Consider the following 56,670-nt stretch of genomic DNA (forward strand, 5'->3'; position numbering starts at 1 on the left):
CGGCGGTATTGGTTGGCAGGCCTATTGACCGCTGGATTCCTCATCGACGTTGAAGAGGTGGGGTGGGAGAGTTCTAATCGAGTCTGTCAGTGAAAACTGCAGATGCGCAGCGTTGTCCCTCCACCCCGACGCTTTCTAGTTTCCCAGAAATCGTCACTTATAACCATACAAGCGCAGCGTAATCGTACGCATGATGTGTCTGACAATAGTCAGTGACGCATGAAATTGCCGTACCTTGAACAACTGAAAGAATCTGATTTTTATGATGAATTTTCTTGAACAAGTCAGAGCTTGAAAATAGCAAACAGTAATTGGCATGCGACACCATTTTTATCTTCATTGAAGCTGCGATGATTTTAAATCACAATAGATTTTACGGCTGACATGCGTACGATTACGCTGCGCTAATCTTACCTACGCCCTCAGCCCTTAGCATTGCCTCACGTTAAAACCAAGCTTACCTACATACTGAAAACACCTGCAGAATATGTCACCCAATTTTGACAAGGATGCCGCACTTGAATTGCAGCAACTGGATCTTATCCATCACAATGAGGATGCGTATAAAAAATTCAAACCATTCTATCTAGGATTACTATTTCTTTTTTTGAGCCTGGCCGTGGGCGCTTCTTTTCATTTCATGTCACTGCGGATATCTGTTCATCAGCTCATCATCAGCATAGTGGCCGCCTTGGTGATACTGCTTATCTTCATCAGCATGTATGCAAAGACCTTATGGCGTATCAGACGCAAGACTATGCGAAGAGAGGATTTCCTCCACCTTAGAAAATGGAACGCATACGAAGCTGAACATCAGGACAAAATTACTCACATTACCATCGCAATATTGGCAGTGCTTTGCCTATTTTTTAGCGTCGGATTCCTTTTGGTTTTGGTGGCGCAGGTATTACTGCTGCTGGGATTATTCTTTGTTCTTTTTGCAGTTGTCACCAAATTTTTAAATTGAGCTGATTATTTCTGTTTGGTGCATTTGCTTGTCACGAGCCCAAATAGCTACTCGTTCAATCAATGAACCATTGGCTTTGAAGCAGCTTGAGATAGAATGATAGCGCTTGCCAATCAATTAAATTACCCTGCCCTGCGAAACTGATGAAATCCAAGCTTGCACACCTTATCAAGAACATGATGGAACTTCCATTCGTGATACGCGTTTTTTGTAATGGAGGGATGGTGGTGTGTCCGCTGATGCTACTGTTAGTGCTACTGCCCGTGTTTAACTGTGAGGTGAATGGCCAGGAAATGACTTACCGTGAGCTTTGGACTAGCGGCACAGGTGTAGTGATTGCATTTTTTTTAGCGATGGGGGCGGCGGGTTCATGGGGTTTGGCTGCACGCAAACCCTGGGCACGCTGGGTTTTGGTATTCTTGGAGCCTGCATTATTGTTGACGTTGGCCTTAAATCCATCGACTTGGATGGAGCAAGAAGGCCTGAACGTTGGGGAGCAGGCTGTACAAACCTTGCTCACTTCGCTCTGCATCTATGCCTGCCTGTTTCATCTGCCTGGCATGCGTCGCTATTACGAGGCGGCTAATCCTGCAGCTTAGGTAGCAGGCGCTCGTAGATACGATTAGCGCCACGCTAAACTTACCTACGCTCCAAGGCATCAATACAGTGAACCTGGAAGTGGATCGACTATGTCCATAGAGAAGAAAGGATATGCTACCTTAAGCAGGTTTTCCAGTTCTTGCTGATTAGTTCTTTGGGGGGAAATTCTAAAATCTCCTCTATAGGCAGAACGCCAGCCGGAGGCGGAAAATTTACCCAAGTAAGTCATCCTCCCCTTGGTTACCACGAATTCACGATTCTGGTTGTCGGCTGGCAGGTCTTTTCTGGCGGTTTGTTTCTTTGTCCCGGGGCCATATGCCAACCAGCTGGTCAGGCGATATTTGCCCGCAGGAAGATGAATCATGGTGACCTGTTCCGGCACTTCTCTACCTGTTTTTTTATCTATTTGGGTAACGGCTGGATTAGCAAACGGAAAAATGAGCTCTTCACCGCCGTTGACGTTAGTGATACCAAAAGCGAAATCGTCCTTACCCTGGATTTGAAAGATACCGGCAAGATATCCAGTATCCGGGTTTGGCCTTTCACCACGAGGGAGTACTGGACGCAAAGTCACGCAGGCGGACAAGATAAGTGCTATCGCTACTGCCAGCATGTATCTGCTTGCAGCGATGATAGAGAAGGAGGAAGTTGTATTGTGCATGATGCTGTTAGCCCTGTGCCAGCCAAGGAAAAAAAGGCGCAATTATAGCAAATTTGATTTCACCTGAAATGAACACCCAAGTCCTGCCACGTGAACATTCATTACATGTGGGCCTTCAAGAATCAAGAATGGCCGGTGCACCTGGTATACCGATGCCTGTATTGCAAGCATACAAGTTTGCATTTGGTTTGACGGGAATAACAGTACCAATTGCCCTTAAAGCAGGAACGAGAAATCTTTCCAGACCAATCGTTGAGACTCCATTTTAAATTTCCATCCAGAGCCAGCGGGCGTAGTCATAAGCGAAAATTTGCCGAAATGTATCACCCGCCCCGAGGTCACTACAAATTCAAGACCACGTCCATTCACCGGCGAAAGTCTTCTGGTAATTTATTCTCTATTTAATGTGCGCTTCCGTACAAATAATTACGGCATTTTGGTCTATCGTCAACGTAGCAAAGATCAAGCATCTATCTGAATAATACTTGAATAATGCTTGATTTTCATGACGTCAAAATCGATCTTAAGTAGAGTGCCTATCATGCCTAAAACCAATACAAGCAAAGCCAAAGCCGACCTCAAAGAAACAAAAAATCTGACCACAACTTCCGTAGGAAACGGCGGTGAGTTGCATCAGATTGCCGGAAAAAATCATCCGGAACTGACCACGAACCAGGGCGTCGTCATTGCAGATGATCAAAATTCCCTGAAGACAAGCGTCAAGGGACCAACTCTGCTGGAAGACTTCATCTTAAGAGAGAAAATTACCCATTTCGATCATGAACGCATACCTGAGCGTATCGTGCATGCGCGTGGGACTGGTGCGCATGGGTATTTTGAACTGACCCATTCGCTGGAGAAATATACCACCGCGAAAGTCCTGACTGAAGTGGGTCAGAAAACACCGCTATTTACCCGTATTTCCACAGTAGCCGGTGGTTCTGGCTCTGTCGATACACCGCGCGATGTGCGTGGCTTTGCCGTCAAATTATATACGTCTGAAGGTAACTGGGATCTGGTTGGCAATAACATTCCGGTTTTCTTTATCCAGGATGCGATTAAATTTCCTGATCTTGTACATGCCGTCAAAATGGAGCCTGATCGTGGCTTCCCGCAAGCGGCAACTGCACATGATACTTTCTGGGATTTTATTTCATTGACGCCAGAAGCAATGAATATGGTGATGTGGATCATGTCAGACCGCACGCTGCCAAGATCATTGCGCATGATAGAAGGCTTTGGCGTGCATACTTTCCGCCTGATCAATAAGAAAGGTGAAGCCACCTTTGTGAAATTCCACTGGCGTCCAAAAGCAGGTTTGCAATCGACCATTTGGGATGAGACAGTAAAAATTGCCGGTGCCGACCCGGACTTCCACAGGCGTGATTTTTTTGAAGCCATTACTGCAGGCGACTTCCCGGAATGGGAGCTGGCGGTGCAGTTGTTTACGCAGGAAGAAGCAGATCAATTCCCGTTTGATCATCTGGATGCCACCAAGCTCATCCCCGAAGAGCTGGTGCCACTGACTGTCATAGGGCGCATGGTGCTGGACAGGTGGCCAGATAACTTCTTTGCCGAGACTGAGCAAGTGGCGTTTTGCCCATCGCATCTCGTTCCCGGTATTGATTTCTCGAATGATCCTTTGTTGCAGGGGCGTTTATTTTCTTATCTGGATACGCAGTTATCGAGGCTGGGTTCACCTAATTTTCATCAACTTCCTGTCAATGCACCAAAGTGCCCGTTTGCCAATCACCAGCGTGATGGCCACATGCAAATGGCGCGCCCTACCGGCAGGGTTGCGTATGAGCCAAATACCCTGGCAAAGGATGCGCCGCGCGAGCAGCCTGCAACAGGTTTTCACAGCATGGCAGAGCCTGTAGCTGGTGACAAAGGCAGGATACGTCCTGAAAGTTTTGCCGATCATTACAGCCAGGCACGCCAATTTTTTGCCAGTCAGAACGAAACCGAGCAAGCGCATATAGTCGCGGCACTGGTCTTTGAACTGTCAAAAGTCGAGCATCCGCATATACGTTTGGCGATGGTCGGTCATATGCGGCATATCGACGAAAAGCTGGCGCAACGCCTGGCCCATGGCCTGGGCATCAAGGAGTTACCCGCGGCACCTGCCACCATGGTAACAGTGCAGGATTTGCCTGTATCACCAGCCTTGCGCTTGATCGATAAAATGAAGGACACCCTGGCAGGCCGTGTGGTCGGTGTACTCATTGCCGAAGGCTCAGATGCCAAGACACTGGAAAAAGTAAAAGCTGCCGTGGCCAGCGCCGGTGCCAAGTGCAAGATCATTGCACCGCGTATCAATGGCATACATTTGTCCGATGGCACAGAAGCCAAGGTCGATGGTCAACTGGCAGGAAGCCCGTCGGTGATATTTGATGCCATCGTTCTTGTTCTCACTGACGAATCGGCAAAAAAACTGGAAGGTGACATGGCAGCCTGCGACTTTGTCAGGGATGCATTTAGTCACCTGAAAGCGATTGCTTATGATGCGGGCGGCGAAGTACTGTTGAATGCTGCGGGCATTAATAAAGATGATGCGGTCATCTCCACTGGTAAGTTGAAAGACTTTGTAGCGGCAGCAAAAACACGCCTGTGGACTCGTGAAAAATTTGTGCGTCCACCGCTTTAAAGGGGTAGATACTATGTAGTGGATTAGGCCTTATGCAACTCACCGTGCATAAGGCTTTTTCTTATCCCCTCTGGTCTCATCGAGTAAGGGACTTTGCTCATGCTGATAATTTTATCAGCCAGGCCTGGTGTTGCTCACTTGCGAGAGGAAGAAGCGCAACATTTCGCGGCTGGCATCTGGCCCTGATGCATCGGTGTAACTGCCCTGGCTATTTCCACCAGACCATGCGTGACCAGCGCCGTGTATAAGCCATTGTTCTGCACGGGCTGACTGGGATGTTGCATGTTCAGCAAAGCGCGTGCGGGTGTAGCGGCGGCCAAGTTTTCCGCTGCCGCTTTCTTTTTCCGCCTTCAATGTTTTTGACTGGCTATGGTCTAGATAACGCGTCATGATGCGGTCGCCATTCTTGCTATTGACTGTGTGATCCTGATCGCCATGGAAGACGATGATGGGTATCGCAGCACCTGCACCTGTAGCGGGCGTGTTAATCTGGCTTGACGCTCCACGCATGGCCGCCAGTGCCGAAGGTAAATCGTTCGCTGCACCAAATGGCAAACCTGAATGAATGCCAACTGCGGCATACAGCTCAGGATAGACATCTGCCATGATGGCCGCCATTGCACCACCAGCAGACATGCCAGCGATAAACACACGGCTATCGTCGATATGGTAACTAGCCATGATCTCACGGGTGATGCCAGCAATCAGCGAAGGTTCGCCCTGGTCGCGTTTTTGATCCATAGCCTTGAACCAGTTCCAGCATTTCGACGTGTTTGCACCCTGCTCCTGAGCGGGATAGACGACGATGCATTGCTGTTGCTCTGCGATCAGGTTCATACCTGTGCCGGTGGCAAAATCATCTGGCCCTTGGGTACAGCCATGCAGCATGACGATCAGCGGCAAAGCCTGCCCGGCTATGCCAGTATCACCAGCATAGCTGGAGGGAATATACAGTTTATAGCCACGCTTGCCATGTGCATTGGCATAGCTGCCGCTAATGAAGCGGCCAGCATTGCTTTTATCCGCTTTGCTGGGTTCTGGAGTTTCTGCAACGGTTTCGGTCGCAGTTTCAACCGCAGTTTCAGCATCAATGACATCTGCCTGATGCAGAACCTGGCCCCGTGCCTGCTCATCACGTTTCTTGTCAGGTGGCGGGTTGATGTCATGCAGAGCCTGTTCCCGACTCGCATCGCCTGGTCTTGCGTGACCAGCGTCTGCATGGGTAGCTGTTTTTGCCATCCCCGGTAAATGATCGTTCAGGGTACGTTGTATCAGTTCTGTGACCGCTGTCAATTTCTGCAAATGATCTGGATTAATACTGCCAGTCACTGGCACGGCAAACGCCTGGGCATCGCGCCAGGATTGCCCTGCAATACGCATGCGGGCCAGCCAGTCTTGATTAAAATTCATGTTGTACTTTCATTGTTGGTGCGCTTGAAACTGAATTTGAGAGCGCATTTGAGACTGAATATGCTTCAAAGAATTCGTTCAGCCAGCGCAGTTTTTACCGCGCTACTGGCCTGGAATGCACCCAGGACAGAAATAGATTCGATACTGGCAAGCGCTAGCTCAGGGCTGACATCAGCCGCTATGCTGGCCATACCCAGGACCTGTATCTGCAAACGCTGCCCTGCATCCCGCACGGCTTCAAGATCAGCCCGCGTGTAATGCTGCAGACCCAGCACCAGGCTCTTGCGTATCACGGTCTGGCGTATGACTTCAGCATGCGTCAGCAACTGGTTACGTATCGCTGTGCGTATCAGGTCGGTACGGTTTGAGTAGAAACCTTCCTGCACCAGCAAGTCAACCTGACCAAGATCGACAAGGCCAAGATTGATGGTGATTTTTTCTGTATCGCTAGCCTTGGCCCGTATGTCAGTGACATTCATATCATGCCTTTATTTTAACATTACCATCCATATGGATGGCAAATGGATGTTATTTGGATGTTTTATGGAGTATATCAACAGATTGATCAAAGTAAAGCATTAATTGCCGTTGCAAGGCTTTTGCAAGAATTTCTGCTTTTTCTCCTACATGGCATCAGCGCACAGGCTTACCCGTATTTGCAGAGGCAGGTTTTATGATGAACTTACTGCTCGCCTGAGTTTGCAGCGTATGTTTTAGAACAAGGCAAGGCTGCCCGCTGGATGTTATTTCCAGGCTGCGATGGCGATAGGCAGGTACTTATTGAAGCTTCTCTCATCAATGACATAAAGGACTCATCATGCGCACTGCAACCCCTGCGGCAAAAACCAAACCTGCAAACATCCCTGCCGTTGCTCTCCCTAAAAAAACCAAAGGTGCTAAAACGCCAGATGCGATCAGCCTGCTCAAGCAAGACCATAAAAATGTAAAAGCATTATTTGCTAAATTTGAGAGCCTGGGCGATACCGCTTTAGTCAGCAAGAAAAAAATCGCCCACCAGATCTGCCTGGAACTGACCAAGCACACCATAGCCGAAGAAGAGATTCTCTATACCGCCATGCGCGAAGCTGGTGAGGATGTCAAGGACTTGATGGACGAAGCCACTGTCGAACATGCCGCAGCCAAAGAACTGATTGCGCAAATTTTGGCAATGGAACCAGAAGATGATCTCTATGATGCCAAGGTCAAAGTCTTGTCCGAACAAATTGAGCACCATGTACGGGAAGAAGAAGGAGAGATGTTTCCCAAGGCAAAAAAAGCGAAACTTGATCTGGTGTCGCTGGGAGAGGCGATACAGGAGCGCAAAGACGAAATTAGTCTGCCGTCCCTGCAGTAAATGATGTAATCGGGTACCTTGGGTCGGGAAAAATTTTCTGGCCCAGTGTCCTTACGTTTTTATAGTCCCGTAGGTGCGATTGGCGCAGCGTAATCGTACATATGCCTTGGCCAGAAAAAAACAGAAACACATGAAATTACCTTGTCTTTGCCCACTAAAAGAAGGATGCTTTTACCATCAAATTTTGGGTAAGCTTGCTTTAAAAAGTAATAACCGGTAATTGACATGCGTACGATTACGCTACGCTAATCGTACCTACCGACTGATCGTATCTACCGACTACCCATTCACTACTGAGATGATAATGGACATCGGCTCTCCCTGCTCATCAACCGGCAAGGCAATACTGCATGCAGCCGGACGATGTAGAATAAGATGTATTTCCTTCCAGGGTGGCATTTTCTGTTTCTGGCATGGGTGTCGCGCCCGTGCAGGCGGGCAATATCGATGGCACGGGTCATCACCATATCCTGATTGACCTGGACCTGCCGCAAGACATCAAGAAGCCTATTCCCTTTGATAGTGCAGAAGAATTCCAGCATCAGCATTACAAGCATTTTGGCAAAGGCGAAACCGAGACCGTGCTCAACCTGCCGCCCGGCAAACACAAACTGCGCCTGATGTTCGCCAACCACCAGCATGTGCCTTACTACATTGCCAGCAAAGAGGTCGTTATTGAGGTGCTGCCAAGTAAGGGATAAATCAACAACTGGATGGCATGTGTGCCTGACTGGCGCGTGCGCTATCCCTGGGCAATACTTTGCTGAGACCCTGTCTGCAATGATGACCAGGTAATTCCGGCAAAGCGGATCGCCTCACACCCGTCATTCCTGCGCAGGCACACTGCTGTCCGGAATAATGTCCCGGACAAACAATAACGAGTAAATTCCCTCCCTTTCAAGGGGAGGGTTAGGGTGGGGATGGGTTTCGGTTGATTAACGATAAATGTAATTACGTCGGAAACCCATCCCCATCCCAACCTTCCCCTTGAAGGGGAAGGAGCTTCAAGCATGATCGCTGGCAAAATTATTCAATTGCAGAATTAAGTCTTCGACGTAGAAAATCGCCTGGACGCTTTTCGAACTTGATGCTCCGAACTAGTCAAGATAATTATTCCGGACAGCAGTGTGCGCAGGCAGGAATCCATCTGATTACGGAGGGCAATCACTGGAATAGACCGTGCAAGCACGCTATTTTCAGTCTAAAAAACCCAAAAAAATCGACGTGCGATCCAGATGGAAGGCACGTCGATCTCTTCAGTTGCATCCCAAGTGGCTGTTACAGCCAACCCGGGTGCAGGCTTAGCGGCTTACTTCGATGCTGCTGGGGCTGAGGCTGGTGCTGCCGCCTTGGCATCGTCCGCTTTCTTGTCCTTCTTGGCATGTTTCACATGCTTGACTTTTTTCTCTGTCGCTGGCTTGGCCTCAGCTTTTACTTCTGGTACCGGTGCTGGAGTGCTGGTAACTGCAGAGGCTGATGCAGATGCTACGGCCACTGGAGCAGAAGCAGATGCAGCTTTTGCCGGTGCAGTAGGCGTGGTTGCAAATGCGCTACCCATCAAGACTGTGGAAGCGATCAGGGCGGTAATGAGCTTGTTCATGGTGATATTCCTTAAATGATGTGAGCGATGTGCTTGTTCGTTTTTTTACTGGCAGCGCATGCTGCCAGTATGGATAGGTGACGCAAATTCTTGATGCTGCTTGATGCTACTTAATGCTGCTTGATACTGATAACTGAAACTTATTTCGATGCTGCGCTGGCAGCAGCGGAAGCAGATGCTGGTTTCAATTCCATTTTTTTCGCATCTTTGCTGGCGTGCTTGTCATGTTTTTCATGCTTGGCCGCTTTATCTGCTGCTGGCGCTGGTGCTGCAGCTACCGGAGCTGGAGTAGATGCAGGAGTTGAGGCAGCAGCAGAGGCAGAAGCTGCAACATGCTTGGTTGCCGGTGCAGATTTGGCGACGCTGGCTGCTGCTGCGGCTGTTGCAGGCTTGGCTGCTGTGCTGGCAGAAGCAGATGCGCTTGCTGGTGTCTGTGCAAATGCGCTACCCATAACAACTGTAGAAGCGATGATGGCGGTGATCAGTTTGTTCATGATATTTCCCTCTTTATGTTTGGGTTGCTTGCTTGGTTTCGCATTTCGTTTTGCGCTTCGTTTTACATTCAGTAGTCACGCTACGTAAGCCAAAAACGCCGCTCGGATACATTGCGTTGACGCAAAAAACCACAGAACAGGGGACTTAGTGTTGTTGTTCTAAACGGGGCTTAGCTTGTCAACCGGATGCCAGTCCAGTGCGTTACGCGCGTAGGAACATAAAAAAACGACGCCTGCAGTGGGCTGTAACAGTGAAAAGCGTAAGTGAAGGACATGTGCCCGGCGAGACAGGGCAAGGCGCAAAACACAGCGATAGCGAGGCTATCGCGAGTATTTGCAACGCAGCCATGGCCGCCGCGCACATGGCAAGCACTTCGCTTTTCACTGTTACAGCCCACTAACTGCATGGCGTCGTTTTGTTTTTAGAGAAGACACCTCTTCCAATCACAGCAAACAGTACTCATTGAACGTAGCCGTGACGTAGGGCGCAATATATTGCGCCGCATGTCAACGTCGTGTACGGCAAAAATATTTGACCTAGGAATGCGGTGATCACATACGGCACAATGCAATGCGTCTCACGTTACGGCGATGATTTGCCAGTATTTGTTGGCCTGTAGGGTGCGCCGTGCGCACCGGTTTTTCCGATATGAGCGTCTGAAATATATTGGCGAAAAATGGTGCGCACGCCGCACTCTACTAGCTATCAATATCTGAAATATTCAATTTTCATGGTCGGATTGAAAGCGCCTGTGCGTTCATTTTTTTGATAGTCCGGTGAGTTTGACGGCAAAGTCTACAAGCCAGAAAATAAGCACGATCAAGCCGAGGGCCAGCAATATGATTTCCTTGAGCCACAACAGTATAAAGGCAGTTAAACGAAAAGGCCGGTCACTTGAGGGTGAAAACTCAAAGGAATAATACAAGGACCACCCCAGGCAAACTATCGAAATCACGAGCAATACGAACTGGACAGGTGATTTTTTCGAAGAGCTGTTGTCACTGTTCAGTACATCCATGGCAAGTGCCTTTTATTCCAGGTTAAGGATTGGGTGAGTCAAGAGCAACCGTAGATGGATATATGCTCGATACAACAATTAAGCAGCATCAGGAAGCATTTGCTTTTCTCAGAACAGCATGTTCATGCATGCCATACCGTGACAGATCCTGTGCGTTTTCAAATTTGATGTCGTATTCAAGCTGGCTACCATTGAATGAAAAAACCTTTTTGACTGGGTAGTTCATCTCTGGCCACTGTGCAATCCAGTACCCTTTATTACCACTGACCTTGATTTCTTTGATGAGCGCATCCGATGCAATGATTCTTCCATCGATCATGAACATCTTCATTGAGATGGTCGAATCTTTCTTCACTTCTATGGTTATGCTCTTTGCACCGATATCACTCATGGACAAAGTCTTGCCGTTGGCCATAGTGAGCCGGTATTGCTCATAATTATATTTACCTGTGATTTTTTCCAGGTCACCAGCGCAAGCAAAGCCCGAAGCCATGAACAAAATCAGTGTGTATAAGAATTTCAATTTATTAGCTTTCAAAACAGAGTTGGTGGGAACACTACCAGGCAGCTTACTGAGGTTTTTTCATTTTTAAAAACCCGCACTGTATCAGGCTGCCATTGAGAGTATCGGTGTCCGGCGATAATCCAGAGTTGATGTATGCGCTGTAGTCAACGGGGGTGAACTTAAAGAATTTGTCAAATGTGGGCGGGGTCAATTTATTAAAACGGTCTTGCATGCAGCTACAGACTTCGGGCATTTTTTTTTCATCCCATGCACCTGGTGGGCTGATCGATATGACGTCACTCATGAGGGCAGCACAAAAGCCGGATGTCTGTGACTGCATTTTTGCCAGCACACACTCCTGTCCCGCAAGTCTGCCCATAGCCCTGCCATCTTCTTGAGATATATTTTTTAGCATATCCGGGGTCAGTTTGGTGCTGACGCGATCAACAACACAAGTGCAATATTCAGATGGATCGATCATACCGGAAGTCCATTTCAATAATTGCGCCATCTGGGGCGGAAATTTGTCAGGCGCAAACAAGGTTTTTTCCAATGCCTGTATCTCACGCTGACAAGTGGTGATGAGTTCGCTATTGGGGCCAAACAACGCTTCTTTTTCTTTTTTGCTAAACTCTGCTGACCATGCTGGGCCGCTGGCGAAAATGATCAATGAGATGAGTATACTGGTGATATTGATGAGGCGCATAATGAGTACTTGAGTGGTTTTTTCAACATTATAGCTGAGCACCAAGCGTGGAAGACAGGCGGCTTATAAGAGACGTGGATAATGCGTCTCTTTTTTCCAAGGATGCGATGATCACAGGCGGCGCACCGGCGCTGCATCAAACTACGCCCTCGTCCTCATGTCCAGGCCACATCTGGTTTGCCGCCACATCAGCAAGGCAAGCTGGGTATAATAAAGCAGCCAACACACACTCAGGGACGACTTCAATGAGCGCACATCTCGATGCACAACAGCAGCGCAATCAGTATGCAAATTATCCAGAAGATGAGCATGCAGTTTTGCTGCAGGCAGACCCTGATTTGGTAGGGCGCTGGCTCAAGGGCTGGGCGCTGGCACGAGACACCGCCCAGCCTGTCGCTGCGCATGGTGGCTGGCGTGTAGATGTAGGCTGGCCTGAGCAAAAGGCGCGTCATGTCTTCCCTGGCTTGTTGCCAGACATCGCAGAGCTGGCCCACACCATCAGCGAACCCTGGATTTTCTTGAAAATCTGCGCGTCCGCTGCGGCACTACAGGCCATACTGCCTGCCCACTGGATCATACAGCGCCCCGGTTATATGATGACGCTGGCGGCCAGCATGCCAGAAGCGCCGGATTTGCCAGCGGAATATCAACTCGATATCACACTGGCGCAGTCCATATCAATGGTGCGGGTGCTGACGACAGATGGTGAAGTGGCCGCCTCCGGGCGCATCGTATTCGTCGATGGGCTCGCCATCTATGACAGCATAGAAACGCAAGCGCCACACCAGCGACGCGGCCTGGGACGTGTGCTCATGAAACAACTGGAAGCCATCGCCACAGAACGCGGCATCAAGGACGGTGCACTAGTGGCGACACCCCAGGGCCGGGCACTGTATGCCAGCCTGGGTTGGGAATTGCATTCACTGTACAGCACCGCCGTCATCCAGGCACCTGTCTGAAACTATTACAGGTGCTGGGGAAAGGCGGCACCTCCAGACCCAAGAGTGCGCCGTTCGCACCGGTTTTTTGCGATCTTTAGTGGAAGCATCATTGCAAAAATGGTGTGCTAAATGGAGTGCTATAGCCGCACCTTGCTATCCGCTTAACAGGTCCAGTAAATCCTTTTACGCAAATCAACAACATCGGGGCCATCGCTACAGCCACCAACATCCCTGGCATAGCGGTCGGCCTTGCTGGTGCCTATGATCCATTGTTTCGATGCTGCATGCCACATCAGCGTGCCCTCGGCAATGACCCCTTTGGGAAAAACTTCCGATGCGCGCCGGTTGATCAAGACAATATGATGGCCGCGAATTTTGGCAGTCAGCACCAGGCTGGGCATGTTGGGTTGTTCTGCAAATCTGTGCTTGAACGTATATTGTCCAGACTGGAGCGGCAACGGCGGCGCGGCTGCAGCTGTGTTTGTACAGATGGCCAATGCGAACATCGCGATCAGGGGTTTTATTCCTTGGACAGTCATGTGCTTCTTTTTTGATGGCATCAATTTCCCGTTCGAGAGCTGCTCACAGGATAGGGTTCGCGGGTGTGGATAGTATATGAGGACTTACGCAAAACCGCGCCAGCTGCGTTGCAGCTCCTCTCCTGGGAGCCGTTACAAAAGTACTGAATTGTATCTACGCAGGCTACTCTCAATTCCTGCTCCCTTGAACCAAATCCGGTATAACGCCAATCTCTTTTGCTTATACGTCCCACGCGGCTTCTTTAACTTTGAAATCGGGAAAGATTTCAAATGTAGGGGACCAGTCATCTTCAGGATAGGCATTAAGACAGACATAAAAGCTGCCATCTTCGTACAAATACAAAACAGAAATTCGTGCGTTGACTAGCCGATAATCAGGGTGCTTTATCATCCATTCATTGGTTGGTGCCTCAGGCAAGTTGGAAGAAGCAATGATGTCAGGGAGGTGCGCAAGCAATTTGATCATGCTGTCGATTTGCACAGCTGTCGGCGCTTTACCAGGGGCGCCTATATCAATCGGATAGTTGTGATTGCCAACAGGCGTCTGGGCAAACCAAGAATTGGATTTGATATTTTGTACGTATTGACCAACAAGCGGGTGATCTATCAAGCCTGCTCTAGTGTCTTGTGATTCTGAATTATCTTTGTTCATTTATTTCTCCTTGTCAGTGAAATGTGGGGCTTACTGCACTGCCATTGCCCAGCTTTTTGAATTGGCTGTCTATATTGTATAAGTTTTTCCGGACGTCGGAATGCTTGCATATCGACATCCGAAATAGATGAGCACCAAAAGCAATCATGGCGAACAGAAAATTTTATTGCCCTTGACGGAAATTTCTCCAGTTACTGGTCTCTGTCAGTTGTACCGGAGTTCCCGTCAGACGATCCACAATTGGGGCACACGTTTCTGATCAGCCTCAATGGATCCTGAGATTTTCTTGGGGGAACTACTCCCAATTCCCCGTCCCTGTAACCTACCCCGAAATATCTGTTGAGTGAGCCGCAATTTGGGCAAGCAGCTCTGATGCGACCTAATGGATCGTGGATTTGTGCGGCCCCCATGTAACCTCCAGGCTGTACACCATTATTCAAGAGATTTGCATAGATCTTTGGTTCTGCACACCTCCCACCAAATCCCCTGGTCTCGGGATTTGCATTGTTTTGTTCGATGAGATAACGCACGTATGGATTTTCTTCAGGCGGCAAATTTAATTTTTTATGTGGCTTTTTGCTATAATTTATGGTTACTTTGCCCTCATTATCAATGTTGACTCCGGCCATTCCTTCTGTGGCTTTATATTTAGGTTCTTTTGCTGCATATTTCGCTGCGCTATCCGCCATACTTTCTGCATTCTCTTGATTAGGCAATACGCGAATTTCATCTAACCTGTTCACCCAGTCATGCGGCAATTTTTCAGTGGTAGTGAAATATTTTTCACCTGCCGTCCTTGGACCTCTCATTGTATAAGATCCGGTTCTAGGCAGTGAACTGAATGCAGCACCTAATACGCCGTCAGTTGCAAGCTGGGCGCCCCCGGTAAAGAGAAAACGCAAAGTGCGGTAATCGACACCTGCCAGATAATCTTTTGTTCCCGGATCATCCTGTATCAATGGGCTACTCCATGGGCTGATTGCAGCGGGTGAAATGTAAGCGACTCCTGCACCGGTAACTCCATCTCTGTATTGCCGAAATCCATCCAGGACAGGATAGCCGCTGGAACCATAACTTGATCCCTGGTGAGTATCTGGATCGAATACACTGGGTACAACACTCTTTGGTGGGCGTGCTAAATAGGTCGCCCTGGATTCTGTCAAATCTGCTGCGCGCGTAGCGATCGTTGCCATGCGCAAATACTCGTCCGCCGCTGCTTTTTGATCGCTGTCCTTGAGGGCCGAATATCCACTGTTATAGGTGTCTGCATGTGTGCGAAGCTGGTCGCTGAAACGCTTGCATTCGTCAATGGTCGAACAGCCTGCTGCGCGCCCGTACGTTTGTGCGGCATAATCAGCCAGCCTGGCACTGCTGGTTTGCGGGGCGGCCCAGCCAGATCCGGATGAATCTGATGGCGCGGAACGAGTGCTTCGCTTGGTTTTCTCTGCCTCAGTAATCGCATTTCCATAGGCATCCGGAGCAGAAGTATAGTAAGCGTCGTTTTCAAAGCGACGGGCCAGTGGAGTGACAGATATTTCACCTCCGTCTTCATCATTACCAGGCATGACGCGCGACAGCAAACCTCGTACCGGTGTGCTTGTTTGAAGATTTTCAGGTGCGTAACCACTGGTGTCAGCCATTGCTGCAGAAAAATTGCCATTTTCTGCAGCATATCTGAAGTCCATCCCTGCTGGTATGAAACGTGTGCTCATGCCGCCCATGACATCGGATACTTGCGGCCTGTCGCTGTCTGTATCGAAGTTGCCTCTGCTCCTGGCAGTGTCGGATTGCAAGAGGCGGATATTGGGGTCGAAGTCGGACAATTGCAGTTCGTCTGCCAGGTCTTTACCGTAAGCCGGCGGATTGAAATTATCGTAGCCGTCAAGCTCGTCAAGATCGGGGACGCGGTAGTACAGGCCGTCGCGGCCGCGTATGCTGCTTCTGTTTGGCATGTTTACTCCTTATGTGTTTTTTGAATGGGGGTGAAGGCTTGTTGCCTTGTGCCTTAGTTGTTGCTTAGTTGTTGCTTAGTTGTTGCTTAGTTGTTGCTGCAGCACAGGTAAAACGCCATGTTGCTCATGGCAATGCACTTTGCGCTATGGCAATTGCTTCCTGTAGGGGCGGCTTTAGCCGCGAAGCTTGCGGCCCTTACAAGCATTCGCGGCTAAAGCCGCCCCTACAGAAATTCCTCTTCTGCATCACGAGCTTGATACGGCAATGTTTGTTGACTTGTAAGGTGCGCCGTGTACGGCGATGTTTGTTAACCTGTAGGGTGCGCCGTGCGCACCGGGTTTTGATGTGGGAAATTGCAAAATAATGCGTGAAAAACGATGCGCATGGCGCACCCTGCACAGTACGGCCATGTGTAGGGCGCGTGGTTTATTGTGCCGGGCTTACAAGACCAGCTTGCGTTCTTCCACCAGGTATTGCAGTTCATCGAGCGCGTTGAGGAAGGCTTCTTGCGGGTCTAGCTTGGGATACTTCCAGAAATTCATCAGCCCCAGGTGTTTGCAGATGGCCCAGTAGGTCCAGGGTTGTTCGAGGCGCAGGTCGTTGATGAGGCAGTCTATCTCTTTGACTTTTTTCTCTCTTTCCATATCCCAGACGGCGTGGCAATCGTCGGCAGCAACGCAATAATTGCTGAGGGCGTTCTTGCCGATGATGCCGCCACCGATGCCGGTGTCGCGGGCGATTTCTGCGTGGTTGTTGTTCATCCACATGGCCCATTGGTCCAGCCAATAGGTCAGCAGGTCTTTTTGTTCCTTTTGTGGGTCATTGTTTTTTGTGACTGTGTGTGCAAAATTCTGACGTGCGTTCATGCTTGCTCCTTGTTGTGCATGGGCTGTAGAGGTGTTGCTTGCGTATTTTTAAAACTTTAAAACCTCTCAACACAGAGACACAGAGGGGTCACAGAGGGGCACAGAGAAAGGCCTAAACCGTATTCTGCTGGGACGCGTAGGTTGGGCCGGGCCCGTACCCAACACTCGGCTTAAAAACAACGCAATCGTTTATTAAAGGCCGAGTGTTGGGCTGGTGAGACGTAGCCTAGCGAGGCCCGGCCCAACCTACGCATCTACCAACGCTTCACTTTCTCAACCTCTTTGCTTTTCTCTGTGAACCCTCTATGCCTCTGTGCCTCTGTGTTGAGAGGTTTTGTTCAATAACTAAACCACCCGCCGGTACGATTCCCAATCAAACACCACGGCCTTGCCGCCGCCTTCGCGTAGCCTGTCCATGGCGCGAGTGCCGATGTAGTGTTCAAGTTCTGCCAGACCCAGGTTGCTGATGAGGATGCTGGGTTTCATGACTTCGTAGCGGCCGTTGATGATGTCGAACAACAGCATTTTTTCTGTCTCGCTGCCAAACTGGACACCGACTTCGTCGAGTATCAGCAAATCTGGCTGGACAAATTCCTGTATCAGTTCCGCCTCGGTGTGAGGGCTGTCGCGGCGGTAGCTTTCTTTGATGCGGCGTACTGCTTTTAAAACGGAACTCATCACAGCCTGTTTGCCTGCATCCATGATGTGCCTGGCAATGCCCACGGCGAGATGAGTTTTGCCTGTGCCTACGCTACCGCAAAAAATCAGGCTGCGACCTGTCTTCAAGACCGCATCAAACTCTTGTGCATAGCTTTGGCAAGTGCGCAATGCCTGCTCTGCGGCAGCACAGGTCGGGCGATAATTTTGCAGGCTGCGTTCTGCAAAGCGTGCCGGTATGGCGGCACGGCCCAGGCGTTTTTGCCACAGTGCGGCTTGTTGCGCTTGCCGCTGTTGCCGGATGCTGGCCTGGCGTTGCTGTGCGTCGCTGGCTTGCTGGCATTGCTCGCAGGCAGACCAGATGCCGGGCTTGTGCGAGTAGGCGGTGTAGCCACCGTGCTGCGCGCAGTGTTGCTGCTGGCTGCTAAGCTGCATGCCGCCGACGCGGACAAAACTGCTGGTTTCAGAATGAACCATCCTGGGCTATCCCTTGTGCGTAGTTGGTGTTGGCAAACCCCGTGTTCTTGCTGCTGGCAGGTGGCGCGTGATCGGCAGGCATGCTCCAGTCGGCCTTGTAGTGCTCGTAGGGGCCAAAGAAGGTGGCGGCGTGCTTGACGAATTTGGGTGCCTGCCCGCTGGCGATGATGTAGGCGGCATAGCGCTTGACACCATCGACCATGAGGGCTGCATCGACACCATCACGCCGTCGTGCCAGCCAGGCTTGCCAGGCTTCTTTTTTGCTGGCACCGGGTCGACGTGGGTAGGCTTGCCAGGCGGTTTCGAATTCTTCTTTTTTCTCGTCTGCGCTGCTTAATTTTTTTGATTTGCTGGCCGTGGTTTTCTTCAAATCGCTATCACTGCAAGGCGCAGCTTTTGCAGGGGATATAGTATTTAAGGAATCAGGAATCAGGTTATAGGAATCAGCAGGAGTAGTATCAGAGCACTCTGGTGCGACTCTGGTGCTGAGGTTTTTTTTACTTTTACGACGTGGAGGTGGCGCCGGAAGTTCGCTGTCGCCTTCATTCATATGTGGATTCTGGTGCTCATTAAATTTGCAGATCTGGATATACTTGACGCGATCGACGGTGTACAACTGGATAAAGCCCCGCTTATGCAGTGCGGCCAGCAAGCTGACGACATCACACTCTTCATAAGTGAAGAGATCGCCCTTGATTCTTTTAGGACGATTTTCAAGACGCCCTGAACGATCTGCGATTGTCCACAGACCAATGAATAGCAGGCGACCAAGTGGCGGTATCTCGCTCAATTCATCATTCTTGAAAAAATCGGGTTTGATATTTCTTGCGCGGGGCATTTAGAAATTCCTTTTTAGTACTTATTAGATTTGGCAATACGGAGGTACAGTGATATGCAAAGAGAGTTCATTAGTAAGAAAATTTTTTAATCTCTTTATCTCTCTATCGATTCTCTCTGTGACTCTGTGTCTCTGTGGTGAGAGGTCTTTTTTACTACCCACCACGACATAATTTGCAATACGTATACACAGGCTGATTCTGCGCATTGCAAAACTGCCGTATCGACCGCATTTGTCCACGCCCGTGACGGCAGCGCGGGCCTTTGCATAAACGACGGGGCGTGATGGTGTGGGTGGGGGAAATCACCCGGTTGTCCAGATGCTGCCAGTCGGTTGTTGCGGGTGACTGACTCAGCATGGGCAAGCCCTTGTTTGTGTTAATACGTGTATTGATACTTGATCTGTTCCGCAGGCTTGCTCCATAGGGCGTGCGCAAGCGGACACCTGACGCAGGATGTCTTTTTGTATTGTCATGTTGTCGTAGTGTGGCTGCCTGGGCAGCGTTATTAATGGTGCGGTTGTATAAAACCGGAAGACCTCTCAACACAGAGAAAGGAAGCAGCTCTTGCAAGAGCTGCTCGTTTCACAGGCGCGCGGCATGCCGCCCTACGCGGGCCGCACGAAACCCCTGCTACACCACAGAGACGCAGAGGGGCACAGAGAAAAGCCGAGAGGGCAGATTCTGTAGGTTGGGCCGGGCTTCGCTAGGCTACGCTTTACCAGCCCAACACTCGGCTTTGAAATAACGTACTCGTTTAACAAAGGTCGAGTGTTGGGCTGATACCCCGTAGCCCAACCTACGCACTTGCCAACACTCTCGTTTTTCCAACACTTCGCTTTTCTCCGTGTCTCTCTGTTTCTTAGTGCCTCTGCGCTGAGAGGTCTTCATCGTCAAATTTATGCCCCATGCATGCGGGGCTTCGGTCGCTAAAAGCGCGACAAAATAATCAGCCGGATCGCCAGAACAAAAGGCGGCTGATGGCAGCCGGGGAATCCCGGCGGGTAAGTAGATGGTTAAACAGCATTCGCGCGGTAATAGATCAAGGCAGGCGAACGGCTAGTATGTTTAAGGTTGTAGGATATGTGGGTAGAAGGCCTCTTTTCATTACCAGATGAATACCTGATTAAAGTAAACGAGCTCATCCCCACAAACTCAATTATATACACTTTCGTATTGCCATCCAAGTTTTTTTCGTATTGTTCTTGGCATTTTTTATGCGATAACGCATAATGCGGTCATGGACGCGAAAACTAATATCAAATACCTCATGGATAAGTCGGGCATGAACCCGACTTCGTTGGCAACTGCCCTGGAAAAAATGTTCCCTGATGAAGTCAGGGTGCCGCAGGCGACGATCTTTCGTATCGTCGAGGGCATCACCAAGGACCCGCGCACATCGTCGCTGGCGCCGATTGCCAAGTTCTTTAATGTCAGCCTGTCAGACTTGCGCAGCAAGGATTTGCGCGGCTATGAAACCAGCCAGCCCGCCGCTGCCAATGATGAGCATATTGGCATTGCTGCTATTAATTACTATGCGGCCAAAGGTTCATGCGGCGGCGGCGCGCATAATGAAGATGCCGAACCCAAGGGCCAGCTGATTAAAGAAGTCGGCTTCTTCAAGAAATATGGCGTCAAGGCAGAAAACCTGGCCGCGATCTATGCAGACGGCAGCTCCATGGCAGACTTTATCGTCGATGGCGACATGGTCATCATCGACCAGACCAAGACTGAACCGCAAAGCGGCAAGATCTTTGCCATCCAGCATCCAGACGGGCTGCGCATCAAGCAACTGCGCCGCGAAATCGACGGCACCTGGGTGCTGGAAAGCCGTAACCCCGACAAGCGCACTTATCCTGATGAACGCATCACGCCTGAGAATGTGGGCTTGCTGAAGATCATTGGGCGCTTTGTTTACAGGCAAGGTGGTTAATAGATGACGTTGAAAGCACGGTATATATATAGGATTTCTGTTGAAAATTAGCATTGACAATAGGATGCTCAATAGGCAATTTTCGTAAATTGTTTTGACTTAATTGCTCCTCAATTGATGTTGATTTACCTAGAGCTCATTTCATAAATAGGGTGAGATGAGGCGGGCAATGGATGCCAATGCTGGCTGTGTCAAGGGGCTGGATGGCAAGTGCAGTTGCCGTGGCCAAGCCAGCCAAGGCGGTGCAGCAGATCGCGTGATTGTACCCAGGCCCAGCGCGCTGACACTTGTGTGCGTGGCCCATGGAATCCGCCAAACAGGATGCTGGGAGTCAGGTTCAGCACCTCATGCCACCAGCCTGCTGGCACATGCAAGACATCGCCTGGCTCCAGATCGACGACAAAGAAATCGCCCTCCGCCTCCGCGTTTGCGTTGGCATTTGCAGCAAGCTCTTGCGCGGTGCAGGAGGCCAATCTGGCCCAGGAATCGTATTTGCTGGCCACTGCATGCATACGCTCTACGGTACCCGCACGTACCAGGTAAAAGCGTTTTCTGCCGACGATTTGCACTGCCAGGTTGTCGAGATAATCGTAGTGTAAGCCGGTACGTGCATGGGCCGGGCCTATCCAGCTTTGCAATGAAAATGTGCTGCCCGGCACAAAGAGATCGGCGTGTCGCAGGTCTTGCCGCAATGCAGGAATGGTGTCAAGCAGGTCAAATTCTTTCAGGTAGAGGGCTTGATCCGCTTGATTCCCCTGTTCATGGCCTTCTTCCAGCAATGCAAGATAAGAGCCTAAGGTGGACTCGATGAAACAGGTGTGGCCCCGCTCGCGGTTGCCTGCCACCAGCTTTATTTGCATATCGGGGGCAAGCCTGGCGAGTTTGCCAAAACGCCAGTGTTGTACCGCTGGCCAATGCGCCGCCAAGCCTTTGAATACGGATGGCCCTGCACGATGGCGCAATCGCTGCATGCCCGGAAACGCTGCCGGTGCCAGCCCCTGAAAATGTGCACCCACCACGTCAGCTTTTCATCATGACGACATGGCGCAGGCCAGCCCCAGCCATACGTAGCAAACTGGGGGTGGCACGCACGATGAAAGAGGCGGCTTGCAAGCTCACGCGTGCCGCCCCGACACGTCGGGCGCGTATGTCGGCCCACAGCAAGCTTGCAAGCGCAATGGTGATGTCCGTAAAAAGATAACATGCTGCTACCAGAAATATCAATGCGCGACAGGTTTGCCCTATCTTCATCGCATCTGCCACCTCTTGCACGACGTAGCGATGTTCGATCTCTTCCTTGCAATGCCATTGCCATAGCTTGGTCTGTTGCGTGTCGTTCTGCCCCAGCCATGCATTGTGTGGCCGCAACACCTGCTCTGCCAGCAGCACAGTCAACTGTTCGAACGCGACAGCAAAAGCGATGCGGGTCGGTAGTGTCCATCCGGCCATTTGCTGCATGGCTGACTCAATACGTTGCTCTAGTCGCTGCGCTGGCGCATGGGCGGCCATTCTTTCGTTATACAGGCGATGTGCGCGCGAATGGCTTTGCTCTTCCTTGACCAGGCGCTGTACTTCGTATTGCAGTCGCGGGTTGGAAGAATTGTGCGAGTTTGTGTTGAGCCAGTCGTTAACAGCGATGACGACGAAATGTTCACCACAGGGAAGTAATAGCGAAATGGCGTCGAACAGACGGGAACGGAACGCATCGCCGTCATTCCACCAAAGCGTGGGCAGCTCTGTTGCTGCCTGGTTTGCGGATGTGCTCATCACACGAAATTCCTGACCAGACGTAGGGTTGCAAGAGCCGACTGCAGTGCACGACAGTGATGCGGAGCAGCCTGGAATTTCATCTGGTTTTTTTTCATCATTGCTACACCTGTTCACTGGCTGGCATGTCACTCAGCCCAGGGTGTGGCCTGGTATATTCTGCATAGATGTCCTCGACGCGCGTGATACAGTCGAGTATCACTCGCAAGGTCTTGAATGGCAGACGCTGCCACACAGGACACAGTAGCGAAAGTGGCACAGTCCCTTGAATCAATACACCGTGATCAAGCGAGGCATCGTGGGGAAAATAATCTGGCAGCACGGCAACAATACGGGTAAATCCTTTGCCATGGTAGTACCGCAATTGCGGATCAAGCGGCCGCTTGCCGCGACGAGTATGTGCATAGGCGGTGACATCAAGCGAAGGATTATTTTCCAGCGCGCGTTTGAAGCCCGGAATCGGTGAGCCAAGATAAACCTGACGCCACCCATTCTTCAATGCATGCGGCCAGAAAAATGAAAACAGCGCTGCCGCTGCGTGTGGCTCCACACTCGTCAGGCTGATACCGAACAGGCTGTTGGTCTTTTTTTCTATGCTATCGTGTGTTGTCACTGCACAGTCTTCCCAGCGACGTGCGTGCGCAATTTCCCGCTGCGAAATCGGTCGCATGAACAGTGATGCAAGCGCTTTGCCAGTACGGGAACAAAAAGCCCCCATACATAATTCGGGATAATCAAGCAAGCGCTTGCGCAGCATATCGGCATTGGCAGCCTGGGTTGATGTCCATTGCAGGGATTCGAGTTCCAATAACGTAGAGATATCGTCGATAGTAAGAAAGCGCGGGACAATCGTCAGTTGCATGAGAATGGGGATGACTAAAGTAACGAAGATGCCGAGCATAGAATCAAATCATTACCTCCTTATGACAGTTTTTAATTACGTAATATTTATAAAATATATTAATAATGTTATTAAAACATATTTAAAAATAAGATTAAATGCGCAATGCGAGTAATGCGAATAGGGATACAGTGCAAGTCTATTTGCATACCCTGTGCAGCTAATGCAGGTATCTTAGCCAGCGCGATGTGACAAGCTTGCGCGGCAAGGCACCTACAAAGAATAGATGCGGCCAACTCCCGGAGGATTTCCCTGATAATGCGTTCTTGACTGCGTTGGACTCGCTGTCAACAGACCCGCTATTGACAGCCACGTCCCCTCGCAACGGGTTCTGTCGCAATGGCAAACCGTCAATGCCCGATCAGGCAGACTACGGAGCCAGAACGCTGGACGAATCGACATGCTCAACCTCAAAGGGATGCGCATCCCGATCGATGCGATCCTGGTCTGCATATGCTGATACATGGCCTACCTGCAGAGCTGCCGGCATCTGGAAGAAATGATGGAGGCGCGCGGCGTGTTGCCTGACCATTCGTCGATCAATCGATGGGCGGTTCGCTTTCTGCTTGTGTCGCAATAAGGAGAACCAAGCGCGGAGCCAGATCGCGTTTGGTCGTGAGCAGAAAATCGACGGCCTGCGCATCAAGCAACTGCGCCGCGAAATCGACGGCACCTGGGTACTGGAAAGCCGTAACCCCGACAAGCGCACTTATCCTGATGAACGCATCACGCCTGAGAATGTGGGCTTGCTGAAGATTATTGGGCGCTTTGTTTACAGGCAGGGTGGTTGATCAGGTGCTGCGGGGAATTGACTATATATATGTCAAATCCCTGTCAGCCATTTTTTTTCATATTCATTTGCCATGATAAGTAATTTAAAGCTAAGCTCTGCTTGTTTCCTCACTAAATAGGACTTACGCAAAATTGCTCCGGCAAGTCTATCGCTTTGGGAAACCATCCTTGCAAGGACGGTTGGTTTCGTTGGCAGACAACAGGTCGTCTGAAACCCCAAAACACCGTAGCGCCGAAGACAATAGCTTGGGGCAGTTTTGCGCAGATTCCTCGACACTCATGCAAACGACGCTTTCTCACGCACTCCACACCCCGCGCCTGATCGTGCGCACCATACAAGAAGGCGACCTGCCTGATTTGTTCAAGGTGTTCTCTGACGATACCGTTACCCGCTTTTTACCCTATATCACCTGGGAAGATACACTCGCTGCCCATAGCTGGTATCAGCGCGCCAGGGACATGGCGGCGCAGGCAAGCGCCTTGCAATGCGTGATCGTTGAGAAAGAGAGCAATCAGGTCATCGGCTCTTGCCTGCTGTTTCGTTTTGATACTGACAGTGAACGGGCTGAAATCGGGTACGCCCTGGCCCAATCGCACTGGGGTGGCGGTTACATGGCAGAAGCCGTGCGCACCTTGCTCAAGCATGCTTTTGGCGAGATGGGTATCAACCGCATAGAAGCAGAAGTCGACCCGCGCAACCCCGCTTCTGCCCAGTTATTGAAGAAGCTGGGCTTTACCCAGGAAGGCTTGCTGCGCCAGCGCTGGAAGTTCAAGGGTGAGATCAAGGACACCTGGATGTTTGGCCTGCTGCGGGATGAATGGCAGGCGGCGAACGCGCTTGCTTGACATCATCACTGGTTAACAGGGTATGCTTGGCAGCAGATTCAGCGTATTCGGCACAACAGCAATCCACCTGTTCAACTGTGGCTTAGAAAATCATCCAGGCTGGATAAAGGAATGCCGCAGCCTTGATACGGCACTTAGCAAACTACATTTCAAGCCTTGCCACACTACACCAAGGAAGACGCACATGACCACCTTCGCCACCTCCCGCGAGATACCCGCCACCCCTGAACAAATTTTCGCCGCCATCAGCGACCCACAACGCCTGGCACGCTGGTGGGGGCCAGCAGGCTTCACCAATACCTTCAGCATTTTCGAGTTCAAACCTGGTGGCCAGTGGTCTTTTGTCATGCACGGGCCTAACGATAAAAACTATCTTAACGAAAGCCAGTTTGCCGAGATAGAAGCGCCCGGCAAGGTCGTCGTGCAACATGTTTCTGAACCCAGGTTTCGCCTGACAATCAGCCTGGCAGCATCCGCCACCGGCACCCTGGTATCGTGGTCACAGGCTTTTGAGAACGCGGAGATTGCCAGCCAGATTGAACATATTGTGGTGCCGGCGAATGAACAGAATCTTGATCGATTGTCGGTGGAAGTCGTGGGGAATTAGAGAGTACCCGGCGCCTTGCTCACCGCGCCTGCGCCATGCTCGCTGCCTGCATCGTTTTTTGAGATGGAGAACACAGCAAACCGACGCTCTGCAACGGAGCCGTGAGGTAGGGTGCATTGCAATGCACCGCATGTGATCTTCGCATCCGCAGATAAATTACCTTTGCCGTGGACTATGTTGACATGCGGCGCATGACAATGCGCCCTACGTCACGGATTTAATCGATGTCTGGAATGAATTTAAAAAGCTGTACGCATCATGTCAGGCTGCCTGCATCGTTTTTTGAGATGGAGAACACAGCAAACCGACGCTCTGCAACGGAGCCATAAGGTAGGGTGCATTGCAATGCACCGCATGTGATCTTCGCGCCCGCAGATAAATTACCTTTGCCGTGTACGACGTTGCCATGCGGCGCATTAAAATGCGCCCTACGTCACGGATTTAATCAATGTCTGGAATGATTTAAAAAAAACTCTACGTACCATATCTGGCACAGTGCGCCCCCTGCTCGCAGAAATCATTCCAGGTATTATTTAAATCAGGCCACGCACACTTTCAAACGGCAAGAACAGCGACAAAGGCGAATCCTGCATGGGGTGATTGAAGCCAAAATGCTGATAAAAGCCAGGTGTCGTCAAATTCAATCGGATTTGAATCACCCGCAATGAGCAAACCGCGCTTATACCAAATCCAGCACTTTCCACGTTTACATATAACCAACAATTCCATACGAAATCATACTTTTTAATACAATTTCGTATTGACACGAATTATACGGAAGCGTATAGTTCTATACATGGTCAGACAAACAAAGAAAGCGACAAATGAGCACGCAAACTTATTTCGGATTGCCTAAAACTTACTATGCCCAGCCTGCCACTACACCCTCTGCGGTACTGATGAACGGGCAAAACCTGATCGACGCCTTTGCTGAATGCAGCATGGAACAATGCGAGAAAATGGCCAGCATGCTGGACCAGGGGCGGTATGAAAACTTTGGCCGGATGATGGCAAAGGTTTTACTGGACTGGCAGCAGTAATCTCAATAATCACAACACTATGCATGTGATCGCATAGAAAACACAAAAGTATACGCTGGTGAAATCGGGTCGCGGCCAATTTCACGCTCGCCGGGGTCAGCGTCCGGCACCTTGTCTGCGCTGGCCTTGCATCTTCTGCTGCCGCGTTCACCCGCGGCGGGCAAGGCCAGCGCATCACATTGTCACCAGTTTTTTCAGCATCAACATCAGCAACAACAGCCAGCCGCAATGGCCAGCTAAAGCAGCAACGAATTTGCACCAAAGCGTTACACCCAAGTTTTACCCAGCAGATTTATATCCAACAATTAACACCGATTTTTTAACACGAGAACGAGTGCGTTTTTTAGCATGTGTACGCGCTCGCCCAAAATTTTGTGAGGACTAGTATGAAAACATCCCTGACAGACTGGCTGGTCACTGCCCTGGCGTATATCGTCATCTGCGCTGTGCTCAGCATCATCAATAATGAAGAAGACAAAGTGCCGGGCGCAGACCAGCCTGAACAACAGGCAGCGCCTGCCAGCCAGGCTGCAGCAACACTGCATGCCTCGGTGAGTGCATCAGTGAATTCACAGCTCACCACAAAAATCAAAGAGCAGCACACTGAACGTAGCGCCCTGCACCAACTAGTGCAAGAGGCAGAACGCATGACCGGCTTTGGCGCGAGTGTGCAATGAAACATAGCCGCCAATTACATGCCGTCGGCAATGCCCTGTTCGATGCGCGCAGCAGTCAGTGCATGGCGATTGCCTATGGCTGGCAGACCGAAGCGCATTACGACGCCAGCGGCAATATCTGCAACCCGGATGCCCTGCAACCGTCCGACGAAGCCATTGCCAACGCCCGCCTGTGGGCGATGGCACCAGAGCTGCTGGACAAGGCACAGGCCCTGGCTGCCAAGCTGCCACAAGATAATCACTGGTTTGCCGCCGATGAAGCACAAGCCCTGCGTCTACTTTGCCAATCTTTAGAGAAAACCAGCACATGAACGATACACACGCCCTCATCAACCACCTGCACATGCGTGTGCGCATCATGTGTGCGGTCTATCGCATGATCAGGAATTTAGGTTACAGCCGCCTGGCGGCATGCAAGACAGCACTGCAACACTGAACGATTTTTCTTACTGCAAGGCGACAACACACATGGCATCTGTCAATAAAGTTATCCTCGTCGGCAACCTGGGCCGCGACCCTGAAACCCGTTATGCCCCCAGTGGCGAAGCCATCAGCAGCATCACCATTGCCACCGCCGACAGCTGGAAAGACAAGTCCACGGGCGAGCGCAAAGAACGTACTGAATGGCACCGCATCAGCTTCTTTGGCCGCCTGGCAGAAGTGGTGGGCATGCACCTCAAAAAAGGCGCATCCGTCTATATCGAAGGCAGCCTGCGCACACGCAAATACAAGGACAAGGATGGCGCAGAAAAATTCATCACCGAAGTACGCGGCGACACCATGCAGATGTTGAACAGCAGATCAGCGTCCCAGGCAGATGGACCGGATGGCGCACCGGCAAGACCCCGCCAGCCAGCCCGCGCGCCTGAAACCTGGGACAACATGGATGATGATTTGCCTTTCTGATCAGCAGTAAAGACCGCACAGATAAAAATGTAGCAATTCCCTCCCCTTCAAGGGGAGGGTCAGGGTGGGGATGGGTTTCTTATGCAATTTGATGACGAATTAATCAACCGGAATCCATCCCTATTCCAAGCCGTCCACTGGGCAGCCTGCAAGCTGCTTAGAGTTGGCCGGCGCAAAGCATGCTTTGCGAAACCCCGACAATCTCTCCCTTCAAGGGGAAGGAAGTAACAACCCAAACAACCGCCGAAAGGACACATCATGAGAAACGACATCGCCGTACGCTATGCCCAGGTAGCGCAAATCCTGAGTGACAAATTCCTCTTCATTGAAGACATCATGCGCGAGCTGCGCACTTCAGAAAACTATGCGCGCAAGCTGGTTGCGGACCTGTGCTTTTCTGGTCACGTCGTACAACGCGCCATCCCCAATAACCGTGGCCGCAGCAAGCTGCAGTTTGGCTGGCACAGCGGCAAGCCTGCGCCCACCATCTACACCCGCCAGATCAAGCCAAGCGCAGAAAAAATCCGCCGCACAGATCCGCTGATGATCGCGCTGTATGGTGAAGCCTGACGCCCATACCCATCATGGCATTTAGCCTGATAGACGCAGGCAACACATAAACCAAAAAAACATCACCACAGGAACATTATGGCAATGAAACGCATCATAGGCCCAGACGGCCTGCCCTACCTCATCGATACACAAGAAGAAGACGGCGAACAATCCAATGACTGGGCCAGCCCCAATTTTCCGTCTGCCATGCAGGATTTCTCAACAAGCCGTTTATCGCCTTACCCGGACACGCAAGCGATCGCACCGGTCAGAGGTTTGCTATTGCGTGCCATGGCGGCTGGCGATGATGCAGGTGATGATACTGAACAGTCCCCGGAAGTTGGCAATGAAGGCCTTACCTTCTCTGACAGAGAAGACGGCGAGGGATTGGAAGATTCGCCAGACGACAGCATTGATGGGCCAGCAAGTCAAGGCAATCAGACCAGTGCTTATTCCGAGCAATCAACTGGTGAGAAAAATCAGGCAAGGAAAACAGGTCTGTTAAGTCGTTTTACCGATACCCATGCAAGAAAAGAGGGAAATGAATTTAGCGCCAAAGGACAAGATGCCCGATTCCGCAATCCTATGGAACAAATTCCGGGTAATGATCCGTCTATACCAGAAGTACAGAATTCAGATGGCTCATGGACTTTGCCATTTGGTGGGAATGCACATCCGATCACGCCATATAATGGGCATCAAATACTCAAGGGAAGAGACAGACCTGTTAGCTACTCCAACGCAGAGATTGATGAAAAAAATAAAATCATCAACGTCAAAGTTCTCATGGACTATCAGAAACCGTCTTTATTCAGTCGTTTCACTGGCTTGAGCAAACAGGTGACTGACGAACAGTTTGAAAAATATGCGACACTGGCGAATGAGGGTATCGCGCAATACTGGAGCAGGAAAATCAATCTTAATGGAGAAGACTGGACAGTCAATGTAAGGCCTGAAAGATCAAAAGATGGCTTGCCTTTCACCCTGGCCAATCCTGGTAGCAAGATATATGGGGATTTGAGTGAGCGCTCGAGCAATCCATATCCAACCGGGTCAGGAAAATTGTATTACGATACAGATTATCGTACTGATGCAGATGCCATGCTCAAGAGAACTGCGGGACATGAATTTGGGCATGCAGTATTAACAGATGCACGCAATAAAGATTATTCCTGGGGACATGAAGGTACATCAACTTTCTATGGTAATACTTATGAAAAAGCACGCCCCTATCCGATAGAGGGAGAAATCAATCTCATGCAGTACTACAATGATAATCCACAGGTAAATCGGAACCAATATTTAACAAGGAGTATCGCCAGTGAAAACGACGTTAAGACACTCATTCATCTTGCTGGCCGCCGCAAGTAATCTGCTGTTCAATACGCCGAAAGCCCAAGCTTGGGAACAGAAATTCGATCTCGAATTCAGGGTACTCAATTCGACAAAATATGCCATCGATTTTTGTGACACTCGTCCACCTGATTGCAGAGCTGTCGCTCCGGGAGATACCTACACAAATGGGCAAATTACAAACGGAAAACAAATTCCCAATTTTTATTATTGGCTATATGGTACCGTCATCAAGATCTGTGGAAAAAGTATGCCACTGAGCAGGGTGATCACGTCGCCGGTGTCGGAAAAAAATGATAGGGCTATTGTCTTTTACAGAATGAGCATCACTGAAGAAAGCACTCAGCAACTATGCCGAAATACCAAGCAGACTACAGGAAAGCCCCTTTGAATAAGGAGTATCGCCATTGAAAACGACGTTAAAACACTCATTCATTTTGCTAGCCGTCGCAAGTAATCTGCTGTTCAACACGCCGGAAGCACAAGCCTCGGAGCAAAAATTCGATCTCCTCTTCACTGTAGTCAACTCAACTGCCCAGGCAGTCGAGATATGCGACCATAGTCCGACAGAATGCAAAAAAATAATCCCGGGAGATACCTACCAAAATGGGTACATCACAAACGGAGAACAAGTTTCCAATTTTTACCGCTGGTTATATGGTACTACCATCAAGATTTGTGGAAAAAAAGTGCCCCTGAGCAGGCTCAGCACGCCTCCTTTACAGGAAAATAATGGTCGAAGCATGATCTTTTATAGAATGGCAATCAATGAAGAAGGCTTTCAGCGCGTATGTAGCGATGAAAAAAAGCCAGCAGGCAAACATCCCTGAACAGGCAATATTTGTTAAGCGCACTTCCCCTATCGGGACTTCCATATCCAAAAATGCTGGCGTTTATTTGACGGCTGACGGCAGATATTCCAGTGTAGATAATCAAAGATATGGCAAATAATTCTCGCACTGGCAAGAACAACTATCCTGGCGCTACCCTGCCTGCCCCATATCGAGCCAGGCCACACCCTATCAGCGCAGTAGATGATGACGAGATACTGAAGGGCAGCAAGCGCCCACTGGCTTATGCCACTGCGAGCATGGATGATGAGCATAAAATCATCCACATCAGCTTGCGCATGAACTATGGCAAGCCATCCGGTTTTATCTGCATGGCAGGGCTGGCCACAAAACCCAGTGATGCTCAGTTTGAAAAATATGCGGAGCTGGCTGATGAAGGCATTGCTAAATACTGGAGCAGAACCATCACGCTCAAGGGTGAAGAATGGGATGTCAGGGTAAGGCCGGAAAGATCAACAAAGGGCATGCCCCTGACACTGGCAAACCCGGGAAGCCCTTTGTTTGGCAACCTGAGCAGACGCTCCCGCAATCCATATCCGTTTTTTACTGGCACTTTGTATTACGATGAAAACGACGGACCTGACCCTGAGCGCTCGTATGCCATGACTGCGGCACATGAAGTTGGCCATCCACTGTTGACACATGCATTTGGCGCGAAATGGTCCTGGGGACATGCAGGCACATCATCCATGCTGGGCAGGAGATATGACACTGCACCAGAATGTCCGGCACAAGGCGAGATCAGCCTGATGCTTTATTACAACAGGAATACCAGCTGCGTCATTGATAGTGACAGTGTTTTTAAAAGAACCATCGCCAGTGAAGACGACCTTAAAACGCTTTTATATATTTCTGGCCGTAGTAAGTAATATGTAGCTTGGTGCTGCAGAGGTAAAGTACGTAGTACGTAGTGCGCTGGGTGAGTTGTAGAAACATACCCTGCCTGCTCTACTCACCCGGACATGATGATTTTATACGCACATTGTTGGTGTTTTTAATTCTTGCAATTGCCTCAAAAAAATAGGGGAAGCCTGTATGGCATATATAGATTTTTACGACGTGCACTTGCGGGTAGAAGGACCAGCCCCATCGTTGAAATTGTTTTTTGAAAATCATCTGGCAGAAGATCGGTTTTCATTCACGTCTATCGTGCACATGCCGGCTGCTCTGAATTTCGAGTTCAATAATTTTGTCGACGATGGCTATGCTGCCTTATATGGGGACTCGCATACTCTGACTGGCCGCTGGATGTTCAAGGAAGCGGCGGCAAGTTATGGCTACCCGTTTCCGCTTGCAACAAAAGAACAAGTGCTGAACTGTGTCAAGGCCCTGGGTGAATTTGGTGAGGCCAGGCTATCCCTTGGAGAATTGTTCAAATCCAACCTCGACCACTATGGACATGGACATGCCAGCACCTGGTGCAAACAATACTGGGGAATAAGTGAAGATGTTTCTGACGCTGTGATCGTCATTGAGGACGAGCGCACAGACATTATTTTTGAACTATCGCTGGCCATGCCCAGGAAATTATTAAGCTTGTTGTCCAGGCGCTATGCAGATTTGCAATTGACTGCATCATCAGCCAAGCAGAATGGCAAAGTCGCAAAGAAAATTGTCATGCTGAATGGCAAGGAGTTACCCGCACCTGTACAGACACCGATTGAGATTCAAGCATCCGTCTTGCAGCTTAAAAGCGATGTGCAAGAAAAATATTACCAAGATATGTTAAGGCCGCACAGCCTTGATGATGCGATAACGATCAACCAGTACGGCAATCCTATGTTTTCAGGGAGCCAGGTCAGCGTTAATTTCATCAAGAGTCGCCTGGCCGAAGGCGATGAAGCAGAAGACATCGCATCATGCTATACCGAGCTGACAGACAGGCATTTGGCAGTGATACGCTTGCTGCAGCAACATTGGAAAAAATGAATTTCTTTACTTGTCCCGGCAAGGCTTCTTGCAGCTTGACCAACTGATTCTTCGCCTCTAAAAAGCGCAATTTCGTCACTCAGGCAAACAACAACGCGGCAATAGCAAAGGCAATTCCACCAAGCACCATATACCAGGATGCTTTTTCTTTTTCGAAGATAAACTCATGTGGATGACTGGGGTCATACAACACACTGACCGGCCTGCCAGCTTCAAAATCGGCGACCAGTTCAGAAGGGAAGGAATGCTTGGCGGTGATTTTTTCGCCTTTTTCTGTGGTGAAGCTAAATTCGGCAGTGTAGATCGATTTGCGTTTGGTGTAATTGCTGATGGGGTCAACGACAGCGGGTTTGCCTATGGATTTCATGTGCGCGATGGATGAGCGCTCAGAGAAACCCGCCGCCATGAATGCAATACCGGCGACCACGCCGAGGATCTTGAAAAGAATACCCTTTTTTGCCATGCTCACGTCTCCGCCTTATCTATTTGATGATGCGAGTGTAGCATCATGATGATGGCGGCAACAACATCTGCTTGCGCAACGTACCGCACCGCACCGCAACTCATGCGACCGAAATACAAAGGCGTCTGCAACAGATACAGGCCAGCAGCCCTCCGCTATAATCTCCATTTTGAAACTCAGACTGCATCATGCAAGACCCGCTCATCACCCTGCTACTCGCCCATCAACCCAGCGACGCCACTGAAGCCGCGCATGTAGCAAACGCGCTGAACTTTGTGCGCACCACCGCGAGTTGCGGCAGCCGCGCCACATTGACGGGGCATGTCACGGCATCTGCATGGATACTCTCGCCAGACGGCAAATCCGCCTTGCTGACACATCACAAGAAACTTAATCGCTGGCTACAACTGGGTGGACATACCGAAGACGATGATGACAGCATACAGGCCGCTGCCGCCCGCGAGGCAAGGGAAGAAAGCGGCATGACTGATTTGCAGTTAGTCAGCACGGCACTATTTGATGTGGATGTACACCCCATCCCCGCCAGAGGCAGCGAACCTGCGCATTATCACTACGACTTGCGCTTTTTATTCCAGGCCCAGCATGTGGATTTTAATGTGAGCGAAGAATCACATGACCTGGCCTGGGTGGCATTGGCTACGCTGGCGGCAGAAGATGGTAATGTGTCAGTCGCCAGGATGGCGAGGAAGAGTTTGGGTGCATCCGGGTTTGCGGATGTAGTGGCGGTCAAATGAATGACGCTGGCAAAGATATGGTCGTGTGTAGAGTGTGTAGAGTGTGTTATAGCGCCCCTGCTCACCTTGAGGGATTAGTGTCCGCATGAATGCCGCAAACCCTCCGTACATCCATTTTACGTAACGGCCCCAATCCCGTCATGCCGGACTTGATCCGGCATCCAGCGGCTTTGTTTATGTACTGATATCGCATTTATTCACTGCATCGCAATGCACTGCCCTGCTACTGTCCTCGCAATAAAACACCGCATGGCTTGAAGACTAACGACACTGGATGCCGGATCAAGTCCGGCATGACGGGTGGCAGGCTTATGCGCGTTGCCAACATTGTCCTGCATTACCCTGCAATACAATTTAACAGCAGATGCGTGAAATGATTTGCGAAGAGCTGAAACGAGTGATACCTGTGGTGCGCGCGGCGCACCCTACTTCAGACTATCCGCAGTGCGCTCAGTTGCCAGACAAATCTCAGTCCGCCACACAAGCTCGTTTAGCCTTGTCTGTACGCAAAAAGCTGGCACCATTCGCAAAGCTGGCGTGGGCACCACAGCGTGAATTGCATCCATCGCCCGCGGCTGACAAAACGATCTGATGGTGTTTGACGGTCAGCTTGATCTGGCAGTTCTGGATATCAGATTCGCCTTTGCCTGGCAAATAGCTATACACATTGCCAGCCAGCGCAAACTTGCCCTTGAGACTGCAGAGGTGACCATTCGCTTGCGTCAGCACGGTACTTACCTGCGCCTGGTCATTACCTGTGCTTTTGATGGTCAGGCAGTCCTGTGCGATCGTATGTGTGCCATTGGCAAATTCCATGTCATGGCTGAATTCGTAGTTACCATCAAGCTTGCCATCGATCTTGCTATTTGCCGGTGCATCTTCATTCCACTGCACCAGGAACACAATACGCCCGACATAGGCCTTTTCCAGGCATTGCACATTTTTGCAGGCATCACGTGTCGTGCGCAGCCAGCGTTGCTGGCTGGATTTGAGTACCTCGGTGGTATTGGTGCCTGTGGCCGGGCTGGCCGCTTTCATTGCGGCCTTGTAGGCACCGGCCAATTGCTCGTCGAGGATGGACAAGTTGTTTGTCTCACATATCATGCGTTCCACTGGCTTGGTGGGCTTGCTGCAGTCAAAGCTGGCGGCGTGGGCTGTGCTGGCAAGAAGGGAGAACAAAGCGAGAGTGAAAAATTTGTGCATAGATTTTTTTAAAATTGTTTGAAGACTAAAAGTTACTTTTCAAGAATCTTTAAGGCAAATGATTCTTGCACAAAGACATTAAGAGCTGTCCGAAACCTCTTTCATCTGTAAACACGTGCAAGCCAACGAGACACCGACTCCTTTCTTTTGATTTCTTTCGTCTCAGCGACTGCATTATTCTTTATGACCATCAAAATTATCTTATCGACCTGGATTGGGTGTCCGCTCATGGCGCTGAGCAATTTGAGTGGGCCCAAAAAAGAATTATATTCTTCACGAACTACAACAATATCGATCCCATCCAATTCGCATTGAAACAAGATTTCATCGGCGTCGGCCAAAACAAGTTCATCAAGTATCAATTTCCGGTTTTTTGAGATATACCTTTCTATCTGGGGCAATTCTGAACCAGTAATTGATGCAATTTTATGCAATTTGATATCAGGTGTGCTCACTATGTAATTCGTTTGCGGGATCCCGTCTTTTTCTTGCAGAGACAACTGCACTTCATTGGCGAGTACCATTGAGGAATGCAGCAGGAGTGCACTTACAATTAGGCGTATCATGAATTGAACAGCTTGCTTAACTATATGCATTGGTTCTTTGTGCTTTCAAACAACTGCCGGCATTACCGAGTGACGTCCACCAAACAGCTGTGCGCACCATCGTGGCATGTCAAGAGTGATTATCGTAATCAAGGCTGGTGCGCACGGCGCACCCTACTGGCACTGGTTATCGCAGTCGTTTTTACATCACCGCAATCAGGCGCACTTGCGCGGCTTTGTTTTCTGCTTCGATACAGCGCAACAGGATGATCTGCAATTCTTCCAGCACTTCATTGTTGTCGCCTGATTCGGTCAGGGCAGCTTCCAGTGCGCGTATGCTGGTCAGTAATTCGGTGGGATTGACCCATTTGGCGTTTTCGGCCAGCCAGCTTTCATCGAGATCGTCTTCGCTCATGTTGTATTCAACGTCCGAATAATCAACAAACTCACTTAGCGGCTGCACGCCCAGTTCTTCACACTGGGCATCGATATCTTCGAGTTCGTCAAGCAGGTAACCCAGGTCATCGGGTGCCATGTCGTCGCTATCGCTGTCGAGTTTTATCCATAAGACCATGCTCATGATTTGGTTTCTCCGTACTTGATGAAATTGTTGTCTTTACTCAGGAAGGCAGCAGGCCGTCGTTGATGATGTTGACGTAGTCCAGCCCATGGCGCCGGGTCGATGCCAGCACTGAGGTCACTTGCTGGTAGGTGGTAGCATGGCTGGCACGCAGAAAGATAAACTGGCGACGGTCCTGGCGCAGCGCGAGTGCCTGAAAACGCTGCTCCAACTGTCTCTCCGTGAGTACCTCGCCATTCAATTGCAAGCTGCCATCGAAATCAATGTCAACGAAATTGGTATCCGCATTCTGGTCAAAAAAGGCGCAACCGCTTGCGCCATAGTCAAGGAAATGCCTTTCTGGCGGTACAGTCATGACCAGCATGGCGATCAGCGCCAGCATGATACCTATCATGGGCGTGCTGTCCAGCGACAACAAGACTTCATCTTCCCTGTGCGTAGCCCGGGCCGCCAGTGTGTTCATCATGCCTTTGTCCTGATCGTGTAGTGTTGCGTATCATCGCGTATTACTATGCTGCTGCACTCATCTTACACATTTTGTACGGCTGTTGCAAAGAGGGCAATCTGAAGTGACGAAAACGGGGTAGCATGGCAGCTGGCTCGTGCAAAAACTGCCCTGCGTCGCCATCGGCATTCGCATGCGCAATCCACCAGCAAGCACTCACCAGCACAATGTTAAATGGCCATATGTATGCATGGCAATAGCAAGCACCTATCGTCAGTGCCAGTGTGCATTGTACTATCGGGCAACAAGCCAGCCCATGCTTGTGCGTTTTTAGCATCAGGCGGGTGGGCAAAAGAAATTCATCTTGATGTTCTAAGACAAGTTCTGGGGACTGTGGCATTATATTTGCGAAGAATGTAGAAATAAGTCAGTCCGACCCCGGTAAAGGCGAGAAGCATGAAAATCTATTCTGAAATCATCGTTCTGTATGACCACGTCGCCATGCCAGGCGAAGATGATTTCTGTCCGGCGTTCTGGCAAGCAGAAGAATTTGATTCAGATGGTGATTTTTATGGCGATGACGAGTCCAGGGAGTGGACTACGCTCAAGCTGACCAAGCATTATGCCAATGGCCGTAATAGTGACTTTCATTTGTATGTACACCGCGAAAAAAGTGGGGATGCCACGCATGAACTGGCACGCTATTTTCAATACCGTGATGCAGGCCAGTATAAAGAAAAGAAGTGCGTGCAAGAAGCAAAGAACCTGTGCGTCGCCTCATTTGAAATCAGGGCAGCGTCACTTGAAGACTACCGCGAGTTTTTGCGCACCGTGCATTTTTTCCTGGAACACACGGGCGGTATTGCAGCCAATGTAGGTGGCTTTGATGCCTGGGATTTCAAGACGGAATTTGTGGATTGATGCTGATTGATGCTGGTTGATGCTTTATAGGGTGCGCCGTGCGCACCATGTCCGTGAATCACGGGAGATAAAAAGCGGTGCGCACGGCTCACCCTACTGCCGATGCGATGGACTTCGTTATGCTACCGCATTCGTCATCTCATAATATCAACGCTGCCTTACAATAGCGATACGATAAACAAGCAGCAGCATCTTCATGAATGATCAGGATTTCTGGCACATCGTTGCCGTCACCAATCGCACGGCGCGCTATCAGCGTTATCGTGCCGAAGACCTCGAATACCATCTCAGCAAACTGTCGCCTGAGCTCATCGCCGAATTTGATATTCACTTCCACAAGCTCGTAAATCAAGCGGATATTGGTGATGTGTATGGCGCGGGTAGTCTGTTAAACCAGGATTATATGTCTGATGATGGATTTTTATATTTCCGTTACTGGTTGGTCTCTATGGGCCAAGCCGCCTATGAACAGGCGCTGCTTAATCCAGACAGTATGGCAAGATTGGATATTGTCCATGATCGTGATGGCGACCCGGATGTTTATGATGAGTCCTATTGTTATGCCATCTACAAAGCGTATGAAAAAGTAACGGGCAGGGAAATATTTGATGAGCCTAAAACATCCGAACCCCAAAAAAATTATATAGAGCCTGAAGAGTTCAACTGGAAGGATTACACCTACCTCACCCTGGAAGAAAAATTCCCACTACTGTGGAACAAATACCTGGCCAGTCAGCTGGATCGTGAAGCGGCCTATAAAAGATTTTCAATCAATAGTGAGGGGATCAGTGGGCAAGAATGAAGATACGGGCATACAATAACTTGAGCATGAGTTTGCATGCATCATCGAAAGTATCATGTCAGGGCCAGCCTTAAAAAATCAGCAAGTTGCTTGCTATGTCCAGGCATATGCATTCAACATCGATTAGATTTACCCTTATTGAAGCGTTAACTCCACATGGACAACAGCTATCATTCACTAACGAGGTTGATCAATGAAAACTCCAGGTCTGCAAGCTCTACCCCACTTCCTGATATTGCTGATGCTGGCCTTGCTTGCACCGACAGCGTCGGCAGCAACGGCGGCAACGGCAGCAACTGAGACGGCAGCGATTTTTAAAGACAAGCCCTACAACCTTGATCTGGGCGAGATCGAAGCATTGGACCCAAAACCTCTGGAAATTTCTGAGTTTTCTCCTGATGGGAGTAAGCAGGTGCAAGGAGTGAAAATTGTGTCAAAGGGGCGCATATTCCCTTTCACCTATGAAGTAATCACCTTCCCATCACCGGTGGGCAGCGACAGCGCAGAGTTATTAAAAACGATCAAGAGTGCTCTTGATAAGCACGAAGACATTATTTTGTCGCAACTGGCAAACAGTAAAACCCTCGGTAACTTCTTGCATTATTTCCAGCAAGTGTCAGTCCAAAACAAGCCGCACCATGTGTCGTCGAACTATATCTTTGTCAACGGTAAAACAACCTACCATATCGTTGGTACAAGCTATGGCCCCATGGTGATGCCGAGAGAAAAAGGCTGGGGACCACCTTCGCCTGATAAAAACGCAGACAGTGAAGCGATACTTTTGTTGAGGGCGCTGCGGTTTAAGTAAAGCCATGGCTTGTATAGGCTTGAATGAGGGGCGAATATTTTTAGCCCGGCTTGTTTTATCCGTCGCCTCAGATACTCGCCAGAGCTTCAGTCGGCGGAGCAGTCTGCCTTGCCGTGGCGACGATCCAGCCCCCGAACACCTGCACCTCACCGAACACATGTGTAAATTGCGTTTTGTACATCAGGACACTATCGATAGAATGCATGAGTATGAAACATGTTGGCTGCAGAGCTAGCCCCACTTTTTAGGTGTAAGTAATGTACGTAATGTCAGGAACGTTCAGTCAGTTTCCGCAACAACGCCCCATCCTGACCGCCCTGGCGCTGTCGCTGGGGGCGGCAATTGCACTGGGCCTGTCACGCTTTTCTTACGGCCTGCTGCTGCCACCCATGCGTGCCGACCTCGGCTGGTCTTATCTGCTGGCAGGGGTGATGAATACCGGTAATGCGCTCGGCTATTTCTTGGGTGCACTGATCACGCCCATGCTCATGCGGCGCTATCGTGCGCACAGCCTGCTGACGAGTGGCGCTGTGCTGACTGGCATATTCATGCTGGTGTCGGGCATGGTCACTGCAACCGGATTTTTGCTGTTGCAACGCATACTGGCGGGCATTTCCAGTGCATTGATTTTTATCGCGGGCGGTGTATTGGTTTCGCGCCTGGGTGGTTTACATGCAGCGCGGGCTGGTTTATTGATAGGGCTGTATTACGGCGGCACGGGCTTTGGCATTACCCTGTCGGCCTTGCTGGTTCCTACGACCTTGGCGGCTGCGCAGGCGCAGCATGTCGAACATGCCTGGCAATGGCCCTGGCTGGCGATGGGCGCTGTGTGCCTGCTGGCGACCATCGTCATGAGCCTGCCAGTCAGGGCCATACAGGATTTGCCTGGCCAGGCCGGGGCCAGAAGCGCGTTCAGCATCAAGGCGTTTGGCTTTGGCCTGGCTGGCTACTTCATGTTCGGAGCAGGCTACATAGGCTATATGACCTTTGTGGTCGCCCTGTTGAAAGAACAGGGTATGCCAGCGCCAGCCATCACCGGTTTTTACTCCTTGCTAGGCCTGGCGGTGCTGGCTTCATCACGTATCTGGGCTGCCATGCTGGACCGCTACAAGGGCGGGCAGTCACTCGCGATATTGACTTCGCTGGCGGGTCTGGCAGCCTTGCTGCCGGCACTGAGCAGCAATGTCTTTGCCGTATTTGCATCCGGCATTTTGTTTGGCGCAGTATTTTTGTCCGCAGTGGCATCCACCACCGCACTGGTGCGGCATAACGCCAGGCCTGAGGCATGGTCCGCAGGCATCAGCGCCTTCACCACCGTGTTTGCATTGGGCCAGATCGTTGGCCCCACCATCGTGGGCTGGATCGCCGACGGCACTGGCGGGCTGGAACGAGGCCTGATATTTTCTGGCCTGACGCTGTTTGTGGGCGGCATACTGGCATGGCAGCAAAAGCCTTTGGAGAGTATGGATGCCTGATCATGAATGTGACGGCGATGCTTGAAAATGGATAGCCGTAGCCGTAACGGGAGGCGCATTGCAATGCGCCGCATGTGTACGTTGTGCACGGCGCAGATGTTCCTTGCCAGGATATGGCAATTCCTGAATAAATTACACTTCCTACACCCAGGAAGAAAATTTTCAATGCTGTAGAAAAATAGGCACTCGATTGGATTGGGAAGCGTCCTATATCAGGCTTTCAATCAGTAGCGAGTGAATCAGTGGAGAAGATTGGAGATAGGGCATACAATAACTGCATCAATTTTTTCTGAAGCAACGCCAGCATGGATGAATTCGACCGAATATCTGCACTTCCAGACGAACTGACATACCATCAACTTGAGCATGAGTTTGCATGTATCATCGAAAGAATCAAGTCAGCACCAGAAAACCAAGACAGCGACATATTGATGTCTGCCTTGTTCGAATTGGCAGACAGGCAGTGGAATAGTTACTCACTATTGTCCGACACATTCAGGCATCAGCTTGATCTGCTCGTATTGAAAATATGGTCTAAAGATTCACTGGACTCTACCGAGGCATTAATGGGTATCATTGCCAGACTTGGTTTAACAAATGCTTTTTCAAAAGTGATTTTGACAAATCCGCATGAACTGAAGGATGAAATCAAGACAGAAATAGCGTCTGCTATTGTGGAGTTTGGGGATACTGTTGATGACCCTTACTTTGGGATACGGCGCATTCACAATACATGACTCAGCGTTCTATGGCAAATAGCAAATTTCAATGTGCAAACTGCAGTGCCCCGTTGGCGAGTGCCATTGCTATTTGCCGACGCTGCGAATCAGAATTTTCAGCACCGGACAGACATACAGGTAAATACCATTGTCCGCAATGCGACTGCCGTTTTGACCTCCCTGGTATATTTTTATGGCCTGCTGATGCAAAATGGTATCAGCAACAAATCCAGAAGCCGCAGTGCCCTCATTGCAGGGCAGTCCTCAGGGACAGGACTGTCATTCAAAGAAGCAGGACTGAAAGTGTAGTGATATTGCTCGTCATCTTCCTCTCTGTTTTTTCTCCCTGGCGATATGGACAGATCGTCGTGATACATATCATGCTGGCGACAGAATGGTTGCGCAAGCGGGCATTGAACAAAGCGCTAGTCGCTGAGGAGGATAGATATGTCTGTGAAAAATCAGGCGAGTAGATACTGCGCGTGATTAGCCTCTCGTCATTGTATTTTCATTGCCAGTTGTCGCTAGCAGACGGCGTTGCCGGAAAATGGATTTCGTAGGGCGCATTGCAATGCGCCGCATGTGGGCGTTGTGCACGGCACAGATATTTCCCCTTGATTGTGACGGTCTCATACGGCGCATTACAATGCGCCCTACCGTTAATGCACCAACATCGATCGCCGTTTGAAGTAGAGTGCGCCGTGCGCACCGGTGTCTCATCATGCGCTTATATTGCTAAAGCCATGAGCGGTGCGCACAGCGCACCCTACAAAAAAAAGGATGGCACACCTACGCGCGCCATCCCTGCAAGCACTACCAATCTTTAGCTACCTTAACTATTCGCCACCCTCGCCAACACAGGCTCATGCTCCTGATAAGCCTCATTCGCCGGAACACCGCTGGTGACAGGCTCTTTGCCCTCTTCCCATTTCGCTACCACTGAGGTGGCAATGCTGTTACCCAGCACATTGGTGGCTGTCCTGCCCATGTCGAGGAACTGGTCTACGCCCATGATCAGCAACAGGCCTGCTTCAGGCAGGTTGAACATAGGCAGCACTGCGGCCACCACCACCAGCGAAGCGCGGGAGACGCCTGCCATGCCCTTGCTGGAAACCATCAGCACCAGCAGGATAGTGATTTGCTGTGACAGACTCATTTCTATGCCATAGGCCTGGGCAATGAACAGTACTGCAAAAGCCTGGTAGACCATGGAACCATCGAGATTGAAGGAATAACCCAGTGGCAGCACAAAGCCGGTGATCTTGCTGTTGACGCCGAATTTTTCCAGCTGCTCTATGGTCTTGGGATAAGACGCTTCACTGCTGGCAGTGGAAAACGCAATGATCATCGGTTCCTTGATCAGGCCGATCAGGCGGAACACATCGCGTCCCAAAAACAGGAAGCCAACGCCGATCAAGATCACCCACAACACTGCCAGCGCCAGGAAGAAGGTACCGAGGAATTTGCCGTAGGTGACCAGTACCTCCAGCCCCTGCACGGTAATCGCCGCAGCCACCGCAGCGAACACGCCTATAGGAGCAAAGCGCATGACATAGTCAGTGATCTTGAGCATGGTGTTGGCGGTTTCTTCTATCGCGCTGACCAGCACACGCGGGCCGTTGCCTTTGAGTGAAGACAGGGCAAAACCAAAGAAGATGGAGAACACCAGGATTTGCAAAATCTCGTTATTGCCCATCGCCTCAAAGAAGCTGCGTGGGAAAACGTGCGTCAAAAAGTCCTTGAAGTTCAGTGATGATGTTGCCAGCTTGGTGGTTGCATTCACGTCAGGCAAGGTCAGCGCCAGCGAGCGGCCAGGTTCAAAAATATTCGAGAACAGCAAACCTATCGTCAATGAAATCAGCGATGCGCTGATGAACCAGGTCATGGCCTTCAAACCCACCCGTCCTATGGAACCAGAATCGCTATGCGCCATGCCCGCCACCAGGGTGGTGAACACCAGCGGTGCAATGATCATCTTGATGAGGCGTAAAAAGATGTCGGTGACGATGCTGAAGTAACCGGCAATGGTCTTGGCGTGCGCTGCATCTGTCGCATAACGGTGGCAGATGTAGCCAGTGATCAGCCCCAGCACCATGCCGGTGATGATCCATGTGGTCAGTCTGTTTTTTTTCATTTGTCTCTCCTAAGGTTTTTGTTTGGTCAATTCTGTTGCGGCTGTCCTTGTGCCCTATTTCGCAATCATGGTCTCGCTTAGTCTTGGCATGGTCAGCCTTTGCGGTTGCAGGATTTCTTTCAACTGTGCCTCAGTCAGCAGTTTCTTTTCCAGCACCAGGCTATACACGCTCTTGCCGCTCAGCAGGGCTTGTTGCGCCACTTCGGTGGCGGCGCTGTAGCCGATATAGGGGTTGAGGGCAGTGACTATGCCTATGGAATTTTCGACGATTTCGCGCAGGCGTTCATGGTTGGCGGTGATGCCATCGACGCAGCGTTCTGCCAGCACCATGCAGCCATTGCACAAGTGCGAGACACTCTTGAACAGGCTGTGCGCGATAATCGGTTCAAAGGCATTCAACTGCAACTGGCCAGCCTCTGCGGCAAAGCTGATGGTCACGTCATTGCCTATCACCTCAAAGGCAATCTGGTTCACTACTTCAGGTATCACAGGGTTGACCTTGCCCGGCATGATGCTGGAACCGGCCTGCACCGCAGGCAGATTGATTTCACCAAAACCGGCGCGCGGGCCACTGGACAAGAGACGCAAATCATTGCACATCTTTGACAGCTTGACCGCAACCCGCTTCAACACGCCTGACAACTGCACAAAAGAACCCACATCCTGCGTCGCTTCTATGAGGTTGGGTGAAGTGCTCAGCGGTATGCCGGTGATGTCCTTCAAAGCCTGGCACACCAGCCGCGCATAATCAGGGTGGGTATTGATGCCCGTGCCTATCGCTGTTGCGCCGAGATTGACTTCGCACATCAGTTTGGCGGCTTCGCGCAGGCGTTCCTGGTCTTCGTCTATCATCACTGCATAGGTGCTGAACTCTTGCCCCAGCGTCATGGGCACCGCATCCTGCAATTGCGTGCGGCCCATCTTCAGCACATCCTTGAATTCCAGCGCCTTGTTGTGGAAGGAAGTCTTCAACACCTCCATCGCACTGACCAGCCGCAAGATGCCCTGGTAAGCTGCAATCCGCAAGGCCGTGGGGTAGACATCATTGGTACTCTGGCTCAGGTTGACTTGCTCATTTGGATGCAAGATCTTGTAGCTGCCACGCGCATAGCCCAATTCTTCGAGCGCGATATTGGTGATGACTTCATTCGCATTCATATTGGTGGAGGTACCCGCGCCGCCTTGTATCACGTCCACCACAAAATGTGCATGGAACTTGCCCGCGCGGATTTTTTCACAGGCGCTGATGATGGCCTTGCTATGTTCATCACTGACCAGGCCCAGTCCGTGGTTAGCCACCACCGCCGACTGCTTGACACTGGCCAGCGCCGCTATCAGCTCAGGGTAACTGGAGATGGGCGTGCCGGTAATCGGGAAGTTTTCAATTGCGCGCAAGGTGTGCACGCCATAATAAGCGTCCGCCGGTACGGCACGGTCGCCGAGCAAATCGTGCTCTATTCTGGTCGCTGTTGTAGACAAAATGAACTCCTGGTGGTTGCGTGGGTGTGTTGGGTTTGCGTGCGACTCATCAAGCCACGAATGGCCCGGCGAATGGGCTATGAGTGCACTACGCAACGCAGTGTAGGGAATTAAATTGGTCTATCTATTCTGATTACGCATACTTTGATGCGGTGGCAGCATGTGCAGGTAAATGGCAGGGTTTGAATCAGGAATAGCTTGGAAGTGGAAAATAATTTTCAGATTCGGTGGAATGCGGTGATGAGTGTTTTTAGTGGAATAAGGCGGAAAGATGGCGGTGCGCACGGCGCACTCCATATTACGCGCCCGCCCGTTTCGCCTGAGACTTTGTCGTGAGCCAAAGCGACGTTAAGAATGTGCCCGGCCTTCGCGCAAGACTTGCGGTCACACTCAATCCAGCTTTCTTCAGTTATTCTCAAGTCCACACTATCAACTTGTAGCTGGCACCCACTTAACACTTAAATATTCAAGTAGTATCTCATTTGCCCATCAACTAGCGATGTAGGCGGCCAGTTCGTCTGGCGTCCCCATAGGAAAAGCATCCCGTAAATATCCCAAGAAGGCCGAAACACGAGCACTTAACAGCCGCCGGGACGGATAGAGAGCCCACAGTGCAGTATCGGGGCCGTCTATATCGCCCCAGGATACCAAGGTACCAGCGGCTAAATCATGAGTTACCAATGACAATGGGAGGCGTGCTGCGCCGACACCTTGTCGAACTGCATCCCGGACCATGAAGTGCGATGACAAGCGAAGGACCGTCTCGATGGCGATACTTGCTTTCCCGGTCGATGTGATTACATTCCAAGCCGTAGTCCGGTCGCCCATTCCACGTAAAACGGCGGGGACGGTTGAACTATCGTTCGGACGCATCAAGTCCCTGTGCGCGACAACCACCAATCTGTCACGCAAAAAGATCCGTCCGACCAAATTTTCATCCGGATCTGGATTGACCCGGATCACCAAGTCATAACCCTCGTTGACCATGTCGACGGGGCGGTCTTCCGTTGTCACTTCCAGCCTGACCTCGGGATATTTCACCGCGAACCCAGCGGCCAGCTTCCCCATTGCGGCCTGTGAAAACAGCAGGGGCGCACTGATCCGCAACCTGCCCTGTGGCTTCTCACCACCTGAGGCAATAATGGCTGCCGTCTCCTCCACTTCAGCCAGCAGTGCCCATGTCCGCTCATAAAGCGCCCGGCCTTCTTCGGTTAATTTCAAGGAACTTGCTCCGCGTTCGAGCAGGCGCAAGCCGAGGCTACTCTCCAGTTCTGCAACACGGCGGGATAGCGTGGCTTTGGGGCGTCCGGTGGCGCGTGATGCTCGTCCAAATCCTCCGTGCCGGGCGACGAGATTGAAATCGGTCAGTGCGAGCAGGTCCATGTGTTCCACCAGTGAGACGATATGTCTCGTTTTGATATCTATCGGATCATACATGATTCCTCTAACATGAATCTGTCTTCCAACCACAACCAAGGAAAAATATCATGACTATTCTCGTTACAGGCGCCACCGGCCGTGTAGGCAACCAAGTCGTTAAACAACTTTTGAAGCGCGGTGCCAACGTTCGCGTTCTCGTTCGCGACCCTTCGAAGGCCGACTTTCCGGCTGGCGTACAGGTCGTTCAGGGTGACCTCCTCAATATTGACGCACTGCGTACCGCGTTCACCGGGGTTAGCACGCTCTTTCTGCTGAATGCCGTCGCTGGGGACGAATTTACCCAGGCCCTCATCACGCTGAACCTTGCCCGTGAATCCGGCGTCGATCGCGTCGTCTATCTGTCCGTGCTTCACAGCGATCGCTTCGTGAACGTGCCGCACTTTGCGGTGAAGCTGGGTGCCGAGCGTATGATTGAACAGATGGGCTTCAGCGCCACGATCCTGCGCCCGTCGTACTTCATCGACAACGAGCACATGGTCAAGGACGTCATTTTTAACTACAACCTCTATCCGATGCCTATCGGTAGCAAAGGTGTTGCCATGGTCGACACCCGCGATATCGCCGAGGTCGCAGCGATTGAGCTGATCCGTCGCGAGCAGGCCCCAGGCAAGCTGCCGATCGAAACCATTAACCTGGTCGGTCCAGACACACTGACTGGTTCAGACGTGGCCGCGATCTGGTCTGACGTATTGGGACGTCCAGTGGCCTATGGCGGCGATGATCCATCGACATTCGAGCAGAATTTGGCGACCTTCATGCCAAAGTGGATGGCCTACGAGATGCGTCTGATGGCAGAGCGCTATGTCAGTGACGGCATGATCCCGGAGACAGGTGACGTCGAGCGCCTGACTAAGATTTTGGGTCGCCCGCTGCACACCTATCGCGACTTCGCTTTTGAAATTGCCCCTGCGGCATGATGTCAAGTCCCCAGGATGCTGGTGCTGACAGCACCGGCATCCCGGGAGCAGACTATGCTTATGGATAGATAGGATCAGACGTCCAGTTTGACCAGGGGCTGGCACCTGCGGTCGTGATGGTTTTCACCTCACAGAACAAAGGCGTGCCGCTGGGCAGGCCCGTTACCGTGATGGGTGACGCAAGACCCGTGGCGAAGTAGCCACCGCAACTGGCAGTGTAATTAACCAGGCTACCAGAACCTTGGGTGCCCGGCGTAAAGTACACAGTGCCCTGGCCTGGCGCACCTACAGCCGTGCCTATGGTAGGTGCAGATGGCAATACTGGTGGCAGCGTTGGCGTCACCGAAGCCGATACTGCTGACCATGCACCTGTACCCACGCTACTGGTAGTCTGCACGCGGCAAGTGTAGGCGGTGCCATTCGTCAGGCCAGTCACAACGATAGGTGATGCACCGCCATTGACAGTAACACTTCCACAGGAAGCCGTATACCTGACCAGCGTGCCCGATCCCAGCACACCAGGATTAAACGACACCGTGACAGCGCCATTACCAGCAACAACTGAACTGATGGCTGGCGCAGCAGGCAATATTGCTGCCGTTGGTGTCACCGAAGCAGACAGCGCTGACCAGGCACTGCTGCCCACACTGCTGGTAGTCTGCACGCGGCAGGTGTACGCCGTGCCATTTGTCAGGCCAGTCACCGTGATGGGCGAAGCATTGCCCGTGACCGAGATGCTGCCGCAGCTTGCGGTGTACCTGACCAGGGTGCCCGATCCCAAGGCACCAGCATTAAACGTCACCTTGACATTCGCATTACCAGCGACGACCGAACTGATGCTTGGTGCAGCAGGCAGAATCGGGGCTGCCGTTGGCGTCACCGAGCCGGACAAAGCCGACCAGGCGCTGCTACCCACGCTGCTGTTGGTCTTCACGCGGCAGGTGTAGGCCGTGCCATTCGTCAGGCCAGTGACAATGATGGGTGAGCCGTTGCCATTGACAGTAACACTGCCGCAGCTCGCCGTGTAATTGACCAGCGTGCCCGACCCCAATCCGCCTGGGTTGAATGCTACCGTGACAGAACCATTACCCGGCAAGACAGAACTGACGGCTGGTGCGCCCGGCACCGTTGCGACACTAGCTGCAGCCTGCACCAGGTTGCTACAGACAGGTGCAGTATGGGCGATGTTGATGGCGGTGAAGCAGACCTTATAGTTGATCGCAGCCGCGCTGCTGTTTGCCGTCAGGGTGATGCTGATCGACGGCGTATTGCCGCCGAAGGCATTGCCGTTCACCGTCCAGGCATAGGTCGATATGTCATTGGCGCAAGCAGCTTGCGCAGTGACCGTACCGCCACTGGCAGGCACGTTGGTAGCTGTCAGGTTAACACTTGAACAAACCGGTGCCTGATATACGCGCTTGACGTTGGCCGAAAAATACTTGCCCGTAAACCTGTCATCAAGTTCAGACGCCTCATCCCAGCCCCACACGACCAGGCCGGTATAGTTGAGCCCGGCGATACCCATGGTGCTCATGATGCTCTTGAAGTCGTTTTCCATGCCGACAGACCAGTTGGGAGGAGCAGCGACGCCATTCGCAAAAGGCCCAAAACCCTGCACCACCAGCCATCTCTCCATGGTGTTAAAAGGGGCAGTGGTTTTCATGTAGTTGGCAAACCAGTTTGCGGCGTTGAAGGCACTGTTGCGGTCAGCTACAGCAAAAGAACTGATGTAGATATCCGTTGACAGCCATTGCAGGCTGATACTGACGCCGCCGGTTGGTGTCAGCAGTTTTTTCATCGCATCCATCATCTGCGGCTGTACGCTCTGTAAACCGACCAGATTCAGACCGAATTTTGCCCACGGCAATTTTCTCTGCATCATGGCAATACCCTGGCGCAGGGCAGTGATTTCGTTTTCCAGTGCCTGACCTTGTACCATGCCTTCATTATTCCAGAATGGCTCGTCGACAATCGAAATCATGGCACCTGATGCAAACAACTGCGGATACTGCGCCACGGCGTTGTTGAGGATCTGCTCTGCATCAGGCCTGAGCGAATAAGAGCCGCCGGTAAGAGGCCGGTCAAAAATCGGGATACTGACAACCGGAATACGACCCTGCTGCAAGACTTGCAGTGCTGTATTGTAATTGCCGGTAACGTAGTACTGACCGCTAAAACTCTGCTTGGACAAATAGTCCGGGTCATCTATCGTATTGCCATAATTCAGATCGGTTTTTTCTGAATTGAAGAAGCGGCTGGACACCAGGCTTGGATACCCGGTCTGGCAATCCTTCATGAAGATTTCAGAAGTGCATTGACCACTGCTGCACGAAGTAATAATTGCCGGGGTTCTAGCCGGTGTACCGCAAACGGCATTCATCTGCGGGCTTTCCAGTGCAGGGGCGCTGGGCCAATAATCGCCTGGAAAGGTCGCATAACATGCCCAGTCGGGTGCAGTAGCATTCGTGTTGAGCTTCAGGCACTCGCGCGTGACACCACCATATTTCGCGAGATCTTTAGGTATGCCCGGGTTTGCCACTACGGGATCAGCAGGTATCCCGGGGTTTGCCCCTACGTTAGTAAGTTGTTTGACCCTGTACATAGGTGCCAGCACACCACTGACCAGAACGCTCGTTGGTACGTCACCGGCCATGCTCAGTATCGGTGAACCAGGAAGCGGGTTCCTGAAATAATCCGTAGCAACGACATCTGTGCTCGCAGCACCGACTTCGCCTATCTGGAAATAGTAATTACCTACGTCATCCTGCCCCAGCTGGGTGGCAATCACCTGGATACCATTGGCATTGACCGTCGACGGCAGCTTCACCAACACATAATTGCCAGCCGCTGGCATGGTGACATTGGCATAGGATTGCGCCAGGTTCCAGTTGCTGCCATCACTCCAGTACACACTGAATGCAGTGGGGAAGCCCAGCGTGCGCCCGCCAGCATAACGGGGATACAGCTTGATGGTATTAACAGGATGAAAACCGTCAAACCAGTAAGCCAGCCATTCCTGATGGTTGGGGTCGGCATAGCCATTACTGGTCCAGACAGTACCGGGATTACCGTCATATAAATTGGTATTGGGCCAAAGTGCCGATGAAGTTGCAACCTTGGTGACAGGCCAGCTTTGCGCCATCGCGCTGTGGGTGAAAAAAGAGACTGCAAACGCAAGCAAGAATAATTTAAGAGCTTTTCTCATAGAACATTTTCCATATGTATTGACACGCCAGTTTCCCTGATCACGGCAAAAAACGCAGCCTGACAGGAACGGATTGGTGGAATGGACTGCAATCGACAAGGAGCTAAACAACAATCGATAGCAATCGACAAAAAATGGGAAAGCATTAAAGCAATGTTGGGCGAATATTCACTGAACAGCGATATCAATTCAATCTCACTGCCCAGTAAATCTCCGCTTTCCTGGAAGCCATCCTGTTGTCGTCATTAGCCATGTTTAAGAGACCAATAGTACAAAAACAAGATTTCGAATTATACATCCGTTAACTTTTATATCGCGGATATATCGGGGTTTGTGGTTTTATTGATTACAATTTGATGTGGGGCAATTGGCGCAGCGTAATGTGCAAGAGGCAGGGTGTGCAGGGTATGGCGAAGGAAAAAAGCCTTGTTCATATCATCGTATCGAAGCAGAGACGTTTCAGGCACGACGATATATATTCAGGTCATCCCAGCGCAGGCTGGGATCCATCTGCGCAAGTTCCTTTAAGACAAAGTGGAGCTCATCACGCCTGCAATGTGCTGTGCTAATCGCATGCCGTTGATAACCCATAATTTTGAAGTAGATTGTTCGTTTACTAGCTCATAAGTAATATTTTATGTTTGCATATTTAGCGACGATTTTTGTTAATTCTCAATTTATTATTTATTTTTCTAAACCAATGTAGGCGCTATTTGGGCTGCTGATCCAGGATATTTTTACCGACGCTTAAATACCAGTAGCTATCGAGTTTGCTAAATATCGGGTCATCATCATTTTTTGCATGAGTTGAAATTACAACTCTGGGTTGAGTAATTTGATCATAAGACATAAAACCATAGTCCCCTCCCCCAATCAAATATTGTGGAAACTCCACTTCTTTCGCTTCCCACGTACCGTTCCCACGGATTTTATAGTTACATTGCAAAACTCCATGGAAATCTCGCCCCTTAGCAAAGGCATAACACTCTATGCGCTCAATGTGTTTAGATGTGCGAGCAGAAAATTGTTCGTCCATCAATATTTTCAATTCATATGTACTTATAGACGGCCTTAAAAATATTACAGCGACACAAACTACGAGCAAAATCATTGCGACAATTTTCATATATGCGCACCATTTCAACTTAGATTTCGTATTTACTTGTTGATTTAAAGTCTCGCGGCAGTACTCACGAATTCAAAGAATATTTCAAACCAGTTCAAGATTCTCAAGTATGATTTTTTTGCCGTTTTAAACGCGGTCGTAACCCTGTCAATAAATTTTTCCACTGCTTCAACAAAAGTACGAGCGATGGCCAGACGCTTCTTTTAGTCGCCAGACAAACCAACACCGCGCTTGTCGATTTCTGTTTGCTGGTCTAGTGACAGGCTTTTGATGACGTCATACATCTCTGTCGTTTGCTGGCATAATCCCACCTGCCACGAAATCACGTACTCATTAGGACATAGCTGGGTTGGCATATTGACCGGCATCGCTCATCATAGAAGCGACAGCGTTTAGTTGTCGATCAATGAGCCTAGACGCCGCTACGCTTTTTAATTTCACCGCATGGAGTAATAAAGTCCCATTCGTCCCATTCTTTACGGTTAGTAGTGACAGCACCGTGAATTTTTTTTGAGCTATCTGTCATCTCGTACGTTATAAATGCCTCCAACCTGCTTTCAAATAAACTTTCAAAAACGCCACCTAAACGAAAGTCGTTTGTTTGTCCTGTGCCAATATTGCATTTCGATGAGTGATTTGCATGGTAGTCACGTCCGTTTTTTTCTGTCGGGCCCAATAACACCTCCCCACGCTCAATCGCCGTGTCATACAGCATGGCGCACATTTCATCTTTGGGAATAACCCGCTTTTCGTCTACGCAATATGCTGGAGGGCGTGCCATTAGGTAGGCGTATAACAAATAGGTTATCAACAAGCCGGGTATCGCTATCTTGGGAGATTTCAGGACTGTTAGGCGTTCCTTCAATCGCATGTTCATACCGGTTCCTTCAAGAAATGTCCGTAAATTCTTTGATTGCAATTTCGTATTCCTTGCACATTCTCTCCCCCCAATTATTCAAGTTCAAATCATTTGCTTTTAACTTGCCTCAATTGGGTCACGTTTAATAAATCGCCCGCAGGGAGTCACATAAAGCCACTCATCCCAAATGGTAGTTTTTGAGACGCCTTGAGATTTTTTTCCTTGTTCGGTCAACTCGTATTTCAAATTAATACTGAGCCTACCATCCAAATCTTCAATAAGGCCTCGCAAGCGGAAGCCTTGAGTTTCGGCTCTGTCAACACGGCAATACGAGGGATGGTGCTTAAAATAATCCATCCCTGTCTTTTCTGACTTATCTAACTTTAAGTATCCTGCCGTGATGTAGGCGTCATACTGCTTCGCGCAAATTTCTTCATCTGTGATAACTCGCTTTTCTGTTGCGCAGAAGCCTGGTGGAATTGCCTTATCGTAGGCGTACATCAAACTAACTAAAATCACGCCCGCTATAACTATCGAGCGGCTTTTAAGACGCATGGACAATTTCTTCAATGACTGTTCTCCTGCAAAAACTCATAGTTAACCAGCTAAAAACAGTAAGCCAGCGCCCCAATGGCAAGAGTAATGGCATAAGAAAGCACATCAGCAAGGCAGAAAATATTTCAAACATGCGGAGGCATCTAGATAGTGAGAGTGAATTGAACAAAATATCATATGAAAACTGGGCTTACTGCGCCGAAATCCACAGAGGTGGTCCTGTTCATGCTGAAAATAAGCACCGAATGATCAAGTGAACTATCACGTCGTTCACCCGCTATCGCCCAAACAACAGAATGACACCATTCAGTGAAGCGAGAATGAAGGGAATGTGAAAGGAGTATGCTCTAAGAGCCTGCAATTGGCTCCAATTGATGCAAATTATGGGAAGCACTGGCTATTCTATCGATCAATAATTGAAGACAAAATATTTCGCTATGGCTCCAGCGATTTCTGCTTTTGTATCCAGAATGTGCATAAAGGTAGACTCCATCAAGCATGCCAATTTTTCCTTTTACAAAATCAAGTTCACCAAGATCTCTACCTAACCAAAATGGCACTTCTATTACTGCACTCCCTAATTTGTTTTTTGATTCAGTGTCTGAGGAATATATACAATTTAATTCAGACGTAATTTGCTCAGGTTCCGCACCTATTTGATAGCAAAATACGCTTTTCACGTCGGCGGGAAGCTGAGTTGTAATACGCTGAAACAAGCCCTTTTCAATATCATTTTCCGCTACCGTCATATTTCCCCACGTAGCGGCAAATGTAACGATAAGCAATGCACTTATCCATCGACTGCGCTTTGTTTTCCAAAGTCGATAATTTAATTTCATGGGGCCGACTCCTTTAAATTTTAGCGTTCCGTATCACCAAACTGGGTATTGCTATTCAGGACAACTTTATGAATACAAAGTGATCCTTCAGTGAACTAATCCTACTGGGTTCACAGGTAATGTTAGTAAATGCCTTAGTCATTATTTCGCGTTCGTTGCACATACTTTTCTCCCGGCTATTCAAATTCAAATCAAGTGCTTTTCTGTTGAATAATTTTCAGTCAATCGCAAAAAAAATAATCTGTTTCAATTCACCATAAATTTTCATTGGACGTATTCGCAAATTTGGCTAACTGCCTAACCAGGAAATTGCATACGGTATCGAAAATGATGTTTTTTAATGCAAACATTGGCCAAACATTCATATCCATGACAGTCCATCAAGTTCCACTTATGATTCCTTATTTTTTAATTCGCATGCCATTGTTTAACGCATTTAATTTACACACTATCCCCACCACGTTTTTTTATCTCACCACATGGCGTTATAAAATCCCATTCTTCCCAACGACTAATTTGTGTGCTCAAGTCCCCGTGAGATCGCTTTCCCACGTCGGACAACTCATATATGAATGAAACTTCCAACCGTTCTTCAAAAAAACTTTCGAAAATGCCTCCTAAACGAAAACCCTTTGCTTCTTCAGTTCCGACTCTGCAGTGAGCTCGGTGATTTACATGATAGTCACGTCCGGTCTTTTCTGTCGGCCCCAATAGCACGTCCCCTCGTTCAATCGCAGTATCAAACAGTATTGCACACAGTTCATCTTTGGGAATAACCCGCTTTTCTCTTGCGCAATAATCTGGAGGACGAGCTGCTACATAGGCATATAGCAAATAGGCGATCAACAAGCCAGGTATTGTTACCTTGGGAGACCTCATGAATTCAAATCGTTATCTACACTGCTTCCCTCGCAAATGTCCGCAAATGTTTTGACCGCTATTTCGTATTCCTTGCACATTCTTTTCTCTCAATTATTCAGATTAAAATCAAGCCTTTTCATGTTGAAAATTTGCCCGTCAAAAAAACTGACATTTCGACTAACTACAAATTCTCATCCGGCTTATTCACAAATTCGACTAACTACCCTTAAATACCAATAACTATCAAGTCTGCTAATCAATGGATTAACGTCGTTTTTGGTATGGATTGAAATATCCATTTCGGGTTGATTTTTTTGGTCATAAACAATATATTCAACTCCCACTCCACCCAGAAAGGATTCTGGTATTTCAACCTCTTTCGTTTCCACTTTATTTTTACTGCGAATTTTATAGTTACAGTCTAACAACCCGTGTAGATCCTTCCCTTTTACAAGGTGGTAACATTCGATCCTTTCGATGTCTTGAGATATACGAACATAAAAGTGTTTGGTCATTGATATTTTTAAATCAAATTCGCTAATAGTCGGCCTCAAAAATACTGTCGCAGTACAAACTACCATCAAAATCATTCCGACTATCCAAGCTTTGCAATTCCATTTAGATACATTAATTTTCATATTTTTGTACCATTTCAACTTTAGATTTCGTATTAATTTTCCTATTTAAAGCTCGCCGAAGTAAACGCGAATTCAAGGACTATTTCAAAATAATTCAAGATTATCCAGCATGATTTTTCTCTACCGTTTTAGACGCTAACGCAATCCTATCAATCAGTAATTGAAGAAAAAATATTTCGATATGGCTCCAACGTTTGCGGTAGCTGTTCCCCTGTCCGGCAAAAATATAAAGCCCATCCTCCATACCAACTTTACCTTTTATGAGGTCAAGCTCATCTATATCTCGTCCCAACCAAGATGGTACGTCAACTACTTCACTGCCAAATTTATTTTTTGATTCGGAATCAGCAGAGTAAACACAATTCAATTGCGAAGTAATGGCGTCAGGTTCTGCATCTATTCTGTAGCAATAGATTTTTTGCACCGTTACTGGAATTTGAGCATTAAGGTGCACAAAAAAATCTTTTTGCACATCATCTGCATCCTCAGTCATATTTGTCAAAGCAATTGCCAAAACCAAGATTAGCGTGATGTTTACTAAACCAGTTCGTTTTGTTTTCCAAAGTCGATAATTTATTTTCATGTGGCTTACACCATTAAATTGTAGTCCGCCGTATTATCAATACTTGATATCACGTTCCTGGGAGCGTTCATGAATGCTTGGCGTCCTTCAATGGTGTGTTCATACTGGTTCTCCCCCAAAATGTTGATAACTGCTTTGGATGTTATTTCGTATTCGTTCCACATTCTTTTCTCCCAACTACTCGAATTCCAATCAAGCGTTTTCATGTTGAACAATTTTCATGCAAGGCAAAAAAGCATCCCCCACAATGACACAACTTAGTGAAGCGAGAATGAAGGGA

Annotated in this window: 61 protein-coding genes and 1 pseudogene; 29 read left to right on the forward strand and 33 right to left on the reverse strand. The window is 49.8% G+C overall.

Going from position 1 to position 56,670, the window contains the following annotated elements:
* The first annotated feature begins 487 nt into the window (after window positions 1–487).
* Both ACO0LD_RS28240 and ACO0LD_RS28245 read left to right on the forward strand, forming a co-directional pair.
* Window positions 488–967, forward strand: coding sequence for a hypothetical protein (locus ACO0LD_RS28240; RefSeq protein ID WP_423012260.1), 480 nt, complete (start codon window positions 488–490; stop codon window positions 965–967).
* Between the two features lie 239 nt (window positions 968–1,206).
* The gene (locus tag ACO0LD_RS28245; RefSeq protein WP_423012262.1) at window positions 1,207–1,566 is read left to right on the forward strand and encodes a hypothetical protein; all 360 of its coding nucleotides are present in this window, start codon (window positions 1,207–1,209) and stop codon (window positions 1,564–1,566) included.
* A 59-nt stretch (window positions 1,567–1,625) separates the two neighbouring features.
* Here the strand turns inward: ACO0LD_RS28245 and ACO0LD_RS28250 are convergent, their stop codons facing one another.
* Window positions 1,626–2,180, reverse strand: a complete 555-nt coding sequence (locus ACO0LD_RS28250) for a hypothetical protein (RefSeq protein WP_423012264.1) — start codon at window positions 2,178–2,180, stop codon at window positions 1,626–1,628.
* A 589-nt stretch (window positions 2,181–2,769) separates the two neighbouring features.
* On the opposite strand from ACO0LD_RS28250, the gene ACO0LD_RS28255 reads away from it, so the two are divergent.
* Window positions 2,770–4,875, forward strand: a complete 2,106-nt coding sequence (locus ACO0LD_RS28255; protein WP_423012266.1) for a catalase — start codon at window positions 2,770–2,772, stop codon at window positions 4,873–4,875.
* Window positions 4,876–4,989: 114 nt separating this feature from the next.
* Here ACO0LD_RS28255 and ACO0LD_RS28260 read toward each other — a convergent pair whose 3' ends face one another.
* Window positions 4,990–6,285: an alpha/beta hydrolase family esterase gene (locus ACO0LD_RS28260; RefSeq protein ID WP_423012268.1), complete on the reverse strand. Its 1,296-nt coding sequence runs from the start codon at window positions 6,283–6,285 to the stop codon at window positions 4,990–4,992.
* Between the two features lie 65 nt (window positions 6,286–6,350).
* The gene (locus ACO0LD_RS28265; RefSeq protein WP_423012270.1) at window positions 6,351–6,764 is read right to left on the reverse strand and encodes a CopG family transcriptional regulator; all 414 of its coding nucleotides are present in this window, start codon (window positions 6,762–6,764) and stop codon (window positions 6,351–6,353) included.
* A 338-nt stretch (window positions 6,765–7,102) separates the two neighbouring features.
* Between ACO0LD_RS28265 and ACO0LD_RS28270 the strand changes: the two genes are divergently transcribed.
* Both ACO0LD_RS28270 and ACO0LD_RS28275 read left to right on the forward strand, forming a co-directional pair.
* The gene (locus ACO0LD_RS28270) at window positions 7,103–7,639 is read left to right on the forward strand and encodes a hemerythrin domain-containing protein (RefSeq protein ID WP_423012271.1); all 537 of its coding nucleotides are present in this window, start codon (window positions 7,103–7,105) and stop codon (window positions 7,637–7,639) included.
* A 392-nt stretch (window positions 7,640–8,031) separates the two neighbouring features.
* The gene (locus ACO0LD_RS28275) at window positions 8,032–8,340 is read left to right on the forward strand and encodes a DUF4399 domain-containing protein (RefSeq protein ID WP_423012273.1); all 309 of its coding nucleotides are present in this window, start codon (window positions 8,032–8,034) and stop codon (window positions 8,338–8,340) included.
* Between the two features lie 608 nt (window positions 8,341–8,948).
* Here the strand turns inward: ACO0LD_RS28275 and ACO0LD_RS28280 are convergent.
* From ACO0LD_RS28280 to ACO0LD_RS28300, 5 genes are all read right to left on the reverse strand, one after another.
* Window positions 8,949–9,239, reverse strand: coding sequence for a hypothetical protein (locus ACO0LD_RS28280; protein ID WP_423012275.1), 291 nt, complete (start codon window positions 9,237–9,239; stop codon window positions 8,949–8,951).
* 140 nt (window positions 9,240–9,379) lie between these two features.
* Complete coding sequence (locus ACO0LD_RS28285) at window positions 9,380–9,733, reverse strand: hypothetical protein (RefSeq protein WP_423012277.1); 354 nt, start codon at window positions 9,731–9,733, stop codon at window positions 9,380–9,382.
* A gap of 758 nt (window positions 9,734–10,491) precedes the next feature.
* On the reverse strand, window positions 10,492–10,752 hold the full coding sequence (locus tag ACO0LD_RS28290) for a hypothetical protein (RefSeq protein ID WP_423012279.1): 261 nt from the start codon (window positions 10,750–10,752) through the stop codon (window positions 10,492–10,494).
* Window positions 10,753–10,840: 88 nt separating this feature from the next.
* Complete coding sequence (locus ACO0LD_RS28295; protein ID WP_423012281.1) at window positions 10,841–11,143, reverse strand: hypothetical protein; 303 nt, start codon at window positions 11,141–11,143, stop codon at window positions 10,841–10,843.
* A gap of 178 nt (window positions 11,144–11,321) precedes the next feature.
* Entirely contained in the window at window positions 11,322–11,963 is a 642-nt protein-coding gene (locus tag ACO0LD_RS28300; RefSeq protein WP_423012283.1) for a hypothetical protein, read from the reverse strand.
* 245 nt (window positions 11,964–12,208) lie between these two features.
* On the opposite strand from ACO0LD_RS28300, the gene ACO0LD_RS28305 reads away from it, so the two are divergent.
* A complete protein-coding gene (locus ACO0LD_RS28305) occupies window positions 12,209–12,922 on the forward strand; it encodes a GNAT family N-acetyltransferase (protein ID WP_423012285.1) in 714 nt (237 codons plus the stop codon).
* Window positions 12,923–13,065: 143 nt separating this feature from the next.
* Here the strand turns inward: ACO0LD_RS28305 and ACO0LD_RS28310 are convergent, their stop codons facing one another.
* From ACO0LD_RS28310 to ACO0LD_RS28335, 6 genes are all read right to left on the reverse strand, one after another.
* Window positions 13,066–13,305, reverse strand: coding sequence for a hypothetical protein (locus ACO0LD_RS28310; protein WP_423012287.1), 240 nt, complete (start codon window positions 13,303–13,305; stop codon window positions 13,066–13,068).
* Window positions 13,306–13,663: 358 nt separating this feature from the next.
* Complete coding sequence (locus tag ACO0LD_RS28315; RefSeq protein WP_423012288.1) at window positions 13,664–14,095, reverse strand: hypothetical protein; 432 nt, start codon at window positions 14,093–14,095, stop codon at window positions 13,664–13,666.
* A gap of 191 nt (window positions 14,096–14,286) precedes the next feature.
* Entirely contained in the window at window positions 14,287–16,047 is a 1,761-nt protein-coding gene (locus ACO0LD_RS28320) for a hypothetical protein (RefSeq protein ID WP_423012290.1), read from the reverse strand.
* A gap of 441 nt (window positions 16,048–16,488) precedes the next feature.
* Entirely contained in the window at window positions 16,489–16,914 is a 426-nt protein-coding gene (locus ACO0LD_RS28325; protein WP_423012291.1) for a hypothetical protein, read from the reverse strand.
* A 345-nt stretch (window positions 16,915–17,259) separates the two neighbouring features.
* Window positions 17,260–18,048 (reverse strand): ATP-binding protein, encoded by a 789-nt coding sequence (locus ACO0LD_RS28330; protein WP_423012293.1) that lies wholly within the window; start codon window positions 18,046–18,048, stop codon window positions 17,260–17,262.
* A complete protein-coding gene (locus ACO0LD_RS28335) occupies window positions 18,035–18,886 on the reverse strand; it encodes a hypothetical protein (protein ID WP_423012295.1) in 852 nt (283 codons plus the stop codon). Before ACO0LD_RS28335 ends, ACO0LD_RS28330 begins: the two co-directional genes overlap by 14 nt.
* A 1,238-nt stretch (window positions 18,887–20,124) precedes the next feature.
* Between ACO0LD_RS28335 and ACO0LD_RS28340 the strand changes: the two genes are divergently transcribed.
* Window positions 20,125–20,817: a S24 family peptidase gene (locus ACO0LD_RS28340; protein WP_423012297.1), complete on the forward strand. Its 693-nt coding sequence runs from the start codon at window positions 20,125–20,127 to the stop codon at window positions 20,815–20,817.
* A 191-nt stretch (window positions 20,818–21,008) separates the two neighbouring features.
* Here the strand turns inward: ACO0LD_RS28340 and ACO0LD_RS28345 are convergent, their stop codons facing one another.
* The 3 genes from ACO0LD_RS28345 to ACO0LD_RS28355 form a co-directional block, all read right to left on the reverse strand.
* Window positions 21,009–21,833: a cupin-like domain-containing protein gene (locus tag ACO0LD_RS28345; RefSeq protein ID WP_423012299.1), complete on the reverse strand. Its 825-nt coding sequence runs from the start codon at window positions 21,831–21,833 to the stop codon at window positions 21,009–21,011.
* 4 nt (window positions 21,834–21,837) lie between these two features.
* Window positions 21,838–22,584: a metal-dependent hydrolase gene (locus tag ACO0LD_RS28350; RefSeq protein WP_423012301.1), complete on the reverse strand. Its 747-nt coding sequence runs from the start codon at window positions 22,582–22,584 to the stop codon at window positions 21,838–21,840.
* A gap of 103 nt (window positions 22,585–22,687) precedes the next feature.
* Window positions 22,688–23,485 carry a hypothetical protein gene (locus ACO0LD_RS28355; RefSeq protein WP_423012303.1) on the reverse strand — a complete coding sequence of 266 codons (798 nt, stop codon included), beginning with the start codon at window positions 23,483–23,485 and terminating at the stop codon, window positions 22,688–22,690.
* Between the two features lie 400 nt (window positions 23,486–23,885).
* On the opposite strand from ACO0LD_RS28355, the pseudogene ACO0LD_RS28360 reads away from it, so the two are divergent.
* The 15 genes and pseudogenes from ACO0LD_RS28360 to ACO0LD_RS28430 form a co-directional block, all read left to right on the forward strand.
* A pseudogene (locus ACO0LD_RS28360) lies at window positions 23,886–24,050 on the forward strand (IS6 family transposase); the annotation flags it as partial.
* A 1-nt stretch (window position 24,051) separates the two neighbouring features.
* Window positions 24,052–24,276, forward strand: coding sequence for a S24 family peptidase (locus tag ACO0LD_RS28365; RefSeq protein ID WP_423012305.1), 225 nt, complete (start codon window positions 24,052–24,054; stop codon window positions 24,274–24,276).
* A gap of 280 nt (window positions 24,277–24,556) precedes the next feature.
* A complete protein-coding gene (locus ACO0LD_RS28370; protein WP_423012307.1) occupies window positions 24,557–25,123 on the forward strand; it encodes a GNAT family N-acetyltransferase in 567 nt (188 codons plus the stop codon).
* A gap of 184 nt (window positions 25,124–25,307) precedes the next feature.
* Window positions 25,308–25,730 (forward strand): SRPBCC domain-containing protein, encoded by a 423-nt coding sequence (locus ACO0LD_RS28375; RefSeq protein WP_423012309.1) that lies wholly within the window; start codon window positions 25,308–25,310, stop codon window positions 25,728–25,730.
* Window positions 25,731–26,554: 824 nt separating this feature from the next.
* A complete protein-coding gene (locus ACO0LD_RS28380) occupies window positions 26,555–26,770 on the forward strand; it encodes a hypothetical protein (RefSeq protein WP_423012311.1) in 216 nt (71 codons plus the stop codon).
* Between the two features lie 386 nt (window positions 26,771–27,156).
* The gene (locus tag ACO0LD_RS28385) at window positions 27,157–27,447 is read left to right on the forward strand and encodes a hypothetical protein (RefSeq protein WP_423012313.1); all 291 of its coding nucleotides are present in this window, start codon (window positions 27,157–27,159) and stop codon (window positions 27,445–27,447) included.
* Window positions 27,444–27,758: a hypothetical protein gene (locus ACO0LD_RS28390; RefSeq protein ID WP_423012315.1), complete on the forward strand. Its 315-nt coding sequence runs from the start codon at window positions 27,444–27,446 to the stop codon at window positions 27,756–27,758. The genes ACO0LD_RS28385 and ACO0LD_RS28390 overlap by 4 nt, the downstream gene beginning before the upstream one ends.
* Entirely contained in the window at window positions 27,755–27,883 is a 129-nt protein-coding gene (locus tag ACO0LD_RS28395; RefSeq protein ID WP_423009173.1) for a hypothetical protein, read from the forward strand. Before ACO0LD_RS28390 ends, ACO0LD_RS28395 begins: the two co-directional genes overlap by 4 nt.
* A 32-nt stretch (window positions 27,884–27,915) precedes the next feature.
* The gene (gene ssb / locus ACO0LD_RS28400; RefSeq protein ID WP_423012317.1) at window positions 27,916–28,353 is read left to right on the forward strand and encodes a single-stranded DNA-binding protein; all 438 of its coding nucleotides are present in this window, start codon (window positions 27,916–27,918) and stop codon (window positions 28,351–28,353) included.
* A gap of 258 nt (window positions 28,354–28,611) precedes the next feature.
* The gene (locus tag ACO0LD_RS28405) at window positions 28,612–28,923 is read left to right on the forward strand and encodes a hypothetical protein (protein ID WP_423012319.1); all 312 of its coding nucleotides are present in this window, start codon (window positions 28,612–28,614) and stop codon (window positions 28,921–28,923) included.
* A 189-nt stretch (window positions 28,924–29,112) separates the two neighbouring features.
* Window positions 29,113–30,276 (forward strand): hypothetical protein, encoded by a 1,164-nt coding sequence (locus tag ACO0LD_RS28410; RefSeq protein WP_423012321.1) that lies wholly within the window; start codon window positions 29,113–29,115, stop codon window positions 30,274–30,276.
* Complete coding sequence (locus ACO0LD_RS28415) at window positions 30,227–30,649, forward strand: hypothetical protein (protein ID WP_423012323.1); 423 nt, start codon at window positions 30,227–30,229, stop codon at window positions 30,647–30,649. The genes ACO0LD_RS28410 and ACO0LD_RS28415 overlap by 50 nt, the downstream gene beginning before the upstream one ends.
* 16 nt (window positions 30,650–30,665) lie before the next feature.
* On the forward strand, window positions 30,666–31,088 hold the full coding sequence (locus ACO0LD_RS28420; protein ID WP_423012325.1) for a hypothetical protein: 423 nt from the start codon (window positions 30,666–30,668) through the stop codon (window positions 31,086–31,088).
* Between the two features lie 110 nt (window positions 31,089–31,198).
* Window positions 31,199–31,978, forward strand: a complete 780-nt coding sequence (locus ACO0LD_RS28425; RefSeq protein WP_423012327.1) for a hypothetical protein — start codon at window positions 31,199–31,201, stop codon at window positions 31,976–31,978.
* Window positions 31,979–32,144: 166 nt separating this feature from the next.
* Entirely contained in the window at window positions 32,145–33,038 is an 894-nt protein-coding gene (locus ACO0LD_RS28430) for a hypothetical protein (RefSeq protein WP_423012329.1), read from the forward strand.
* A 79-nt stretch (window positions 33,039–33,117) separates the two neighbouring features.
* Here ACO0LD_RS28430 and ACO0LD_RS28435 read toward each other — a convergent pair whose 3' ends face one another.
* Window positions 33,118–33,501 (reverse strand): DUF3592 domain-containing protein, encoded by a 384-nt coding sequence (locus ACO0LD_RS28435; RefSeq protein ID WP_423012331.1) that lies wholly within the window; start codon window positions 33,499–33,501, stop codon window positions 33,118–33,120.
* Between the two features lie 188 nt (window positions 33,502–33,689).
* Between ACO0LD_RS28435 and ACO0LD_RS28440 the strand changes: the two genes are divergently transcribed.
* The gene (locus ACO0LD_RS28440; protein ID WP_423012333.1) at window positions 33,690–34,256 is read left to right on the forward strand and encodes an NUDIX hydrolase; all 567 of its coding nucleotides are present in this window, start codon (window positions 33,690–33,692) and stop codon (window positions 34,254–34,256) included.
* Window positions 34,257–34,724: 468 nt separating this feature from the next.
* On the opposite strand, the gene ACO0LD_RS28445 is transcribed toward ACO0LD_RS28440, so the two are convergent.
* The 4 genes from ACO0LD_RS28445 to ACO0LD_RS28460 all read right to left on the reverse strand — a co-directional run bounded on the left by ACO0LD_RS28445 (window position 34,725) and on the right by ACO0LD_RS28460 (window position 37,050).
* Entirely contained in the window at window positions 34,725–35,459 is a 735-nt protein-coding gene (locus ACO0LD_RS28445; RefSeq protein WP_423012335.1) for a lysozyme inhibitor LprI family protein, read from the reverse strand.
* Window positions 35,460–35,560: 101 nt separating this feature from the next.
* Complete coding sequence (locus ACO0LD_RS28450) at window positions 35,561–35,983, reverse strand: hypothetical protein (RefSeq protein WP_423012337.1); 423 nt, start codon at window positions 35,981–35,983, stop codon at window positions 35,561–35,563.
* A 223-nt stretch (window positions 35,984–36,206) separates the two neighbouring features.
* The gene (locus tag ACO0LD_RS28455; protein WP_422973589.1) at window positions 36,207–36,584 is read right to left on the reverse strand and encodes a hypothetical protein; all 378 of its coding nucleotides are present in this window, start codon (window positions 36,582–36,584) and stop codon (window positions 36,207–36,209) included.
* Window positions 36,585–36,624: 40 nt separating this feature from the next.
* Window positions 36,625–37,050, reverse strand: coding sequence for an ExbD/TolR family protein (locus ACO0LD_RS28460; RefSeq protein WP_423012339.1), 426 nt, complete (start codon window positions 37,048–37,050; stop codon window positions 36,625–36,627).
* Window positions 37,051–37,485: 435 nt separating this feature from the next.
* Between ACO0LD_RS28460 and ACO0LD_RS28465 the strand changes: the two genes are divergently transcribed.
* The 5 genes from ACO0LD_RS28465 (at window position 37,486) to ACO0LD_RS28485 (ending at window position 41,772) form a co-directional block, all read left to right on the forward strand.
* Window positions 37,486–37,950 (forward strand): hypothetical protein, encoded by a 465-nt coding sequence (locus ACO0LD_RS28465; RefSeq protein ID WP_423012341.1) that lies wholly within the window; start codon window positions 37,486–37,488, stop codon window positions 37,948–37,950.
* Window positions 37,951–38,146: 196 nt separating this feature from the next.
* A complete protein-coding gene (locus ACO0LD_RS28470) occupies window positions 38,147–38,752 on the forward strand; it encodes a DUF4240 domain-containing protein (RefSeq protein ID WP_423012343.1) in 606 nt (201 codons plus the stop codon).
* A gap of 193 nt (window positions 38,753–38,945) precedes the next feature.
* Complete coding sequence (locus tag ACO0LD_RS28475; RefSeq protein ID WP_423012345.1) at window positions 38,946–39,560, forward strand: hypothetical protein; 615 nt, start codon at window positions 38,946–38,948, stop codon at window positions 39,558–39,560.
* Window positions 39,561–39,817: 257 nt separating this feature from the next.
* Entirely contained in the window at window positions 39,818–41,035 is a 1,218-nt protein-coding gene (locus ACO0LD_RS28480) for a YbfB/YjiJ family MFS transporter (protein ID WP_423012347.1), read from the forward strand.
* Window positions 41,036–41,340: 305 nt separating this feature from the next.
* Complete coding sequence (locus ACO0LD_RS28485) at window positions 41,341–41,772, forward strand: hypothetical protein (protein ID WP_423012349.1); 432 nt, start codon at window positions 41,341–41,343, stop codon at window positions 41,770–41,772.
* Window positions 41,773–42,586: 814 nt separating this feature from the next.
* On the opposite strand, the gene ACO0LD_RS28490 is transcribed toward ACO0LD_RS28485, so the two are convergent.
* From ACO0LD_RS28490 to ACO0LD_RS28500, 3 genes are all read right to left on the reverse strand, one after another.
* The gene (locus ACO0LD_RS28490) at window positions 42,587–43,888 is read right to left on the reverse strand and encodes a dicarboxylate/amino acid:cation symporter (RefSeq protein ID WP_423012351.1); all 1,302 of its coding nucleotides are present in this window, start codon (window positions 43,886–43,888) and stop codon (window positions 42,587–42,589) included.
* Between the two features lie 54 nt (window positions 43,889–43,942).
* Entirely contained in the window at window positions 43,943–45,367 is a 1,425-nt protein-coding gene (gene aspA / locus ACO0LD_RS28495) for an aspartate ammonia-lyase (protein ID WP_423012353.1), read from the reverse strand.
* A 489-nt stretch (window positions 45,368–45,856) separates the two neighbouring features.
* Window positions 45,857–46,750, reverse strand: a complete 894-nt coding sequence (locus tag ACO0LD_RS28500; RefSeq protein WP_423012355.1) for a LysR family transcriptional regulator — start codon at window positions 46,748–46,750, stop codon at window positions 45,857–45,859.
* Window positions 46,751–46,854: 104 nt separating this feature from the next.
* Between ACO0LD_RS28500 and ACO0LD_RS28505 the strand changes: the two genes are divergently transcribed.
* Window positions 46,855–47,724: an SDR family oxidoreductase gene (locus tag ACO0LD_RS28505; RefSeq protein WP_423012358.1), complete on the forward strand. Its 870-nt coding sequence runs from the start codon at window positions 46,855–46,857 to the stop codon at window positions 47,722–47,724.
* Window positions 47,725–47,782: 58 nt separating this feature from the next.
* Here the strand turns inward: ACO0LD_RS28505 and ACO0LD_RS28510 are convergent, their stop codons facing one another.
* The 8 genes from ACO0LD_RS28510 to ACO0LD_RS28545 all read right to left on the reverse strand — a co-directional run bounded on the left by ACO0LD_RS28510 (window position 47,783) and on the right by ACO0LD_RS28545 (window position 56,390).
* On the reverse strand, window positions 47,783–50,929 hold the full coding sequence (locus tag ACO0LD_RS28510; protein WP_423012360.1) for a discoidin domain-containing protein: 3,147 nt from the start codon (window positions 50,927–50,929) through the stop codon (window positions 47,783–47,785).
* Window positions 50,930–51,638: 709 nt separating this feature from the next.
* Window positions 51,639–52,055, reverse strand: a complete 417-nt coding sequence (locus ACO0LD_RS28515) for a hypothetical protein (RefSeq protein ID WP_423012362.1) — start codon at window positions 52,053–52,055, stop codon at window positions 51,639–51,641.
* A gap of 203 nt (window positions 52,056–52,258) precedes the next feature.
* Window positions 52,259–52,411 (reverse strand): hypothetical protein, encoded by a 153-nt coding sequence (locus ACO0LD_RS28520; protein WP_423012364.1) that lies wholly within the window; start codon window positions 52,409–52,411, stop codon window positions 52,259–52,261.
* Window positions 52,412–52,467: 56 nt separating this feature from the next.
* The gene (locus ACO0LD_RS28525; protein ID WP_423012366.1) at window positions 52,468–52,932 is read right to left on the reverse strand and encodes a hypothetical protein; all 465 of its coding nucleotides are present in this window, start codon (window positions 52,930–52,932) and stop codon (window positions 52,468–52,470) included.
* 99 nt (window positions 52,933–53,031) lie between these two features.
* Window positions 53,032–53,484: a hypothetical protein gene (locus tag ACO0LD_RS28530; RefSeq protein ID WP_423012368.1), complete on the reverse strand. Its 453-nt coding sequence runs from the start codon at window positions 53,482–53,484 to the stop codon at window positions 53,032–53,034.
* A gap of 332 nt (window positions 53,485–53,816) precedes the next feature.
* Window positions 53,817–54,308 (reverse strand): hypothetical protein, encoded by a 492-nt coding sequence (locus tag ACO0LD_RS28535; RefSeq protein WP_423012370.1) that lies wholly within the window; start codon window positions 54,306–54,308, stop codon window positions 53,817–53,819.
* A 1,061-nt stretch (window positions 54,309–55,369) separates the two neighbouring features.
* Entirely contained in the window at window positions 55,370–55,807 is a 438-nt protein-coding gene (locus ACO0LD_RS28540; protein WP_423012372.1) for a hypothetical protein, read from the reverse strand.
* 100 nt (window positions 55,808–55,907) lie between these two features.
* Window positions 55,908–56,390 carry a hypothetical protein gene (locus tag ACO0LD_RS28545; RefSeq protein ID WP_423012374.1) on the reverse strand — a complete coding sequence of 161 codons (483 nt, stop codon included), beginning with the start codon at window positions 56,388–56,390 and terminating at the stop codon, window positions 55,908–55,910.
* Window positions 56,391–56,670 lie beyond the last annotated feature (280 nt).

The organism is Undibacterium sp. Ji83W, assembly GCF_049340385.1.
Taxonomy (GTDB): Bacteria; Pseudomonadota; Gammaproteobacteria; order Burkholderiales; family Burkholderiaceae_D; genus Undibacterium.

Coding starts and splice junctions, on each gene's coding strand:
- ACO0LD_RS28240 (WP_423012260.1), top strand. CDS start 488: ATGTCACCCAATTTTGACAAGGATGCCGCACTTGAATTGCAGCAACTG.
- ACO0LD_RS28245 (WP_423012262.1), top strand. CDS start 1,207: ATGCTACTGTTAGTGCTACTGCCCGTGTTTAACTGTGAGGTGAATGGC.
- ACO0LD_RS28250 (WP_423012264.1), bottom strand. CDS start 2,180: ATGCTGGCAGTAGCGATAGCACTTATCTTGTCCGCCTGCGTGACTTTG.
- ACO0LD_RS28255 (WP_423012266.1), top strand. CDS start 2,770: ATGCCTAAAACCAATACAAGCAAAGCCAAAGCCGACCTCAAAGAAACA.
- ACO0LD_RS28260 (WP_423012268.1), bottom strand. CDS start 6,285: ATGAATTTTAATCAAGACTGGCTGGCCCGCATGCGTATTGCAGGGCAA.
- ACO0LD_RS28265 (WP_423012270.1), bottom strand. CDS start 6,764: ATGAATGTCACTGACATACGGGCCAAGGCTAGCGATACAGAAAAAATC.
- ACO0LD_RS28270 (WP_423012271.1), top strand. CDS start 7,103: ATGCGCACTGCAACCCCTGCGGCAAAAACCAAACCTGCAAACATCCCT.
- ACO0LD_RS28280 (WP_423012275.1), bottom strand. CDS start 9,239: ATGAACAAGCTCATTACCGCCCTGATCGCTTCCACAGTCTTGATGGGT.
- ACO0LD_RS28285 (WP_423012277.1), bottom strand. CDS start 9,733: ATGAACAAACTGATCACCGCCATCATCGCTTCTACAGTTGTTATGGGT.
- ACO0LD_RS28290 (WP_423012279.1), bottom strand. CDS start 10,752: ATGGATGTACTGAACAGTGACAACAGCTCTTCGAAAAAATCACCTGTC.
- ACO0LD_RS28295 (WP_423012281.1), bottom strand. CDS start 11,143: ATGAGTGATATCGGTGCAAAGAGCATAACCATAGAAGTGAAGAAAGAT.
- ACO0LD_RS28300 (WP_423012283.1), bottom strand. CDS start 11,963: ATGCGCCTCATCAATATCACCAGTATACTCATCTCATTGATCATTTTC.
- ACO0LD_RS28305 (WP_423012285.1), top strand. CDS start 12,209: ATGAGCGCACATCTCGATGCACAACAGCAGCGCAATCAGTATGCAAAT.
- ACO0LD_RS28310 (WP_423012287.1), bottom strand. CDS start 13,305: ATGCCCAGCCTGGTGCTGACTGCCAAAATTCGCGGCCATCATATTGTC.
- ACO0LD_RS28315 (WP_423012288.1), bottom strand. CDS start 14,095: ATGAACAAAGATAATTCAGAATCACAAGACACTAGAGCAGGCTTGATA.
- ACO0LD_RS28320 (WP_423012290.1), bottom strand. CDS start 16,047: ATGCCAAACAGAAGCAGCATACGCGGCCGCGACGGCCTGTACTACCGC.
- ACO0LD_RS28325 (WP_423012291.1), bottom strand. CDS start 16,914: ATGAACGCACGTCAGAATTTTGCACACACAGTCACAAAAAACAATGAC.
- ACO0LD_RS28330 (WP_423012293.1), bottom strand. CDS start 18,048: ATGGTTCATTCTGAAACCAGCAGTTTTGTCCGCGTCGGCGGCATGCAG.
- ACO0LD_RS28335 (WP_423012295.1), bottom strand. CDS start 18,886: ATGCCCCGCGCAAGAAATATCAAACCCGATTTTTTCAAGAATGATGAA.
- ACO0LD_RS28340 (WP_423012297.1), top strand. CDS start 20,125: ATGGACGCGAAAACTAATATCAAATACCTCATGGATAAGTCGGGCATG.
- ACO0LD_RS28350 (WP_423012301.1), bottom strand. CDS start 22,584: ATGAGCACATCCGCAAACCAGGCAGCAACAGAGCTGCCCACGCTTTGG.
- ACO0LD_RS28355 (WP_423012303.1), bottom strand. CDS start 23,485: ATGCTCGGCATCTTCGTTACTTTAGTCATCCCCATTCTCATGCAACTG.
- ACO0LD_RS28370 (WP_423012307.1), top strand. CDS start 24,557: ATGCAAACGACGCTTTCTCACGCACTCCACACCCCGCGCCTGATCGTG.
- ACO0LD_RS28375 (WP_423012309.1), top strand. CDS start 25,308: ATGACCACCTTCGCCACCTCCCGCGAGATACCCGCCACCCCTGAACAA.
- ACO0LD_RS28380 (WP_423012311.1), top strand. CDS start 26,555: ATGAGCACGCAAACTTATTTCGGATTGCCTAAAACTTACTATGCCCAG.
- ACO0LD_RS28385 (WP_423012313.1), top strand. CDS start 27,157: ATGAAAACATCCCTGACAGACTGGCTGGTCACTGCCCTGGCGTATATC.
- ACO0LD_RS28390 (WP_423012315.1), top strand. CDS start 27,444: ATGAAACATAGCCGCCAATTACATGCCGTCGGCAATGCCCTGTTCGAT.
- ACO0LD_RS28395 (WP_423009173.1), top strand. CDS start 27,755: ATGAACGATACACACGCCCTCATCAACCACCTGCACATGCGTGTGCGC.
- ssb (WP_423012317.1), top strand. CDS start 27,916: ATGGCATCTGTCAATAAAGTTATCCTCGTCGGCAACCTGGGCCGCGAC.
- ACO0LD_RS28405 (WP_423012319.1), top strand. CDS start 28,612: ATGAGAAACGACATCGCCGTACGCTATGCCCAGGTAGCGCAAATCCTG.
- ACO0LD_RS28410 (WP_423012321.1), top strand. CDS start 29,113: ATGCAGGATTTCTCAACAAGCCGTTTATCGCCTTACCCGGACACGCAA.
- ACO0LD_RS28425 (WP_423012327.1), top strand. CDS start 31,199: ATGGCAAATAATTCTCGCACTGGCAAGAACAACTATCCTGGCGCTACC.
- ACO0LD_RS28430 (WP_423012329.1), top strand. CDS start 32,145: ATGGCATATATAGATTTTTACGACGTGCACTTGCGGGTAGAAGGACCA.
- ACO0LD_RS28435 (WP_423012331.1), bottom strand. CDS start 33,501: ATGGCAAAAAAGGGTATTCTTTTCAAGATCCTCGGCGTGGTCGCCGGT.
- ACO0LD_RS28440 (WP_423012333.1), top strand. CDS start 33,690: ATGCAAGACCCGCTCATCACCCTGCTACTCGCCCATCAACCCAGCGAC.
- ACO0LD_RS28445 (WP_423012335.1), bottom strand. CDS start 35,459: ATGCACAAATTTTTCACTCTCGCTTTGTTCTCCCTTCTTGCCAGCACA.
- ACO0LD_RS28450 (WP_423012337.1), bottom strand. CDS start 35,983: ATGGTACTCGCCAATGAAGTGCAGTTGTCTCTGCAAGAAAAAGACGGG.
- ACO0LD_RS28455 (WP_422973589.1), bottom strand. CDS start 36,584: ATGAGCATGGTCTTATGGATAAAACTCGACAGCGATAGCGACGACATG.
- ACO0LD_RS28460 (WP_423012339.1), bottom strand. CDS start 37,050: ATGATGAACACACTGGCGGCCCGGGCTACGCACAGGGAAGATGAAGTC.
- ACO0LD_RS28465 (WP_423012341.1), top strand. CDS start 37,486: ATGAAAATCTATTCTGAAATCATCGTTCTGTATGACCACGTCGCCATG.
- ACO0LD_RS28470 (WP_423012343.1), top strand. CDS start 38,147: ATGAATGATCAGGATTTCTGGCACATCGTTGCCGTCACCAATCGCACG.
- ACO0LD_RS28475 (WP_423012345.1), top strand. CDS start 38,946: ATGAAAACTCCAGGTCTGCAAGCTCTACCCCACTTCCTGATATTGCTG.
- ACO0LD_RS28480 (WP_423012347.1), top strand. CDS start 39,818: ATGTACGTAATGTCAGGAACGTTCAGTCAGTTTCCGCAACAACGCCCC.
- ACO0LD_RS28485 (WP_423012349.1), top strand. CDS start 41,341: ATGGATGAATTCGACCGAATATCTGCACTTCCAGACGAACTGACATAC.
- ACO0LD_RS28490 (WP_423012351.1), bottom strand. CDS start 43,888: ATGAAAAAAAACAGACTGACCACATGGATCATCACCGGCATGGTGCTG.
- ACO0LD_RS28500 (WP_423012355.1), bottom strand. CDS start 46,750: ATGGACCTGCTCGCACTGACCGATTTCAATCTCGTCGCCCGGCACGGA.
- ACO0LD_RS28505 (WP_423012358.1), top strand. CDS start 46,855: ATGACTATTCTCGTTACAGGCGCCACCGGCCGTGTAGGCAACCAAGTC.
- ACO0LD_RS28510 (WP_423012360.1), bottom strand. CDS start 50,929: ATGAGAAAAGCTCTTAAATTATTCTTGCTTGCGTTTGCAGTCTCTTTT.
- ACO0LD_RS28515 (WP_423012362.1), bottom strand. CDS start 52,055: ATGAAAATTGTCGCAATGATTTTGCTCGTAGTTTGTGTCGCTGTAATA.
- ACO0LD_RS28520 (WP_423012364.1), bottom strand. CDS start 52,411: ATGCCAACCCAGCTATGTCCTAATGAGTACGTGATTTCGTGGCAGGTG.
- ACO0LD_RS28525 (WP_423012366.1), bottom strand. CDS start 52,932: ATGAACATGCGATTGAAGGAACGCCTAACAGTCCTGAAATCTCCCAAG.
- ACO0LD_RS28535 (WP_423012370.1), bottom strand. CDS start 54,308: ATGAAATTAAATTATCGACTTTGGAAAACAAAGCGCAGTCGATGGATA.
- ACO0LD_RS28540 (WP_423012372.1), bottom strand. CDS start 55,807: ATGAAAATTAATGTATCTAAATGGAATTGCAAAGCTTGGATAGTCGGA.
- ACO0LD_RS28545 (WP_423012374.1), bottom strand. CDS start 56,390: ATGAAAATAAATTATCGACTTTGGAAAACAAAACGAACTGGTTTAGTA.